General features: G+C 61.0%; 40 protein-coding genes. 7 read left to right on the plus strand and 33 right to left on the minus strand.

The genetic code is table 11. The features are described from left to right. The 6 genes from VJR29_04420 to VJR29_04445 form a co-directional block, all read right to left on the minus strand. A partial coding sequence (locus VJR29_04420; GenBank protein ID HKY62644.1) for a dihydropteroate synthase occupies window positions 1-256 on the minus strand: 256 nt, incomplete at its 3' end. 148 nt (window positions 257-404) lie between these two features. Next, window positions 405-2,324 carry an ATP-dependent zinc metalloprotease FtsH gene (gene ftsH / locus VJR29_04425; GenBank protein ID HKY62645.1) on the minus strand — a complete coding sequence of 640 codons (1,920 nt, stop codon included), beginning with the start codon at window positions 2,322-2,324 and terminating at the stop codon, window positions 405-407. 134 nt (window positions 2,325-2,458) lie between these two features. Next, entirely contained in the window at window positions 2,459-3,430 is a 972-nt protein-coding gene (gene tilS / locus VJR29_04430) for a tRNA lysidine(34) synthetase TilS (protein ID HKY62646.1), read from the minus strand. Then, window positions 3,411-3,896, minus strand: a complete 486-nt coding sequence (locus tag VJR29_04435; GenBank protein HKY62647.1) for a hypothetical protein — start codon at window positions 3,894-3,896, stop codon at window positions 3,411-3,413. Before VJR29_04435 ends, tilS begins: the two co-directional genes overlap by 20 nt. A gap of 87 nt (window positions 3,897-3,983) precedes the next feature. Continuing rightward, window positions 3,984-4,532, minus strand: coding sequence for an FMN-binding protein (locus VJR29_04440; protein ID HKY62648.1), 549 nt, complete (start codon window positions 4,530-4,532; stop codon window positions 3,984-3,986). A 193-nt stretch (window positions 4,533-4,725) separates the two neighbouring features. Continuing rightward, a complete protein-coding gene (locus tag VJR29_04445; protein HKY62649.1) occupies window positions 4,726-6,228 on the minus strand; it encodes a hypothetical protein in 1,503 nt (500 codons plus the stop codon). A 171-nt stretch (window positions 6,229-6,399) separates the two neighbouring features. Here VJR29_04445 and VJR29_04450 point away from each other — a divergent pair, with 171 nt between their 5' ends. Then, window positions 6,400-7,305: an FAD:protein FMN transferase gene (locus tag VJR29_04450; GenBank protein HKY62650.1), complete on the plus strand. Its 906-nt coding sequence runs from the start codon at window positions 6,400-6,402 to the stop codon at window positions 7,303-7,305. Window positions 7,306-7,371: 66 nt separating this feature from the next. On the opposite strand, the gene feoB is transcribed toward VJR29_04450, so the two are convergent. The 4 genes from feoB to VJR29_04470 form a co-directional block, all read right to left on the minus strand. Beyond that, window positions 7,372-9,273: a ferrous iron transport protein B gene (gene feoB, locus VJR29_04455; protein HKY62651.1), complete on the minus strand. Its 1,902-nt coding sequence runs from the start codon at window positions 9,271-9,273 to the stop codon at window positions 7,372-7,374. Next, window positions 9,270-9,539, minus strand: a complete 270-nt coding sequence (locus tag VJR29_04460) for a FeoA family protein (GenBank protein ID HKY62652.1) — start codon at window positions 9,537-9,539, stop codon at window positions 9,270-9,272. Before VJR29_04460 ends, feoB begins: the two co-directional genes overlap by 4 nt. A 1-nt stretch (window position 9,540) precedes the next feature. Continuing rightward, window positions 9,541-9,972, minus strand: a complete 432-nt coding sequence (locus tag VJR29_04465) for a transcriptional repressor (GenBank protein ID HKY62653.1) — start codon at window positions 9,970-9,972, stop codon at window positions 9,541-9,543. A gap of 72 nt (window positions 9,973-10,044) precedes the next feature. Beyond that, window positions 10,045-10,911, minus strand: a complete 867-nt coding sequence (locus VJR29_04470) for a M48 family metallopeptidase (protein HKY62654.1) — start codon at window positions 10,909-10,911, stop codon at window positions 10,045-10,047. Window positions 10,912-11,029: 118 nt separating this feature from the next. On the opposite strand from VJR29_04470, the gene VJR29_04475 reads away from it, so the two are divergent. Beyond that, on the plus strand, window positions 11,030-11,632 hold the full coding sequence (locus VJR29_04475; GenBank protein HKY62655.1) for a response regulator: 603 nt from the start codon (window positions 11,030-11,032) through the stop codon (window positions 11,630-11,632). On the opposite strand, the gene VJR29_04480 is transcribed toward VJR29_04475, so the two are convergent. Both VJR29_04480 and VJR29_04485 read right to left on the minus strand, forming a co-directional pair. Beyond that, window positions 11,622-12,530 (minus strand): GGDEF domain-containing protein, encoded by a 909-nt coding sequence (locus VJR29_04480; protein HKY62656.1) that lies wholly within the window; start codon window positions 12,528-12,530, stop codon window positions 11,622-11,624. The two genes, VJR29_04475 and VJR29_04480, sit on opposite strands and share 11 nt — an antisense overlap. Before the next feature lie 62 nt (window positions 12,531-12,592). After that, window positions 12,593-14,494, minus strand: coding sequence for a serine/threonine-protein kinase (locus tag VJR29_04485; GenBank protein ID HKY62657.1), 1,902 nt, complete (start codon window positions 14,492-14,494; stop codon window positions 12,593-12,595). Between the two features lie 468 nt (window positions 14,495-14,962). Between VJR29_04485 and VJR29_04490 the strand changes: the two genes are divergently transcribed. After that, window positions 14,963-17,845 (plus strand): hypothetical protein, encoded by a 2,883-nt coding sequence (locus VJR29_04490; GenBank protein ID HKY62658.1) that lies wholly within the window; start codon window positions 14,963-14,965, stop codon window positions 17,843-17,845. Continuing rightward, the gene (locus VJR29_04495; protein ID HKY62659.1) at window positions 17,842-20,823 is read left to right on the plus strand and encodes a hypothetical protein; all 2,982 of its coding nucleotides are present in this window, start codon (window positions 17,842-17,844) and stop codon (window positions 20,821-20,823) included. Before VJR29_04490 ends, VJR29_04495 begins: the two co-directional genes overlap by 4 nt. A 1-nt stretch (window position 20,824) precedes the next feature. On the opposite strand, the gene VJR29_04500 is transcribed toward VJR29_04495, so the two are convergent. The 6 genes from VJR29_04500 to mtnP all read right to left on the minus strand — a co-directional run bounded on the left by VJR29_04500 (window position 20,825) and on the right by mtnP (window position 25,165). Then, window positions 20,825-21,856: a hypothetical protein gene (locus VJR29_04500; protein HKY62660.1), complete on the minus strand. Its 1,032-nt coding sequence runs from the start codon at window positions 21,854-21,856 to the stop codon at window positions 20,825-20,827. Further along, window positions 21,853-22,461: a hypothetical protein gene (locus VJR29_04505; GenBank protein ID HKY62661.1), complete on the minus strand. Its 609-nt coding sequence runs from the start codon at window positions 22,459-22,461 to the stop codon at window positions 21,853-21,855. Before VJR29_04505 ends, VJR29_04500 begins: the two co-directional genes overlap by 4 nt. Before the next feature lie 47 nt (window positions 22,462-22,508). After that, entirely contained in the window at window positions 22,509-23,168 is a 660-nt protein-coding gene (locus VJR29_04510) for a hypothetical protein (GenBank protein ID HKY62662.1), read from the minus strand. A gap of 65 nt (window positions 23,169-23,233) precedes the next feature. Continuing rightward, window positions 23,234-23,965, minus strand: a complete 732-nt coding sequence (gene recO, locus VJR29_04515; protein ID HKY62663.1) for a DNA repair protein RecO — start codon at window positions 23,963-23,965, stop codon at window positions 23,234-23,236. Continuing rightward, a complete protein-coding gene (locus VJR29_04520) occupies window positions 23,950-24,303 on the minus strand; it encodes a helix-turn-helix transcriptional regulator (protein ID HKY62664.1) in 354 nt (117 codons plus the stop codon). The genes recO and VJR29_04520 overlap by 16 nt, the downstream gene beginning before the upstream one ends. Before the next feature lies 1 nt (window position 24,304). Next, complete coding sequence (gene mtnP / locus VJR29_04525) at window positions 24,305-25,165, minus strand: S-methyl-5'-thioadenosine phosphorylase (GenBank protein ID HKY62665.1); 861 nt, start codon at window positions 25,163-25,165, stop codon at window positions 24,305-24,307. A gap of 163 nt (window positions 25,166-25,328) precedes the next feature. Between mtnP and VJR29_04530 the strand changes: the two genes are divergently transcribed. Continuing rightward, window positions 25,329-26,729 carry a TldD/PmbA family protein gene (locus VJR29_04530; protein ID HKY62666.1) on the plus strand — a complete coding sequence of 467 codons (1,401 nt, stop codon included), beginning with the start codon at window positions 25,329-25,331 and terminating at the stop codon, window positions 26,727-26,729. On the opposite strand, the gene pgeF is transcribed toward VJR29_04530, so the two are convergent. The 10 genes from pgeF to eno all read right to left on the minus strand — a co-directional run bounded on the left by pgeF (window position 26,702) and on the right by eno (window position 36,894). Next, on the minus strand, window positions 26,702-27,364 hold the full coding sequence (gene pgeF / locus VJR29_04535; GenBank protein ID HKY62667.1) for a peptidoglycan editing factor PgeF: 663 nt from the start codon (window positions 27,362-27,364) through the stop codon (window positions 26,702-26,704). The genes VJR29_04530 and pgeF overlap by 28 nt on opposite strands. Window positions 27,365-27,524: 160 nt before the next feature. After that, window positions 27,525-28,484: an RluA family pseudouridine synthase gene (locus VJR29_04540; GenBank protein HKY62668.1), complete on the minus strand. Its 960-nt coding sequence runs from the start codon at window positions 28,482-28,484 to the stop codon at window positions 27,525-27,527. A 25-nt stretch (window positions 28,485-28,509) separates the two neighbouring features. Then, window positions 28,510-29,106, minus strand: a complete 597-nt coding sequence (locus tag VJR29_04545) for an HNH endonuclease (protein HKY62669.1) — start codon at window positions 29,104-29,106, stop codon at window positions 28,510-28,512. Between the two features lie 74 nt (window positions 29,107-29,180). After that, window positions 29,181-30,089, minus strand: coding sequence for a dihydroorotate dehydrogenase (locus VJR29_04550; protein ID HKY62670.1), 909 nt, complete (start codon window positions 30,087-30,089; stop codon window positions 29,181-29,183). An 83-nt stretch (window positions 30,090-30,172) separates the two neighbouring features. Then, window positions 30,173-30,934, minus strand: a complete 762-nt coding sequence (locus VJR29_04555; GenBank protein HKY62671.1) for a dihydroorotate dehydrogenase electron transfer subunit — start codon at window positions 30,932-30,934, stop codon at window positions 30,173-30,175. Beyond that, window positions 30,931-31,392, minus strand: coding sequence for a ribosomal protein S18-alanine N-acetyltransferase (rimI, locus tag VJR29_04560; GenBank protein ID HKY62672.1), 462 nt, complete (start codon window positions 31,390-31,392; stop codon window positions 30,931-30,933). Before rimI ends, VJR29_04555 begins: the two co-directional genes overlap by 4 nt. Then, a complete protein-coding gene (gene yihA, locus VJR29_04565; GenBank protein HKY62673.1) occupies window positions 31,373-31,957 on the minus strand; it encodes a ribosome biogenesis GTP-binding protein YihA/YsxC in 585 nt (194 codons plus the stop codon). Before yihA ends, rimI begins: the two co-directional genes overlap by 20 nt. A 12-nt stretch (window positions 31,958-31,969) precedes the next feature. Beyond that, a complete protein-coding gene (gene ccsA / locus VJR29_04570) occupies window positions 31,970-33,676 on the minus strand; it encodes a cytochrome c biogenesis protein CcsA (GenBank protein HKY62674.1) in 1,707 nt (568 codons plus the stop codon). Further along, window positions 33,676-35,472, minus strand: a complete 1,797-nt coding sequence (locus VJR29_04575; protein ID HKY62675.1) for a cytochrome c biogenesis protein ResB — start codon at window positions 35,470-35,472, stop codon at window positions 33,676-33,678. The genes ccsA and VJR29_04575 overlap by 1 nt, the downstream gene beginning before the upstream one ends. 117 nt (window positions 35,473-35,589) lie before the next feature. Beyond that, a complete protein-coding gene (eno, locus tag VJR29_04580; protein HKY62676.1) occupies window positions 35,590-36,894 on the minus strand; it encodes a phosphopyruvate hydratase in 1,305 nt (434 codons plus the stop codon). A 138-nt stretch (window positions 36,895-37,032) separates the two neighbouring features. Here eno and VJR29_04585 point away from each other — a divergent pair, with 138 nt between their 5' ends. After that, a complete protein-coding gene (locus tag VJR29_04585) occupies window positions 37,033-37,509 on the plus strand; it encodes a restriction endonuclease (protein ID HKY62677.1) in 477 nt (158 codons plus the stop codon). On the opposite strand, the gene VJR29_04590 is transcribed toward VJR29_04585, so the two are convergent. From VJR29_04590 to VJR29_04610, 5 genes are all read right to left on the minus strand, one after another. After that, on the minus strand, window positions 37,510-38,361 hold the full coding sequence (locus VJR29_04590) for a CDP-alcohol phosphatidyltransferase family protein (GenBank protein HKY62678.1): 852 nt from the start codon (window positions 38,359-38,361) through the stop codon (window positions 37,510-37,512). Window positions 38,362-38,508: 147 nt separating this feature from the next. Beyond that, window positions 38,509-40,419, minus strand: coding sequence for a radical SAM protein (locus VJR29_04595; protein ID HKY62679.1), 1,911 nt, complete (start codon window positions 40,417-40,419; stop codon window positions 38,509-38,511). A 296-nt stretch (window positions 40,420-40,715) separates the two neighbouring features. Continuing rightward, on the minus strand, window positions 40,716-41,288 hold the full coding sequence (locus tag VJR29_04600; protein HKY62680.1) for a MarR family transcriptional regulator: 573 nt from the start codon (window positions 41,286-41,288) through the stop codon (window positions 40,716-40,718). Window positions 41,289-41,417: 129 nt separating this feature from the next. Continuing rightward, window positions 41,418-45,965 (minus strand): hypothetical protein, encoded by a 4,548-nt coding sequence (locus VJR29_04605; protein ID HKY62681.1) that lies wholly within the window; start codon window positions 45,963-45,965, stop codon window positions 41,418-41,420. A gap of 214 nt (window positions 45,966-46,179) precedes the next feature. Beyond that, window positions 46,180-46,347: a hypothetical protein gene (locus VJR29_04610; protein HKY62682.1), complete on the minus strand. Its 168-nt coding sequence runs from the start codon at window positions 46,345-46,347 to the stop codon at window positions 46,180-46,182. Between the two features lie 77 nt (window positions 46,348-46,424). Here VJR29_04610 and VJR29_04615 point away from each other — a divergent pair. Then, window positions 46,425-46,987, plus strand: a 563-nt coding sequence (locus tag VJR29_04615) for an MFS transporter (protein HKY62683.1), incomplete at its 3' end; no start/stop codon positions are given.

A 46,987-nucleotide genomic window follows, 5' to 3' on the forward strand; every position in this document is an offset into this window, starting at 1 on the left:
CCAAGGCGCGCAGGACCGGCTCCAGCCGCCGCCATTCCTCGGCCGGCTCGACCGGGTCGGCGCCGGGCCGGGTGGACTCGGCGCCGATGTCGAGCAAGTCGGCCCCCTCGGACGCGATTTGCTCGGCTCGCCGCAAGGCCGCGTCTCGATCGGCGTGCCGGCCGCCGTCGGAAAAAGAATCGGGAGTGAGGTTGAGGACGCCCATCAGAAGCGGGCGATCCAGGTTGAGACTCGTGCTTCGTAGTCGCCAAATCATAGGAGGTTGGTAAACCCTGTCATCCCGAGCGCAGCGAGGGATCCTTGCCAAACTCTTGGCTCTAAGTGCCTCCGCAAGGATTCCTCGGCCCTTTCGGGCCTCGGAATGACAAGAGCGGGGCTAAAGCCCCTTGCTACGGGAATATAGCCTACGCCTTGCTCGGATGGGCCGGGACGTGGGGAGCGATGGTGATGCCCTCCTTGCCCGGCTGGCCTTGGTGTCTGCCACGAGCCGGCAGCGGCGGCGAGGCCTTCACCGGCGGCAGCTTGCCGCCGCTGATGACGATATTGATATCCTCGCCGGTCAAGGTCTCGCGCTCGAGCAGGGCCTCGGCCAGGGCGTGAAGCTCGGTCAAGTGGCCTTGGAGCAGCCCCTTGGCCCGCTCATACTGGTGCATCACCACTTGACGGACCTCGTGGTCGATCTCGGCCGCGGTCTTCTCGCTGTAGTCCTGGTGCTGGGCGAATTCGCGGCCGAGGAAGATCGCTTCCTCTTTTTTGCCGAAAGCCAGCGGCCCCAGCTTCTCGCTCATGCCCCACTCGCAGATCATCTTGCGGGCCAAGTCGGTGGCCTTCTCGATGTCGTTGCCGGCGCCGGTGGTCTTTTGGCTGAAGATCAGCTCTTCGGCCAAGCGGCCGCCCATCAGGATGGCGATCATGTTCTCGGCGTATTCCTTGCTGTGGGAATGCTTTTCCTCTTCCGGCAATTGCTGGGTGAGGCCCAGGGCCATGCCGCGCGGAATGATCGTGACCTTGTGCACCGGCTCGGTGCCTGGAATCAGCCGAGCCACCAAGGTGTGGCCGGCCTCGTGATAGGCCGTGGTCTTCTTCTCTTCGTCGGAGATGATCATGCTGCGGCGCTCGCTGCCCATCAGGACTTTGTCCTTGGCCATTTCGAAGTCGGTCATCTCGACCAGCTTCTTATCGCGGCGGGCGGCGTAAAGCGCGGCCTCGTTGACCAAGTTCTCGAGATCGGCGCCACAGAAGCCGGGGGTGCCGCGGGCCAAGACCATCAGGTCGACGTCGCGCGAAACCGGCACCCGGCGAGTGTGAATCCGTAAAATTTCCTCACGGCCCTTGAGGTCGGGGCGCGGAACGACGATCCGGCGGTCGAAACGGCCGGGCCTCAGCAAGGCCGGGTCGAGGACGTCGGGCCGGTTGGTGGCCGCGACCAGGATGACGCCGTCATTGGACTCGAAGCCGTCCATCTCGACCAGCAATTGGTTGAGGGTCTGCTCGCGCTCGTCATGGCCGCCGCCCAAACCGGCGCCGCGATGGCGGCCGACGGCGTCGATCTCGTCGATGAAGATGATGCAGGGCGCATGCTTCTTGCCCTGCTCGAAGAGGTCGCGGACCCGGGAGGCGCCGACGCCGACGAACATCTCGACGAAGTCGCTGCCCGAGATGCTGAAGAACGGCACTCCGGCCTCTCCGGCGATGGCCCGGGCCAGCAGGGTCTTGCCGGTCCCCGGCGGGCCCATCAAAAGGACGCCCTTGGGAATCCGACCGCCGAGCTTGGTGAATTTTTTCGGATCTTTCAGGAAGTCGATGATCTCCTCGACCTCTTCCTTGGCCTCTTCCACCCCGGCGACGTCCTCGAAGGTGATCCGCTTTTGGGACTCGCTCATCAGGCGGGCCCGGCTCTTGCCGAAGCTCAAAGCTTTGCCGCCGCCGATCTGGATCTGGCGCATGAAGAAGAAAAAAAAGCCGAAGAGCAGCAGCATCGGCATCCAGGAGATCAGGATCTGCTGCCACATCGGAGTCTCTTTGGGCTTCTCGTAACGGATTTGGGCGTCGGACTTGGCCAGGATCTCGAAGGCCTTGTCGCTGTTCACCGGGCCCAGGGTCTCGAAATAGCTTCCATCCTTATAGCTGTCCTTGAACTTTCCTTGGTACTCGTCCTCGCGGATGACCACCGAGTCGATCTGCTTCTGCTCGACCGCCGTGATGAACTCACTAAAACTCACTTTATTTCGCAGGGTTGGCTTGGCATTGAAAAAGTGAAGGATGGAGATCGACAAAAGGATGATGACGATCCAAAGAGCGATGGTTTTGTGAGACTGCTTCACGGGGAACCTCAAAATCGATACTCCATTCACCCTAACATAGGGATTTTCGGGGTGGCAACCCGGATTTGGAAAAAACCTGCGGGATTTCGATGTGTTTCAATGCTTGACCCGAGATGGTAACGGAGCCGCCGATTTCAAGGGCCTGTCCAATCTAAATGTCGCCGGCCCAGTTTCAAAAGGCCGCCTTTGAGCGGCAGCTCCAGCGATTTCCCGGCGGCCAGGGCGGCCAAGATTCGGGGCAGCAGCTCGCTCCAGCTTTGCGACCGGCCGGTCCTCCGCTTCAGCCAGGCCTCCAGGATGCAGGCCTGCAAACCGGGGGGCTGGCGGCGGAGGTTTTCCAGAGCCAAACGCTTCCCCCGCCCCCGGACTTTCAGCCAGTGGCCGGCCAAGACCTCGAGGGCCTCGCTGGCCTGCCCGGCCCGCGCGGCCGTCAGGGACAAGGTTTCCTCGATACTCGGGTTTTCCTGGCGGAGCAGAGGCAAGATCCGGCGGCGGACCCGATTGCGCAAATAAAGGTCGGTGAAATTCGACCGGTCGCGGCGGAAGAGGATCCGGTGATTTTGGGCATAGAGCTGAAGCGCCTCATGGGGAACTTCGAGCAAGGGGCGAAAGAGAGCCAGCCCTTCCCACTCCTCCTGGGTCTTCATGCCGGCGAGGCCCCGCAGCCCGGACCCGCGCAAGAGGCGGAGCAAGACGGTCTCGGCCTGGTCTCGCCGATGGTGAGCCAGCCAAACCGTGCCCCGGCCCTTGGAGCGCTTCTTGATGGTTTTCCGGAAAAAATCGAAGCGCTGCGCGCGGGCCCAAGCCTGAAGGTTTTCGGGCTTCCCTCGGGGCTTGAGCCGGAGCACCTCGATCGGCAGCCCTTCCCGGCCGGCCCATTTCCGCAAAAGAGCTTCTTCCCGGTCGCAGTCGGGCCGGCGCAGGCCGTAATTGACATGAAGGAAGCAGAGCGGCGGCAAGCGGTCGCGAAGCTCCAGCACCACCGCCGCCAGCACCGAGGAGTCCATGCCGGCGGAAACGGCGAGGTAGACCGGCGCTTCCCGCCACGCCTTGGGCAGGGCCCCGAAGCTCTCCCGAACCCGTTTTTTAAGGTCGACTCGTTGCACGATCCTTCAGTCCCCACCAAATTTCATAGAGGACCAAGGCCGCCGGAAGGAAGAAAAAAAGGAAGAGACCGACGCCGCCGACCGTAAAAAGGAAGACCCAATCCGGCGAAAAAAAGCGAACCAGGAATGGCGCGGCGTTATAGAAAAGGACCGAAAGCGCTCCGCCGGCGATGAGCAGCTTCTTGACCGCCGGCGAAAGCGGCGTGAAAGCCAAGGCGGCCCAGAGCGAGAGAAAGACCAGCGGCATGGTGAAGCTGTGGACATGGGCGGTTTGGAGGAGCTGGGCGTAGAGCTTGGCCATCTCCATCCCGCCTTGGGCCTCATTCCCCAGGTAGTGAGCGATCGTCTTCTGATGGTCGAGGCCGTAATGAAGCTGGCTCATCAGGGCGGCGACGCCGAAACCCAGCGAAGCCAAGAAAAGATAGGCCGTCAGCGCCCACTTCATCCCGCCGTTGAGATTTTTCATTCTGACATCGGATTCCATAAATGATCCCGTAGCCAGGGCCTTAGGCCCGCTTTTTTAGGCCCGTTAAGACGGGGCTAAAGCCCCTCGCTACGATTTTCCATAGAAGATCTGCCAAAGCGCCAAGGCTCGCTTCACTCCGACGACCAAGGCATGCGAGGAGAGCGTCGCCCCGCTGATGTTGACGATGTCGCCGTGGAGCCGAAGCTCGCTGTTGAGACTTTTTTGCTTGAACTGGTTGAGGAAGCGCTTGGAGGCAACGTCACCGCCGTGGCTTTCGCGGTAAACCATGATCTCGACCGCCGAGACATTTCCCTGGGGCTCGATGCGGGTGACGAAGGTGATGGGCTGGACCTTGCCGACCTGCTCGTCGATGATCGCGTAGCCGTCGACCTGACCACCGCTGCGTCCCAGATAAAAGGTGTATTGGCCCTTCGGCAGGTCATAGCCGAGGAGGGCTTGAGCCTTTTGGCGCTGCTCGGCGCTGACCGGGTGATCCTCTTTGATCACCTCTTGCGAATCCTTGAAAATCAGTTTCAAGGCATCGGCCGGGGTCAGGTAGACGGTCGTTTGGGCTGAGGCAATGGAAACCAGCGTCAGGCAAAAGAGCAAACTCAAAATTGAAAAAAACTTTCGCATGATCGGAGGTTCTTAGCTTGAGATCGGAGTGGAGTCAAACCTACCCTCTCCCCTTGCGGGAGAGGGTGCCCGAAGGGCGGGAGAGGGGGCGCGACGCTAAGAGAATACTTGCTTTGCCACGCCCCCTCTCCCGATCGCCTTCGGCGATCACCCTCCCCCACGAGGGGGGAGGGATATTTGGTAAAAGGGAAGATTAAAACCCGAAGGCCGCACCGAACATGAAGGAGTGGTTCTTGTCATTCAGGGTCGGCAAGTAGTTGGTCACGTCGGCCAGCGGCTTGCCGCTGTTGGTCCAAGTGAACTCGTAAGCGGTGTGGAAGACCGCCAGCGGATTCAAGCGGAAGGCCAGGCCGGCGGTGAGACGGTTGACGAAGCGGTCTTCCTTATCCAAAACCGTGGTCGCGCCGTTCTCGGCTTGAAAATCCTGGACCAAGCCGCTGAGGAAAGCCTGCTCCCACCGGACCACCGGGATCAGCTGGGGATCGGAGAAATGGCGGCCGAACCAGCTCTTGGTCAAAAAGTCGGGCCGGAAATGATAGCGCAGCTCGACCCAATAACCTTGCTTGGTGCTGGCCAAGCCGCTGGTCTTCATCTTGACCACGCTCTCGAGGTCGGGGCTGAACTCGTCCTCGACCTCGGCTTCGGTCCGACCGGCGACCTCGGCGAAATTGTTGAGGACGTCATCGAGGCCCGAGAAGTGAGTGAGCACGTACTCGGCTTCGATGTCGAAATTACCGAAGGTCGAGAGCCAGTCGAAGCCGAAAATCGTCAGCGACTTGGAGGGCAAATAGCTCGGCGTGTAGCGGCCCCAGTAACCGGAGAGGCCGATCTCATGGCCGAGAACCGGGCTGAAGGCGACGCGGCCGGTGACCGCCTTGGCGGTCTTGATGTCCTGGGAGAAGGTGCCGGTGGAGATGCCGAACTCCCCTTCCAGCTCGAGCTCGCTCCGCTCGTCCGGGCTGTTGGACACCTTCAGGACCTCTTCGACCTCGGCGTCGAGGACCGCGCCGTTCACCACGTAGATCTGGTAGTCGAGCTTGGACTTCTCGCCGAGCTCGAAGTCGCCGTTCAAGCCGAAGCCCAGCTCATCCCAGGCCGAAGTCGTGGGGAGCACCGGCACGCCGCGGTCGACCAAGGGCCGCCGGGGCAAATTCCAAACGTTGTCATCGTGGTTGATGTTGAAGCGGCCGATCGGAACCAAGACGCCGCCGCCGCGCAGCCGGATGTAGTTGGCGAACTCCAGCTCGAACCAGACCTGCTCCATCGCGATTTCGGATTGGTTGGTTCCCTCGATTTCTTGGGCGATCTCGATGCCGTCCTCGGCGATGACTTCGCGCTCGAGCTCGATCTTGCGGAAACGCTCGAACTCCAGCTCGGAATAGATCCGGAAGCGCGAGGCGATCTTGGCGTCGGTGGTCAGGACGAAGCGCCGGAAGGTGAAGGTGTCGTGAATGCCCTGGGCGGTATCGGTCGAGAAGCGCATCGAGCCGTAGCCGCCGAGCTTGAAATAAGTGCTGTCGTTGCCGAATTTGGCCAAAGGCTTCTCGCCGTACTTGAAATCCTCTTTCTTCTCGGCCGGCGCCGGGCTGGCGCTGACGTTGGGGTCGAACTTCAACTCGGGCTCGGCGGCCCCCGCTCCGTTAAATGGAGCTAGGCTGAGGGAAGTCAGGGCCAAGGCCAGGATCGCGTTCTTCATCTTCGGAAACTCCTTACGAATCCAATCGGGCTAATTGAAAATAACTTTCTTTATAATAGGCGCCCCTGCCTAACCGCCGGGACTGGAAACCGTCAAGAAATATTTCAATTTTGGCGGAATTTTTTGCGGCTAATTGAAATTATATTTCAAGTGAGCTAGCCCTGGCCGGCGATGCGAAGATTCCTGTTTCCCCTCTTGGCTCTTGCCCTGCTCGCCTGCGCCCCGCGCCAAGTCGTGGTCACGCGGTCGCGGCTCCTGATGGGGAACGTCCCGGTGAACCTCAGCCTGAAGATCCGGCCCGAGCGGAAGGCCGCAGCCCTCGAGGCCGGCGACGCCGCCTACCGGCTGGCCCAAAGCCTGGAAGAAAAAGTCAGCGAGTTTCGCCCCGATTCCGAAGTGAGCTGCCTGAACCGGAACGCCGGCAAGGCCCCCTGCCCGCTCAGCCCCGAAACCCTCGACCTGCTAAAAAAGGCCCTGGCCTTTTCCGAAAAGACCGGCGGGGCCCTCGACATCCGCTTCGCCTCGCTCTCGGCGGCCGGCGGCCGCGGGCCCATTCTCCTCCAAGAAAACCCGCCTTCGGGTTTCCTGGTCCATCCCGAGACTCGAATCGGGATCGGCGCCCTCGGCAAGGGCTGGATCGTCGACCGGATGATTGAAGATTTAAGATCGCGGGGCTTCGACCAAGCCCTGATCGACGCCGGCGGCGACCTTCGCGCCAGCGGCGGACCTTGGCGGGTCTCGATTCAAATTCCGGGAGCCGAACCGGGTGCCACCGCCGAGGAGCGGGAGGTCGAAGATCTCTCCCTCGCCACCTCCGGCCTCTACGAACGCGGCTCTCACATCCTCGACCCCAAGACCCGGCGGGCGGTCGAGCGTCCCGGCAGCGTCAGCGTCGAATCGGAAGACCTGACCACCGCCGACGCCTTGGACACGGCCCTCTTCGTGATCGGAGAGGAGAAGTCCAAAGCTCTGATCGAAAAATTTACGGGCTTGCGCGTAATCTGGCTCGATCCCGATGGAAAAAGTCGACATTACCAATCTCCCCCCTTTGAAAAAGGGGGGGCGGGGGGGATTTAAAGCCGTGGCATAAACCCGCGCTTGCTTAAGGCAACGGCCTTAAATCCCCCCTTAATCCCCCCTTTTTCAAAGGGGGGAAAAAAGACGATAAGTGATGAAAGAAGCCGCGTAGGCCAGAGCGGTGAGATAGACGAAGAGGAAGGCCGGCCAGCGCCAACCGTTGGTTTCACGCCGGACCACCGCCAGCGTCGAGAAGCATTGCATGGCGAAGACGAAATAGACCAGCAAGCTCAAACCCGTCGCCAGGCTCCATCGACTCTGCAACACCGAGCTTAAGCTCCCGCCCTCCAGCGCGGCCCCGCTGTCCTCCACCGAATAAACCGTGGCCAAGGTCCCGACGATCACCTCCCGCGCCGCCATCCCGGTGAGCAAGCCGATGCCGATCGACCAATCGAAGCCGATCGGCCGGATCACCGGCTCGATCGCCTTGCCGATCTTGCCGGCGAAGCTGTAGGTGATCGCCGGCTGATCCGGCGCGGCTTCGGCCGGCGGTTTGGGATAAGAGGAAAGGAACCAGATCACGATCGACACGGCCAAGATGACGGTTCCGGCCCGCTTCAGGAAGATCCAGGCCCTTTCGGACATGCCGATCAAGACGTTGCGCGGATTGGGCCATTTATAGGTGGGCAGCTCGAGCAAAAAGGTCGGCCGCGGCCCGCGGAAAACCAAATGCTTCAGCACCCAAGCCACCGCCAAGCCGGTCAAGGCGCCCAGGGCGTAGAGGCCCAGCATCACCAAGCCCTGCAGCCGAATCGGACCCCAGACCTCCCGGTTGGGGATGAAGGCCGAGATGAGCAAGGTGTAGACCGGCAGGCGGGCCGAGCAGGCCATCAGCGGCGAAATGAGGATGGTGGTCAAGCGGTCGCGCGGATTTTCGATGGTGCGGGTCGCCATGATCCCGGGGATCGCGCAGGCGAAAGAGCTGAGCAGCGGAATGAAAGCCCGGCCATGGAGGCCAACCTGGCCCATGTGGCGGTCCATCAGGAAGGCCGCCCGGGCCATGTAGCCCGAGTCCTCGAGCATCAGGATAAAGAAGAAGATCAGCAGAATTTGGGGAAGAAAGATCACCACCGATCCGACGCCGGCCAAAATGCCATCGACCAAAAGGCTGCGAATCCAATTGTCCGGCAGCCAAGCGCTCACTTGCCGCCCGATCCAGCCCAATGCCGCTTCGATCCCGTCCATCGGGTAGCTTGCCCAGTTAAAGATGGCTTGGAAAACGAAACCCAGGACGAGGACCAAGAGCAGCGAGCCCCAAAGCGGGTGGAGGAAGATCCGGTCCAAGCGGTCGGTCCAGCGGGCCGGCTTCAGGTCTCGGTGCCGGGCGGCCTTGAGCAGCCGGTCGATCTCGCGAAAGCGGGCCCGCACTTCCTCCGGCCGGTGCTCCGGCAAGCGATAGGATTCCTCGGGAAACATCCGCTCAGGCGCCGGCCGCTCTTGGCCGAGGCGGCGGGCGATTTCCTCGAGCAAAGGATCGAGTCCCTCCTTCTTGGTCGCGACCACCGGAAAGATCGGAATGGCCAGCTCCCGGCTCAAAACCTCGAGGTCGATCGCGAAGCCGCGGTTCCGCGCCAAGTCCATCATGTTGAGGACCAAGACCATCGGGAAACCCAAGGCCTTCAGCTCGAGGATGAGGCCGAGGCTGCGCTCGAGGTTGGTGGCGTCGGCCACCGCGATCAGTAGATCGGGCGGCATGCCTTCGATCTTGCGGGTCAAGAGGACGTCACGGGTGACGGCCTCGTCCAGCGTGTTGGCGTCCAAGGTGTAGGTTCCGGGCAGGTCGAGAATTTTGAGCCGATGGCCATTGGGCGCCTCGATCCGGCCCTCCTTGCGCTCGACGGTGACGCCGGGGTAGTTGGCCACCCGCTGGCGGCCGCCGGTCAAGGCGTTGAACAGGCTGGTCTTCCCGCAATTGGGGGATCCGACCAAGGCGACGTAGGGTTGCAGAAGGGATTCGGAAGAGCTCACGGACGCGAGGCCTTCCGCAGCAGGATGCAAGCGGCCTCTTGGCGGCGCAGACCGAGCAGGCCGCCGCGAACCCGCACCGCGATCGGATCGCGGCCGAAGGGCGCTTCGTGGACGACCTCGACGTAGGACTCCTCGATGAGGCCCATCTCCAAAAGCCGCCGTACCGTCTTCTCGGGCCCCTCGACCTTGCAGACATGGCCGCCCTCGCCCTTGCGAAGCTCGCCCAGGTGAACCGGCGTATCGAGGATGTTCTCGCGTCCCGTCATATTACTCGTTCTGGCAGCGGCTGCAGCAGCCGTAGACCTCGTGGCGGTGGCTGACGATCTTGAAGTTGATCCGCTTGGCGATCTGCTCCTGGAGCTTCTCGATGCGGTCGTCCTCGAATTCGTTGATGCTTCCGCACTTGATGCAGATCATGTGGTCGTGATGCTCGCCGGCCTTTTCGAAGAGCGACTTGCCCTCGCCGAAATGGCGTTGGTGGGCCAAGCCGCACTCCTTCAAGAGCATCAGGGTGCGGTAAACGGTCACGTAGCCGATCGACGGCTCGATCTTCCGCACCTGGTCCAGCAGGTCCTCAATCCGCATGTGCTTGTTCGACTTGAAGAATTCGGAAACGATGATTTCCCGTTGCCGGGTATGCTTCATCCCCTTTTCGTTCAGGTATTGGTTGAGCACCTCGATTGGGTTTTCCTGCTCCATCGGCCGCTCCACTGAAAGTTACTTTCAAAAGGATTAACACCGCCCCCGGAGAGCGTCAATAGCTCTTTGACCTCATCTAGGCTTCGACTCGGCCTGGGGCTTGGCCACCGACTTAGGGTCGAGGAAAGAGGGGTAAGGCAAGGCAGGGTTTTGGTAAATCGCCAAGGCCTCCGGCAAGTGCCGCTCCAGGTTCTTGGCCCGCTCGCCGCTGGCGGGATGAGAGGCGAAAATGCTGCCGGCGTCCTTCTTTCGGGCGGCCGCCCGCTTCCAGACCTCGACCGCCGCCCGTGGATCGTAGCCGGCCTTGGCCATGTAAAAGAGGCCGATCCGGTCGGCTTCGCTCTCGTTTTTTCGGGAATAGCTGGGGGCGTAGATGCTGTATCCGGTGTTGAAAAACTGGCCGAAGAGGTTGCTGCCGGCGGTCGAGCCGCCGAGGGCGATGGCGCTGGTGGCCACCGAGCCGGCCAAGGCCACCGTCATGTTCTGAGTGAGAGACTCGGTGACGTGGCGGGCGGTGACGTGGGAGATCTCGTGGGCCAAGACGGCGGCGATCTCATCGTCGCTCTCCTCGTTGACCAGGCCTTTCTTCGGGTCCCAAAGTCCCGAATAAACCATCATCTTTCCACCGGGCGCCGCCCAGGCGTTGACGACCGGCGCGTCGGCCAAATGCACTTCGTAGGGAAGATTGGGGAGATGGCTGACCTTGGAGATGCGGTCGACCATCTGCTGAAGCCTCTCGCTTTGGGCCTTGTCCTCGGGTGGATCGACCGGAACTTTTTGCTTTTCAAAGGATTGAAGCTGAGCGTTAAGCACCTGATTGCCCAGCTTGACGTCGTCCTGGAGCTTATACCAATTATAGCTGGATTTTCCGGTGACATAGTCGTGAGCGCAGCCTGACGCGGCGAGACAAAGGGCGAATAATAGACTCCAACGCTTCATCGATCACCTCCACATCCCCGCTTCATAACCCATATTCCGCCGGGGAAAAATGCTTTTGACTCGCCCGAGCCTTCTCCCCTAAACTCGGGCTTCGTCATTTCTCAATTTAAAAGGGTCCATGACCAGAATCCTGCTCATTGAAGACAACGCCGACCACGCGGAGCTCATTGAGCGCTCGCTGAAGAAGGGATTCGGTCCGATTCGCCTCAAGGTGGCAGCCTCGGCCGAGGAAGCCTACGAGACCCTCGACGACAAAAAATTCGATTTGATACTCAGCGACTATTACCTGCCCGACGTCGACGGCGACGAGCATATCCGCCAGCTGAGCCTGCGCGCTCCCCGGGTTCCGGTGGTCATCATCACCGGCCAAGGCGACGAAAAGGTCGCGGCCAAGTCCATCCAGTCGGGTGCCGAGGACTATATCGTCAAGACCCGGGAGGCTCTCGAAGTCTTGCCGACCATCCTCAAGCGGGCGATGGTCAAGCACCGCAGCCATCAGAGCAAAAAGCAGAAAGAAATCCGGAAGCACCTCAACGACCATGAAGAGAAGGTGAAAAAGGTGCTGGGCGAAGTCGAGAAGATCGGGCGGCGGATGCGCAATCTCACCAAGCGGGCCTCGGGCAACGGATCGGCCAAGCCCGAGGACAGCGGGACCCTCGACAACTTGGCCCGGCAGATCGAATCGCTGAAGAAGTTCGTGAAGGGATTCTTCAAGAAGTGAGCAAGCGCTTGGCCGAGACCCGATTCCGGCCGTTGCTCTTGGAGAAGTAAAGATACTCGTCGGCGGCCTGAATCAATCCCCTAAAATCCTTGAAGTTGGAGTCCTTAAGGCAGGAGACGCCCAAGCTGATCGTGACCGGGATCCGCTTGCCCTCGAAGGCGAAGTCGGTCTGGCTGACCTTCTTGCGCAAGCGCTCGGCCAGCTGGACCGCCGCCGGCTCGTCGGTGTCGCGCATCACGATGACGAACTCCTCGCCACCATAGCGGGCGAAGATGTCCTCGCGGCGGATCATGGTCTTGGTGATTTCGGCGATCTTCTGCAGGACGAAATCGCCGGCCAAATGACCGTGGGTGTCGTTCACCTTCTTGAAGAAGTCGAGATCGTAGATCACCAGCGAAAGCGGCAAGCCGCGGCGCAGCGAATGGGAGAACTCGTGCTGCAGCCGATCGATGAAGTAGCGCTTGGTGTGGGCCGAGGTCACCGGATCGTAGAGTGCCATCTCGTAAAAGCGGTCATGGCTATGCTTGTCGATGGTGTCGACGTAGGAGAAGCGGAGGACGGTGGCCGAGCTGATCTGGATCTTGTCGTTGGCCTTCAGCACCTGCTGCTTCACCCGGTGGCCGTTGACGTAGGTGCCGTTGGTGCTGTTCATGTCCTCGATGGTGGCGATCTTGTCGCGGACCTTGATCTTGAAGTGGCAGCGGCTGATCGCTTCGTCCTCGACGACGATGGTGGCGTCCTTGCTCCGGCCGAAAACCGAGTCGCCTTCCTCAAGGATGACCTGCATCCCCATCGAGGGGCCGCCCAAGAAGTCCACCGCCGGTTCCTTCTCGGTGATCCCCTCCAGTTGGCCGATGCTTGTGACGACGGTTTCGTCCTTGAAGCCCTCGATTCCCATTGACCCTGTACCTTCCATTCGTGGGTTGACGATCCGATTATAAGCTTAGTGATTTCGCGGGGTCAACGAGAGCTATTCTTTTCCATCGCGTGGTAAATCCGGAGGTTTTGGCCGGGAGCCAAGGAAATCTCATTCTGGTAGGTTTTAAAGCCCTGAAGCTCGAGGCTCAGGTCGATTTCTTGGTTCGCTGGGACTTGGTGGGCCAAGAGCGGCGTTTTGCCGGCGTTCTTGCCGTCGAGCGAGATCGCCGCTCCCGAGGGCGAGCTTTGGACCTCCAGAAAGCCGACGGGCACCTGGAGATCGGCGACGATCAAGCCGGGCGCAGCTTCTTCCAAGCGACGCTGCCAGTTCGGCGGACCTCCCAAGGAAAGGCCTAAGACCAGGGGAAACTTGAGATTTTGCAAATTTAGGATGGCCGGGGTTTTTTGCCCGATGGGCTGGCCATCGATGTAAATGGCCGCCCCCGACGGCTGGCTCCGCACCTCGAGGCTGCTGCGAGCTGAGGCTTGGATGGTCGCCGGCACCGGAGCCTTCTTCTCGGACCGGGTCATGAAATAACGCAAAAGGCCAAGGCCGGCGAGGAAGAGAAGGAGCATCAGGGGCAAGACCCAGCGCTCCCGGGCCGGCCCGGTCGCCTCGGCCGAGGCGGAAGACTCCGGCTTTCGCTTGGACGGGATCGGCGTGAACTTCGGCTCGGGCTCCTCGGCCTCGCCGTCGATTTCCAGGTCGCCGGTGATCTCTTCCGGCTCGGGCGGAGGCTTGGGCTTGGCGTCGGGCAGGAGCGACGGGTCGACCTCGGCGGTTCCCGAGGTCGAAACCTCGCTGAAGCCGATGGCCCGGGTGATGTCGCTCACCTCCTCGTCGACGTCGATTTCCTCGAAGATCGAGCGGAAGTCCAGCTCCTGGGGATCGACGATCATCGTGTCTTCGGGCAGCTCGATGGCTTCTTCCTCGTTCCCTTCGCGCGGCATCTCACCGATCTCCCGGACCGTCAGCTCCTCGCGCATGGTTTTTTCCTGGTAAAGGTCGCCGGTGTTTTCCTCGTTGTCGAAGACCTCTTTGAGGAAATCGCCGACCTGGACCGGCTTGAACTCGGGATGATGGCGGAGCAGGAACTTGGTCAGGGCCAGCGACATGTCCTCGGCCGAAGCGTAGCGGGCTTCGGGATCGCGCTCCAAGGCCTTCATGACGATATCGTCCAAATCGGAGGGAATCTCGTTGCGGTAGGCGCTGGGCGGAAAGATCGTCATGCTCTGAACCGCCTCGATGGTCTCGGGATTCGACTTTTTCTTGAAGAGCCGCCGGCCGGTGAGGATTTCCCAGAGCACCACGCCGGTGGAGAAGATGTCGGAGCGGGAGTCGATGTTCCGGCCCTCGGTCTGTTCCGGCGACATGTAGGCGAACTTCCCTTTGAGAACACCCCGCTCCATCTCCGAGAGCTTGAAGGCGGCCTTGGCCACCCCGAAGTCGACGATCTTCACATTGCCCGATTCGGAGAGGATGACGTTCTGGGGGCTGATGTCGCGATGAACGATCTCGAGGGCGGTGCCCAGCTCGTCGCGGCGGCGGTGCATGTAGTTGAGGCCGTTGCAGATCTCGCTGGTCACGTAGGCCGCCAGCGGGATCGGGATGAAAATCTTGAGCTCGACCGCCTTCTTGTAGATCTGGCTGACGGTGCGGCCGTCGACGTACTCCATCACGATGAAATAGTCGTCGGCGACCTTCCCGAGGTCGAAAGTCTGGGCGATGTTGCCGTGGCTCAGCTTGACCGCGATCTTGGCCTCGTCGATCAGCATTCGGATGAAGTCCTTGTTGGCCGCGATATGGGGCAGGATGCGCTTGATGACGATGAACTTCTTGAGCCCGCTGAAGTCGTAGGTCAGCCCCTTGAAGATCTCCGCCATGCCGCCTTGCGCGATCTTCTCGAGGATGAAGTAATGTCCGAAGGGCCTGGGCTTGGTCATAGGATTTGGGGGCCTAAGCCCCGCGCTCAAGACCAAGGCTGGGGACTTCCCCCCTCAACCTTGGCTGAGGTCTGCTTTCTTTTGCAGCCTCTTCTAAATATAAAATCACACAAATACAAGTACTTAGAAAAAAGTTTTGCCTTTTGGTCAATTGGCAATCGCTTTGCAAAACCTATTCATGTCTTTGAAATTTATCGAATAGGAATTTGAAAAGTTTTCTTCACACCTTTTTAAAAACTACTTCTTTCTAATCTTTCTAACCCCACCCACTATCCTACCAACTACCGGCAATCATAAAGTAGTGATTGCCGGTAGTTAAACCTCCTCTCTCCTTCCCAAAGTAACCGATAAGTTAATTAAAAATATCCTTTGCAGACATCCATGAACGCGCTAGCAACTTCCGCAGGGGCTCACCGAAGATAAGTCTAGGGATTTGTTGGAATTTTAACGCAGTTTGTCGAAGGCGTCATGAGTCCACCGACGGGCACATCGGTTAAGGGACTTGGGCGGCACACGCCCCTTCCTGCAGACCACTATTCTCCGAAGTCTTGCGCGAATTGCCACGGCGGCGCGCCCGACGCGACGCCGAGCTCCGACCTCGACTTCTTCGCGCACAATCCCGACAATCTTGCCTACTTGCCTTCGCCGAGCGACTGTAGCGCCGAAATCTACTGGCCGGAATCCCTCAAGACTTCTCGCACCTTCATCCAGCAAAACACTTTCCTTCGCTCCCAAAACTACATCGAGACCTTGCTGGCCTCGCGCCAAGGCAATTTTCCGCTGGAAGTCACCGACACCTCCCTGGGTGTCTATCTCGGCATGAAGGGCGGGAGCTCCCTGCCAAAGCTCCCCAAGGGGCCCGACCTAAAGCTTGGCCTCGATTCCATGGTCTGCACCGGTTCCTTGAACCCCAGCGCCAGCGGTCTTGAAGCTTGCCAGGCCTTGGAGATCGAGTGGCAAAACGGCGATGCCCTCCTGCCGCTCGAGGGAATGGAGCTGTTCTCGGCCAAGGATCTGGAAATCTCCGCCAAAGGCATTCTCGGTCAGCTTCCCGGCGTCCAAGCCCAGGGCGTGAAGATTCGCCAGGGCAAGCTTCTGCTCAGCGCCAAGGTGACCAATCGTTTCTGGAACGCGGCCCTTCCGCTCGGTCTCCCCCTCAAGGGAGTGAGCATTTCGCCCAGCCCGACCGATCCCGCTCTCTACGAGGCCGATCTCACGCCGATGCTGCTGAAGTATCTGCCGGTGGCTTACCACCCGGAAAAGCGGGAAGCCGTCTCCTTCGAGGCCTATCAAGCCAATCCGGCGAAAGGCCAATTGAAGGTTCTCCCCTACTTTCTCAACATCGCCCGGAGCGGGCGCTTGCCCGACAAGCTGGCGATGAACGAAGTTTACGCCGCGGTCAGCGAGCTCAGGGCCAATACCGATCCCGTGAAGAAAGAGGAGAATCCGGAACAGCGCGCCATCCTGGAGCAGTTGCTCGACAAACTTTCGGTCAGCGCCCAGCTTCATCCCCGGCGCTTGCTGTCCAAGAACCTTTACGTCGAGTTCAGCGAGGACCCCAAGGGCGAGAGCAATCTCTTCCGCACCCAATTCACCTTGAGCCAGCTCAAGGATTGGGAAGTGGAAGCCCTTGCGCCGGTCCGAATCAACCGCCTCTTCAGCCCCGGCTTGATCGACTTGACGAGCTTGAAAGCCGACCTTGGCGTTTATGTCCACCGCGAGAAAACCTCGACCCTGGGCTTGGACAATCTCGACGTCCAATTGGGTCACCTCGAATACCTGCGGACCGATGCCGACAAGCCCGGACTTTTCGCCATCCTGGATGGAAGGATCCGCTCGGTCGACGACCTCGCCGCCAACTACCTGCTGCACCGGCCGGCGATCTTGGTGCGGGGCGACGCCAATGGCGCCGACGTCGAGCTCAACCTCTCGCTCGATGCCGTCTCCTTGCGCCTCCCCCAGCTCGGCAAGGTGACGATCTCCGGCGACCTGCACGGCCAGGTCCGCTTGGTCCCCAAGGTCGAGGTTGAAACCCTGGCCAACGGCGAAAGCCGCGAGGTCAAGCGCTGGGTCATCGAGCCCCACTCGCTCAACCTGAAGCTGAGCGGCCTCGACCTGAAAACCGAAGGTGGCATTCACTGGCAAGATGCCGAGCTGGAGATCACCGACTATAATCTCCATGGTCCGATACCGTCTTCCGACCCCGGTTACCTGTCGCTGAACTTCCGCTTCCCCAAGATCGAAGGCGGCCATTTCCGCTCCTTCACGATCGAGGGCGGCCTGACTCTGGTCAAGGGACTGGACGGCCTCTACGACATGGCCGCCACCCTGCGGAACGTCGACACCCAATTCACCCTCAATGCTTTGAAGCACGATGGTCTTAAAGAAAATTGGGTGCTGGACCTCGACGGCAGCCATTTCCCCGAGAGCAGCGTGTTCGCCGCCACCTTGAAAAGCGTCCAGACCGACGCCGCCGGCAAGGTCCGGCGCAGCCCGGTCGAAAACTTGTTCGCTAAGTTCAATCGCGAGACCTGGGAAGGAACCACCCATTACGGCTTCCATCTCGGCGCCGACCGGCTCGATTTCGACCGGCTGGATTTGAGCAAGCTGAAGGTCGGTTTCGGCTTGGTCAAGGAAGAGCCCATGGCCGGCGTCGTCCGCTGGACGGTTCCGGAGCTCGACCTCAGCGCCAACGGCTCGGGCTGGTCCAAGAAAGGCTGGATCCGGGGACCGATCTGGTTGACTTCCAAGGCGCCCGCCAAAACGCCGCTGGCGATCGAGATCAACAAGAACACCAAGACGCTGGACCTGAAAAACCTCAACTTGAGCTTCGGCGTCACCGGCTTCACCGATCCCAAGCTCGCCCGCAGCACCGGCGGACGCATTCTCGGCCTCGACCTCGACGGCCGGTTGAACGGCCGTTGGAACATGAATTACGAGACCTTCAAGGGCAAAGGCTATATCGCCCTAAGCGGCGACGGCCAAGGCGACATCCACTTGCGCGGCGCCGACGGAATGCCGCTCTCCAAGCCTCATCCCGACGATCCCGAATTGCTGGTCGGAACCCCGGTCCTCTCCAACACCAAATGGGAGGTGCGGCGGACCGACGGCATCGACTTCGACAACCAGTGGATCAAGGGACAATTTCACCTGGGCACCTTGATCGATCCGGCGGTGGCCCGGGTCTTCGGCATCAACTTCGACAACAACCTGGTGCTCTCCTGGCAGTTCAATCACGACCACCTTCCCTATACCGCGGCCGGCTTCGCCAAGAAGGTGGATCAGTATTTGGCCAAGAAGAACTGGGATGAAAAGAGCGAAAGCAAGCCCAAGGAGGCGCCCAAGCCGTGACTCCTCCGAAGCTCCCGAAAATCAGCTTCAACTCCCCCTTCGCCGATCCCTATCCGGTCGAGCCCCAACCGCTGAGCTTCGGAACCGGCGGATTCTCGCTGGACCGAATTAAACTCGACCGCTTCGAGTCAGGCTTTCACTTCGATTTGCTTCAATCCTCGCCCGGCGGCTTTCGCATCCCCGGAATTTTCACCCCCTCGATCCCGATGCAGGCGGCGGCGCCAGTCGAACCGCCGAAGTGGAATGCCGACGACACCGGCCAGCTCATGATCGACCTCTTCATGGCCGTCGATTCGCTGGACCTCGACCTGAAAAAGATGGTCGTCAACGGCGGCGAGGCCGGCTGCCGCTTTTCGGAAATCGTCAGAGCCAAGGACTATCCGAACAAAGAAACCTGCAAGAACTTCTTCGAGAAGGACACCAAAGGCGACCTCCACCTGAGCGTCCGACCGCTGGAGGGGAAGGGCTTCTCCGAGCTCTACGATTTCTGGGTCCTTTACGACAAGTTTCCCGGCCGAACCGGCAACCGGATCAACGGCTTCTACATGACCCACCCGCTCAACAAAAACGATCAAGGGCCCTTGAAAGTGGAACAAGAGGATCCCTTCGAGAGCGGCAAGGATTTTCGCGCGGCCCTGAACCCCTCCTACAAGGTGCCGATGGGAACCGCCGTGCCCCACTCCGATAAATCGAGCCGGATCATCATGCGGCCCATCGGATTTCTCTTCGACGAGGCGCCCGGGGTTTCCTTCGACATCAGCGAGAACATGCTGAAGGGCTGGGGTATCGTCGACAAGAAGACTTACACCGACCTCGGCATCACTCCCTTTCAGATGCCTCGACGGATGGATCAACTGCTGCGCTTCCTTCCCATGGCCGAGGCCCACGATCCGGACTACGTGATCGCCGACGGCTGTTACGACAAGAAGCCGGGAGCCTTGGTCGTCCGCCCCAATTTCTTGGAGAAAAAGCCCTCGCTTTTCGACGCCCTTCATCCCGAGGCCGCGGTCATCGACATTCTCTTTCGGAAAACCTCGATCCCGCTCGGCGGGCGGGGCCACATCGATCTCGGGGCCGGCGGCGTCAACCGGATCAAGCTCCAAGGCGATGCCAAAAAGACGACGCTCGAGGTCGAGCTCGGCGACATCCCCAACCTCCGGCTGGGCACGCCCAATTTCGCGTTTGCCGCCAAGGGCCTGAAAGCCGGGAAAATCCGCTTCAACCTCCCGCCCTACTCCGAGCTGATGAAGCTGGTCTTCCCGATCACGCCGCCCGAGGACCCTCAAGTCGTGAAGGACCGGTGCATCGATCCCAGCTCCCATCCCAAGCCCAAGCGGGACTGGCAGCCGGTGATCGACAAGCTTCTCGCCGACGTCGAAATCATCGGGATCAAGGCCGAGGAGCTGAGCTTCGAGGACAAAAACCGCGGGCTCAAGGCCAGCATCCAAGGGGCCGAGATCAAGTCGGCCCGGGTGAAGGGCCTCGACTCGATTTTGTTCAAGGGCTTGGGCGCCAAATCCCTTTCCTTCGAGGACAGCCCCAGCGGAACCAAGGTCAACCTCGGCGAAAGCAAGATTTCCTCGATCTTCCTGGAAGGCACCCGGGGCGGACCCAAGGTCACGGTCAAGGGCCTCGAAGGCAAGGCGATCTCGCTCCAGCAAAACCAAGGTGGAATGACCATCGACAAGGGTGACATCGAAAAGATCGGCCTGGACTTGAGCAAGCCGGGAGCGGTCAAGCTCGAGATCAACAAGGCCGATAGCTCGGGCGAGGTCCGCTACAAAAACACCCAGGAGAACTACGAATTCCGCAGCGCCGGTGAAAGCTCGATCCAATCGGCCGTCTTCGAGACCAGCAAGGACGCCGTCGCCACCCACGTCAAGACCGAGCTCAAGTTCTCCGGCAAGGTGAAGGACTTCTTCATCTCCAACCCGGCGACCGGCGACCTGACGATGAGCGATACGGTGATTCGGCCCAGCGAAATCAAGATCAGCGTCGATTTGCCCTTTGACGGCGCCGTCCCGAACTTCAGCTTCGGAGTCGACATCGACGTCGAAAAGGCGAATCTGAAATCGGGCCACCTGCCCATCGGCGAAGTCGGGGCCTCCTCCCTCAAGGAGGGCAAGATTCACCTCCTCAAGGACGCGAGCGGGCTGAGCGGCAAGATTTCGGGCGAGCTCAAGCTCCAAATCCCCCAGATCAACATTCCGCTGATCGAGGTCGCCACCAAGGGCTTTTCGATTGAGGGGCACCTCAAGGACATCGTCATCGAGGGTTCGGGCAGCCTCGAGATCACGCCCGAAAAAATCCTGCTGACCAAAGCCATGAAGGACGGGAATCCCGGAGCCATGAAGATCAGCGGCTCGGTCGAGGATCTTATTTTCCGCGACGACCCCTCGGCCCGCCGCAAAGAGCTCAAGGCGCTGAGCAATGGCTCGGTGATCAAGACCAAGATGGATATCGCCACCGCCAAGATCGAGGTCAAGGACCTCGAGGCCTTCGAATTCACCCGGCCCGACGCCGACTCCGGCCGCAAAGCCGACTTGAAGAAGCTGAAGATCAAGGATTTCTCGATCACCGAGATCGAAGCCAGCGCCAAAATTTGGGCCAAATTCCCGATCTTCGGCTGGCTGCTCGGCAAGTTCCCCCTGATCGGCAAGGTCGCCGGCAAGCTGCCCGGCGAAGTGGTCGAAAGCGAGCTCAAGCTCGAGAGCTTCGACACCGACAATAACGGCAAGGGCCGGGTCACCGAAATCGTCAACCTCCTCATCCAGCTCTTCGAAGTCGACGGCCGCAAGCAGATGGCCAAGTTCAAGCTGCCCTCGCTCAAGCTCTCGCCCGATTCCATCACCACCGGCACCGACCCGATCGAGCTTCAGCTGTACTTCCAGGACAAGGACCGCGGCGGCGACTTCGAATTTAAGCTGGTTCCGGAGGATTTGAGCAAGCGCGACACTTGGAAGAAGCCCAAGAAGTAGCTCAAGCCCTCCGCACCGACCAGATAAAGCCGTCGTACCAAAAGTGCATCAAGGAAACGACGATGGTGATCGCCCAGAACAGGTCCATTTTCTCGCTCACCACTTCCGCAAAAAATCCATAGGAAAGGGTCAAGGCCAAGAAGCCGGCCAAGGCGAGATAGGTGGTCTTGGGACCCTCGGGAAGGCGCAGTCGCTTCGGTATCCGGCGGCCTTCGGTGACCCACATCAAGGCCAGATACTGAACGGCGTGGAATAAGTTCATGATGAAAAAAGCCTCGCCCCAGCTGTTGAAGGCCCAGGTATAAATGGAGCAAAGCCCGGTCGAGGCGAGCAAATAGGTTTTGTGGAAAGAGAAGCGCTGGCCCTGACGGTGAAGGCGCCAATGGGCGTAGGCGTAATAAAGCAGGAACAGGGTTCCAATGGCGAGCACGGCCCAGGTCAGGTAACGCTGCCGGCTTTCGACGTAGGCCGGAACGGTCGCAAAGAAGGTCGAGCCCAACTCGCCAAAACCTTCGAAATCTTCCAAGTGATCTTTTAAGGTGACTCCGGCCAGGATGGGCCCGGCGTAGAGAAGCTGGTTCAGCCAGAAATCCAAACGGCGGGTCTTCTCACCGGTCAAGCCGGCGTTCCGCTCATAAATTCGACCGAAGCCGAAGGTTTGAGCGCCGGAATGCCAGACGTCCCAAAAGGTCGCGACCACCGTCGCAGCCACCGCGATCCAAGCCGAGGAAAGGATGGCGATCCCGATCAGCAGCGGAACGAGGAGAAAGCGATAAGGGTGAAGCCGGAAAATCTCGGGATTGCCATGGCTGCGAAAAAGAACCGCCGCCAAATGAGCATGCACGATGATTCCAAGGGCGAGTCCGACCACGGTGGTGGAAACGCCGGCCACCAAGATCGGCGTCTCGCTGAGGTCGCTACGCGAAATCAGCATTCCCAGGATCAGGCAGAGCAAGGGCGGCAGGAGGAAAAAGCCCCAGTCGTAGGCTGGACCAACGATGTAAGGCGAGTGGAGCTTTTCCTGGGGAATCATGCGAGCCCCCCTTCCCTCCCTGACCTTAGCTCGCCGATCAAAGTCGTCAGGAACAGGGTCGCGCCCACCAGCTCGAGAGCTTCTTCGACCAGGTCGAGGCCGGCGTAGCCGAAGCCGTCATCGCCGAAACGAGTGACCCAATAACCTAAAGGCAACTCCATCCCAACCGCGCCACCGACATAGAGCGTCGCCGCCAATAGGAAGCGTCGGCGGAGATCCGGCCGGAGGCTCCCGAGAAACGGCCAGTAAAACAAAGCCAAGATTAGGAGGAGGACAGCGGCCGGGACGATCCAGTCATAATATAGAATGCCGCCGGAGCCGGTGATACCACCCAAGCTCTCGTGGATCCCAATCGCTTCGTCCAAGGACATATAAAAGAAGCCGATCCCCAGGAAGGTCCAGTGCCGGCCGTAGGCTGCCCGCCTCTTCCGGATTCCGCCGGCAATCTCGATCAAGATCAGGCCGCACCAAAAGAGCAAGCAGGAGGAGTACCAGGTCGGGACATTGCCTTCGAAACTGAGGGAAAAAAGCGGCGCCCAAGCCTCGGCTAAGGGGGAAGGAAGAAAGTGCCGCCAGAGCTCCGCGAGCAGGCCCAGAAAAACCAAAAGTCCAACGATGGTAAAAAGGGTAACCGATTTCGGGGCCGAGCCTCTCAATGCCAACCTTTATGCTTTCCCTTGTGCTTCCAACCCTTGTGCTTCTTATGCTTCCACTTCTTATGCTTGCCGTGATGATAGTGGTGGTGGTCCCGACCCTCGCCCGGCACCAGGACCCATCCGGCTCGGTTGATCTTTCCGGGCGGAACGCGATAACCGTACTTTTGGGCGATTCCCGGCGGCAGCCAAAAGCCGTACGCCGGGTCATAGGGGTGAAGGACGGCCCGAGAAAAATTCACTCCCGACATAGGGATTATCGGCAGGGCTTGAGGAGTAACTTGCAAAATTTCCCTCAAAAAATAAGTCTGGTTGCTCTGAATAAAGACCGGATCGGGAGCCGCTGGGATTGTCGGTCCCAAGGCGAAATTCGAGACAATCTGGCCGTAGTCCATGCCCATCTTACGCATCATCCACACTTGGAGAGGAAGGGTGCTCGTAGCCTGGGCGATTCGTAGGATCGAGGGCACTTCCTCGGCCGGCGCCATCATTACCGGGGCGACCAGCTCCGGCGTAAAGCCATAAGCCTTGCCGTAGACGCCGCTCAATTGACGGGCCTCGGGCGAACCCAAATTCACATTGACCAGGTTCGTATCGGCGTGAGCAGGCCGGAATCCCAATGCCAAGAGCAACAAGAAGCTGTACAAAATATTTTTCATACACCCTTCCTTATATTGAAGTGCGAGATCTATGACGCGAGATCCGTTATGATGTCACATTATTTTTAAGAAGTGGCTGGCCTAACCAAGTCGTATTCGATCCGCGGAATATCCACCCCCAGGAAACTGCGAAAACTTTCCTCCAGGATGCGGCGGGAATTGGCGAGATGAGCCGAAGAGCCCGAGCCCTCCTCCCAAAAGCTCTCGGGAATGACTTCGGAGATCCCTTGGCGCTCCGGCCCCCGATGACAGGCGGCGCAGACCAGGCCGCCCTCGCCGGCCGAGAAATAATAGCGACCGCTGCCGTGATTCTGACAGCGGGAGCAGCGCGACAGATCGAGGTGAAAGCCGAGCCTGGAAAGGAGCTGACGCCGGAAAGCGACGTCGAGCCAGGCGAAGTTTTCGCAGCCAAGGCGGCGAAAAGCCCCCTGAAGAAGCTGGAAAACTCCGGCCACTTGCTGAGCCTCGGGCAGGGCCTTGGCCAGCAAACCGAGCCATTGCAGGGCCAGAACCGTGGCTTCGTAGCTCTCGCCGATCGGAGCGAAACTTTCCTCCAAACGGCATTGCAGCAGGGTCGCCAAGCCGCGCTCGCTCGGCTTGAACTCGATGTCGAGGCAATGAACGAAGTCGAGGACGCCGGAAAAGCGCTTGAGGCTCTTGCGGGCGCCGAGGGCGATCATGTCGACCCGGCCATGAGCGGCGGTGAGGAAGCTCAAGATGCGGTGGTCGTCGCCATAGGCCACCGAGCGCAGGAGGAACGCCGAGTCCCGGACCGGTTCGGCTATTTTTGCAGCCATAGCACCAGGATGGTACCTGCCCCGAAGAGCAGCAGCAAGAGGAGGAGCCAGCCGAGCTTGGCCGCCCGCGGCCGGGTGTCGGGCTTGTCCCAGGCGGTCATTCCCTTGAGCAGGTCCTCGAAGCGAAGCAAGACGTCTTCGGGGTTCAACCCGACGTAGGAGGCGTAAGCCTTGAGATAACCTCGGGCGAAGGTCATGCCGGGCAGCTTTTCGAAATGCTCCGACTCGATGGCCTGGAGATACTCGATTTTGACCCGCGTCTGATCGGCCACCTCGGCGAGGGGGATCTTGCGGAGCTCGCGCTCGCGGCGCAGATAGGAGCCTAGGGATTCGGTCATACTATAAATTCTTGCCGTAGATCAGCTTGAGCTTCTTCTTGGTGCCCTCGGGAACCAAGAGCTTGTTGGTGACGAAGGCGTGGCGCAAAGCGCGGGAACAGACGCATTCCCGCTCCTGAACCACTTGCGGGATCACCCGGCGGATCACCTGTTGAGCGGTTTTGACGTTCTTGAGCAAGGTCGCGATGACCATCTCGGCCGTGACGCTGTCGTGCTCTTCATGCCAACAGTCGTAATCGGTTGAAAGCGCCATCGTCGCGTAGCAAAGCTCGGCTTCGCGAGCCAGCTTGGCTTCTTGAAGATTGGTCATCCCGATGACATCGGCGCCCCAGCTCCGGTAGAGCTTGGATTCGGCCTTGGTCGAGAACATCGGCCCCTCGATACAGACGTAAGTTCCGGCCGGATGGGAAACCGCGCCTTCGGCCTGGGCCGCCTGGTGCAGCTTGGCCCGCAAGACCGGGCAGACCGGATCGGCGAAGGAGACGTGGGCGACGATGCCTTCGCCGAAGAAAGTGGCCGGCCGTTGGAAGGTGCGGTCGATGAACTGATCGACCATGACGAGATGTCCGGGCTCGATCTCTTCCTTGAGCGAGCCGACCGCCGAAACCGAAAGAACGAATTCACAGCCCAGCTTCTTGATCGCGTAAATGTTGGCGCGAAAATTCAGCTCGCTGGGCAAGAGCCGATGGCCTTTGGAATGGCGGGCCAAAAAAGCCACCGGCAGGCCTTCGAGCTCCCCGATCACGAAATCGTCGGAGGGCTCGCCAAAGGGCGTCTCGACCGAGCGCTCCTCCAACACCTTGAGGCCTTCCATTTCGTACAGCCCGCTGCCGCCGATGATCGCGATTTTTGGGTCCTTCATGGGTGCTCCTTGCTGGCCCAAGCTTTTACTTAGGACGGCGGCGAAGCTCAACTGAATTCCCTGCCTATAAAATGGCCGTCGCCAGGGGCTTTAGCCCCATCTTCGCCGAAGGCGCCAATGACGCACCGTTGACGGGGCTAAAGCCCCTTGCTACTGAAGAGACATGATCGAAAACATGGATCTGGGCAAAATATTAAAGCGGGCCCTCAAGAACGGCGGCGATTTCGCCGAAATTTTCGAAGAGTTGAGCCATAGCACTCACCTGCAGCGCGAAGGCCGGCGCTTCGAGAAAATTTTCAGCGGCGCCGACGCCGGGGTCGGCCTCCGGGTGGTCCACGACGGCAAAACCGCCTACGCCTATACCAATGAGATCAGCGAGGCGAGTCTGCTCGGCCTGGCTTCCGATCTGGCCGACGCGCTGCGGGCCGGGAATTTCGACCGCGACCTCGGCCTGCAGAGGAAGGAAGCCGACTGGCGGCAGGTCGTCAAGATCGACCCGACCACCGTCGGCCTGCCCGACAAGATCAAGGTTCTCCAGGAAGCCGACGATCTGGCCTGGAGCATCGACTCGCGGCTGGCCCAGGTCACCACCAGCTACCGCGACCAGCTCCGCCATATCCGCATCGCCAACTCCTACGGCGAGCTTTGCGAGGATCGGCAAATCTACGTCGTCTTCGTCGTCCAGGCGGTGGCTTCCGACGGCGAAAATCTCCAGACCGGCTATGAGCCGCTCGGCGGCACCCAAGGATTCGAGATCTTGGGCGGAGACGCGGCGCTTCGCACCGCCGAAACCGCGGCCCGGCGGGCGATCCGAATGCTCGAGGCCCCGCTGGCGCCCTCCGGCCCGATGACGGTGGTCGTCGCCGCCGAAGCCGGCGGCACCTTGGTCCACGAGGCCGTCGGCCATGGGCTGGAAGCCGACCTCGCCCGTGAAGGCCTCTCGGTCTATCAAGACAAAATCGGCCAAACGGTGGCCGGCCCGGCGATCACGGTGCTCGACGACCCCACCCTACCGGGAAAGCGCGGCTCCTTCCTCTTCGACGACGAGGGAACTCCCTCCCAACGCAACGTCCTGATCGACCGCGGCGTCCTCAAGAGCTACATGAACAACCGGATCTATGCCGCCCGCGACGGCGTCGCCCCCACCGGCAACGGCCGCCGCGAGTCCTACCGCCACCGGCCGATCGTCCGGATGACCAACACCATGATCGCGCCGGGCCAGGACGATCCGGCGGCGATCTTGAAAAGCGTCGACCGCGGCCTCTACGTCACCCGGATGGGCTCGGGCCAAGTCAACACCGTCAACGGCGATTTCGTCTTCGAGGTGAGCGAGGGCTTCTTGATCCGGCACGGCCGGCTCGGCGAGGCGGTCCGCGGCGCCACCCTGACCGGCAACGGTCCGACCGTCCTAAAGACCATCGACCGGATCGGCAACGATATGGGCTATGGCATCGGCACTTGCGGCAAAGACGGCCAAGGCGTTCCGGTGGCCGACGCCCAGCCGACCCTGCGCATTCCCGAGATCACGGTCGGCGGTCAGGGCGCAATCATGACCCAGGAATAGTTCCGGCCGGCCTGCGCCTCGCCGCGGGCCAAGGCCCCGCGATGGGAGTGGAGCAGGTCCTCGCGGCAGCGGGTGCACTCGGGATGGATCTCGAGGTTTTCCGGCCTTAAGCCCGCCGCCAAGGCTTGGGCGGCATTGGCCGCCTTCAAGTCGAGCTCGAACCTCTCGCCGCCGGGCCGGGGCCGGCAAATCTTCGAATCCGGGGCCGGAATGAAATGCTCGGCCACCTCCTTCCCCACTTCGTAGCAAGGCCCGCAAATCGAGGGGCCGATGGCGGCGAAAATCTCGGCCGGATCGGCCTTGAATTCCCGTTCCATCGTTTGGATCGTCTTGGCCAAGATTCCGGCCTGGGTGCCGCGCCAACCGGCATGGACCGCAGCCACCACCCGATCGGGATGGGCCAGGAGGATCGGCACGCAATCGGCGGTGCGAATCGCGATCGGCACCGCCCAGGCCGTGGTGATGATGGCGTCGGCCTTTCGCCCCTTGAGGGCCTTGGCTTCGCCAAAGTCCCGGATCGTGGCGATGGCGTCGCCATGGACCTGGTCGACCTGGAAGAACTCCTCGCCAAGATCCTCGGGCAAGCGACCGAGGAAGGCGCCGGCAATTTTGTCGTAGGGTGTGAAGAAGATCATAGTATCGCCACTGCCATCCTGAGCGAAGCGAAGGATCTGCGACCTACGAAGGCTCTTTGAAAGATCCGTTCTCTTCGTGTCATCTTAAGGGAATTCCGAGGAGACGAAGAATCTCTGACGTTCATTGACCCATTGGCAAGTCGCAGATCCTTCGCTTCGCTCAGGATGACTTCCTTTCTAGCAGATCTCTAAACTCCCGCATCTCCTCGCGCAGCGGCGCCTCGAAGCTCAAGGCCTTGCCGCTGCGCGGGTGACGGAAGCTCAGCTTGCCGGCATGCAACAGCTGAAACTTCATCGCCGCCAAAGCCTGACGCCACTCGGCCGGGGCCGCCTTGGCCCGGGCGCTTCCATAAAGCGGATCGCCCACGATCGGATGGCCGAGCTCGGACAAGTGCACCCGGAGCTGGTGGGTGCGGCCGGTCTCGGGCTTCAGCTCGAGCAGCGACACCGGGCCCCAACTTTCCATCAGCCGGTAGTTCGTCACCGCCGGCCGCAGCTTCGGTCCGCGGGTCGCGATCTTCTTGCGGTTGCGCTGGCTGCGGCCCAAGGCCAGGTCGATCTTCCCCGCCGCTTTCTTGGGCCGGCCCCAAACGAAGGCGTAATAAACTTTCTCGACTTGGCGCTCCTTGAATTGGGCCGAGAGATGGCGGTGGGCCGCGTCGTTCTTGGCCACGACCAGCAAACCCGAGGTGCCCTTGTCGAGGCGATGGACGATGCCGGGCCGTTCCTTGCCGCCGATGCCCGAGAGATCGGAGCAATGATGGAGCAAGGCGTTCACCAAGGTCCCCTGTCGGGCGCCGGCGCCGAGGTGAACCACCATTTCGGCGCTTTTGTCGAGGACCAGCAGATCTTGATCCTGATAGACGATTTGCAGGGGCAGATCTTCCGCGACGGCTTCCAAGGCTTGGGGCGGCGGAATGCGCAAACCGATTTCCTCGCCGGCTTTCAAAAGATGGGCGGCCTTGGCCGAGCGTCGGCCGACCCAAGCTTCGCCGTTTTCAATCAGCAGCTTGACTTGGGAACGGCTCAGCTCCGGGCAACGCTTGGCCAAATAGCGGTCGAGGCGCTCGCCGGCGGCGCTGGGATCGACGATGAAGCGATGGAGGGTTTCGGCGGCCATGGTTCAATGGGATAAGCCGCCCGGCTCAGTCGCGCAATTCCAAATTCCAGTAGCTGAAATCGACGACGTCGAGGAAGGGCCGCCATTCCCGGTATTGGATGCCCTTGGCCACGAAATCGGCCCAGGGTCCCCAAGTCGGCTTCACCGGCCGTTTGAGCAGGTGCATGCCGACCTCCTCGGCCAAGTGGCCGCCCTTGCGGCGGTTGCAGTCGATGCAGCTGCAGACGACGTTCTCCCAAGTGGTGTTGCCGCCGCGGGAACGGGGAATCACGTGATCGAGGTTGAGCTCGTTCTTGGGAAAGGGCTCACCGCAATACTGGCAAGTGTTCCGGTCGCGCAGATAAATATTGTAACGCGAGAAGCGGACGCTCTTCCGAGGCAGCCGGTCGTAAGCGCTGAGCAAGAGAACCCGCGGCACCCGGATCATTCGATCGACCAAGCCGATGCCGTCGTGGTGGAGCTCGACGCTCAAGTCGGCCCAGCTGTCGAAATCGAAAATTTGGTATTGGTCGTCGACGACCTTGGCGATGCCCTGGTAAAGCATGACCAAGGCCCGCTTCACCGAGGTGATGTGGATCGGAAAGTAGGAATGATTGAGTACCAAGACGTTACTCGAAAGCATCGGCCTCTCCAATGATACCATCCATTCCGGAGATTGGAAGATTTGTCAACCGACAGCTTTGTGACGCGCTGAGCCTAACGCTGGAGGCTGCCGACCAACTCCGCGAAGCCCTGGAGCCGGTTTTCGCCGAGATAAGCCTCGAGATCGTCGAGGATTCGGCTGCAGGCGTCGGGCGCCATGAAGCTGGCGGTGCCGATCTGGACCGCCGCGGCGCCGGCGATGAAGAACTCCAAAGCGTCGCCGGCCGAGACGATGCCGCCGATGCCGACGATCGGGATCTTCACTTGGGGGAAAGTCTGGGCCACCATCCGGACCGCGATCGGCCGGATGGCCGGGCCGGAGAGCCCGCCCACGCCATTGGCGATCCGCGGCCGCCGGGTCTTGATGTCGATGGCCATCGCGGTGATGGTGTTGATCATCGAGAGCGAATCGGCGCCGGCGCCTTCGACCTGCCGGGCCACGTCGACGATCGAGGTCACGTTGGGCGAGAGCTTGACCATCAGGTGGCGATCGAAAACCGCCCGCGTCGCCGCCGTGACCTTGGCGGCCATGACCGGATCGTTGCCGAACTCCATCCCGCCGGCCTTGACATTGGGACAGGAGATGTTGAGCTCAACCGCCTGGACCGAGGTGGCGTTCAGCATCCGCGCGATCTCGACGTACTCATCGAGAGTGTTGCCGAAGATATTGGCGATCACCACGGTCCCGTGCTTTTCCAGAAAAGGCAGCTTGTCGCGGATGAAGGCCTCGATGCCGACATTGTTGAGCCCGATCGCGTTGATCATCCCCGAGGGCGTCTCGACGATCCGAGGCATGGGATTGCCCTCGCGGGGCTTGAGGCTCAGGCCCTTGGTGGAAAGCGCGCCCAGCCTCTCGATCGGGAAATAAGGCTGAAGCTCCTCGCCGTAGCCGGCCGTGCCCGAGGCGGCGATGATCGGATTCTTCAGCTTGAGGCTGCCTAGTTGGACGGAGAGATCTGGCATATCAGAATCCTGTAGGGGCGGGGCTTGCCCCCGCCCGCGTGCGCAGTGGCGGTCCGTAGACGGGGCACCCGCAAGGGGTGCCCCTACAAAACAATGCTCGTCCCTTCAAACACCGGCCCTTCGATGCAGGCCCGGCGATAGTGGCCCTCATGATCTTGGACGACGCAGCCGAGGCAGACACCGGTGCCGCAGCCCATCGTCTCCTCGACCGACAGCTCGCAGGCGATCCCGCGAGGCCGAGCCCACTTCTGCACCGCCGCCAGCAATCCGGTCGGCCCGCAGCAGGCGACTAAGCCCGGCTTCCGCTCGGCGTAGACCCGGCCCAGCGCTTCGGTGACCAAACCCTTATCGCCGGCCGAGCCGTCGACCGTAGTCAAGTGTAACTTGACCTTTAGCGCTGCAAGCTCTTGAAGATAAAGCAAATCCTTCTCCGAACGAGCCCCATAAAAAAGCGTGAGATTTCGACCGCTTCGGTTCAGGCGATCGGCCAGCTCGAGGAAGGGAGCGATGCCGTAGCCACCGGCCACTCCGACGTAATCGCCGGCAACACCGGCCTCGCTGAAGCCGTGGCCGAGGGGACCCAGCAAGCGCAGCTCCTGACCCGGCGCCACCTTGGCCAAGGCGGCGGTGCCCTTCCCCACCTTCTTGTAGAGGATCTCGGTGACCTCGCCGATCTGACGGGCGAAGCTGAAGGGCCGGCGCAGCAGGACGCCGTCTTCCCGCGGAACCTCGAGCATGCCGAACTGACCGGGGACGAAGCCCGGCCAACGGGTCACCAGGCCGATCCGGAAATAGCCCTCCTGGAGCGGGACTTGGTAGGCGACTTGGCAAAGCGTGTCTTTCACTCGAAGCTCTTCTTCATGATGATGGCGTCCTCCTGGTTGTCGCTGTAATAGCGGCGCCGGACGCCGACTTTGACGAAACCGAATTTTTCATAGAGCGCCTGGGCCGCTTCATTGGAGCGGCGCACATCCAAGTAAATCGATAGGGCGCCGTTGACGTGGGCGAAGCGAAACATCTCCTGCATGAGCGCGTCGCCGACGCCGCGGCGCTTGAAATCCGGATCGACCGCGATGCTGATCAGCTCCATCTCGTCGTGGACCAGCCAGAAGTCGATGTAACCGATGATCTTCTTCCGATGGGTCGCCACCCGGAGATAGGCCGCCTTGATCCTCAGCTCTTGCGCCAGAATTTCGCGGCTGTAAGGCTGCTCGAAGCTTCGGCGCTCGATTTCCAGGACGCTGCCCAAATCGCCCCGGGTCATGGGCCGGACGTTGAATCTGCTAAGTCGTCGCTTTGGCATAGTTGAGCAGTCGGCGCCGCAGCGCCTCGAGGCCCTCTCCCGTTTTGGCCGAGACGAAACTCCAGGTCAAAGGAATTTCGGCGAAGGCCCGGCGGCGGCCCTCCCGTTCGGCCTGTCCCAGCCGATCGACCTTGGTCAGCAAAATCTCGACCGGGATGCCGCGCTCGGACAGGGAGTCCAATAGCCCCAGCTCCTCCTCCTCCAAATCGCGCTTCGAATCCATCAATAAAAGGCCCAGCGAGTCGGGCGGGATCCGCTCGAAGAAGGCGGCCATCAAGGCCCGCCAGGAGTCGCGCTCCTCGCGGCTGCGGATCGCGAAGCCGTAGCCCGGAACGTCGACCAGGGTTAGCTTGGGCCCCCATCGGTAAAGGTTCACCGAGCGGGTCTTGCCCGGCGACTTGCTGACCCGGGCCAGGCTCCGCTTGAGCAAGGCGTTGAGCAGCGAGGATTTACCGACGTTGGAGCGGCCGAGAAAGAAGGCAACGGGCCCGCGCAGGTTCGGCACCTGCTCCGGCAGGTACGAGGTCGCCTTGAGCTCGCTGGGAAGGGCTTTGACTTTTCGCAAAGCTCCCCTCCTTTAGAACGTCTCGGCCGGCTTGGCGGCAGCGGCCGGCGATTTGAACAGCATCTTGTAGCGGAAGGCGGCGAAGGCCACCCAGAGCAGCTCGATTCCGACGAAGAGCGCCATGCCTTTGGCCCCGCCGGAGCTGAAACCGTAGCTGTGCAGCCCGACGCCGAGGATGAAGTTCACCCCGTACCAGGCCATCAGCACCAGCAGAAAGGCCAGGATCGACCCCACCGCCAAGCCGAAACCGCGAAGCCAGCCGGCGTAGCGGCCATGGAGGATGACCAGGTAGCCGAGCAAGGCGATGAGCGCCCAGACTTCCTTGGGATCCCAGCCCCAGAATCGGCCCCAAGAGGCGTTGGCCCAAACGCCGCCGAGGATCGTGCCGGCGGCCAGGAGCACCACTCCGACTTGGATCGAGCGATAGATGAAGTAATTCAGCTGGGAGGCCTTCTCCATCGCCCCGGGCTTGAAGATGTAATAGCCGAGGCTGAAGTTGCCGACGCCCAAGGCCAGGGCGAAGGCGGCATAGCTCAAGGTGATGGTGAGAACGTGGATCGTCAGCCAGTAGTTGCTCCGCAGCACCGGCACCAGCGGATCGATGGCCGGATCGAGGATCGAGGGCACCGAATCGGCGACCACCAGGAGCAAGGTGGCCAAGGCCGCCGCCGCCACCGCGTAGTAGCGGGCCTTGTAAATCAGCTCGAAGATGATGGCGAAGAGTGCGACGCCGAAGGAAACCCAGATCACCGACTCATACATGTTGGTGACCGGCGGCCGGCCGGCGATCAGGCAGCGGAGAGTAAACCCGTAAACATGAATGCCGAAGGCGGCGATCAAAACCGCCATCCCGGTCCAGTAGAGGCCGCGGCCCTTAGTCCAAAGGCCGCAGACCAGCAGGAAGAAAGCCAGGGCGTAAACCAGCCAAGCGATGCGGAAGGGCTTGAGGGTATTGAGGCGAAGCTCCCTTTGCATGTCCGCTGCCGAAGGGTAATCGCCAATGACTTGTCCCTGCTGTTTCAGCAGGTCACGGAGCATGATCGACATTTGACCGAAGAGAGCCGGGTCGTTGCCGTAATAGGAAGACAGGACGCCTTGGACCGCGCCGGCCACCTTGGCCTCGGTGCTGGGCGCCGCTTGCATCGCCGAAAGGTTCGGATAGCGCCGGGCCAAGGTCTCCAAACTCTCCCAATCACCGCTGCTTTGGGGAAGCAGATGGAGAGCGGCGCCGCTGGTGACCGAATAAAAGAGGTTCAAGCGGGTCAAAAGCTGGGCGGCGTGGCGCTCGAGCTCGCTCAAGCCGGCGCCTTCCTGCTGCTTGGCCGTGACCGTTTGCATGAAAAGGGCGAATTCCTTGTTGGCCGCCAAGTCGGCCGGCGCGACCCGGTTGTTCACCGGCTTGAGGCCGACCTGCTGCTGGAGCGGCTTGTAGCCGGCATCGAGGATCGGAGCCTTTTCCCAATCCTTGGTTTGGGTGAGCCAGGAGAGGATCAATTCGGTCGGATCGAAACCCTGGAACTTCTCGCGGCCGGTGACGGTCCGCACCGTTTCCCGGGCGAAGGTGTCGAAGGGTTTCTTCCGGCCGCCTTCCTGGATCACGACCTCGCGCAGGACTTCCACGTCCATTCCGGGCTTGGGCGCGGGGTTGGAGTTTTCCGCCCGAAGCAAGATCGGGGCGGAGCTCAAGAGCAGGCAAAATATGACGATCCAACGACGCATCAGGGTGCCCTTTCTATGTTCAAGCCCTTGGACAAGCGAGCGACCTCCGCTTTGGCCTTTCGCGCCGCCATGCGCTTCTGGACAAAGAGCGGTTTGAAGTAAAACATCAAGGCGATTCCGCCGATCATCACCAACGATCCCAGATATTTCAGAAAGATGCCGGGATCGTAAGCCACCGCCAGCACCGAGAAATCGGGACCGTCGGGATTGAGCTGATAGCTGGCCTGGAAAAACTTGTATTTTTTATGCTCCAAGGGCTCGTTCATGGCGATCAATATCCCTTGGGGCGGCTCGCCGTCGGAGATCAGGGTGACTTGGCTCTCGTAGGTCGAGGGATCTTTGGTGCCCTCGTAGGTTCCCAGGTTGAATTTATCGAGCTTGATCTCAAAGCCCAGGGGCTTGCTCTTCAAGCCATAGGCGATCTTGAGCCGGCGGTCGCCGAGGAGCAGGTCGCGGGAACTGCCGCGGCCCAGCCAGAAGTCGCGGTTTTCGAAGCCGTCGGCCACCGTGAGGTGAATGGCCGAGGGCGGTCCTTCCTTGCCCTTGGGCACCGCGACCTTGCGGTAGACTTTCTCGAGCCGGGCCTTTTCGATCTGTCGGGCGACGCTGAATTGGAAATCCATCCAACCGGTGGCGACCGCGCCCCCCTCTTCGACCTTCCTGGGCGGATCCCATAGTCCGCCGGCTTTGAGCGCGTAGAGCAAGGAACCGTCATCGAGGCGAGCCAAAAGCAATTCGTTATTGGCCGAGTTCCAATCGGCCGGCAGCTCGTAGAGCCGCAAGCTCGCCGACTTTTCCAAGCGGCCGTGAGCGGTGGGCAGCTCCGGAAACTTGGCGAAAACGCTGTGGCGCTCCTCGCCCCGGGGCCCTTGCAGCAGGACGCTCAAGGCCGGGTTTTCCCGCTCCGGGCTTAGATTCTTGAGGCGGCCGGCTTCGACCGCGGCATGGGGCAGGTATTCCAAGATTTGCACCGCATAGGGACCGGCGCGAAGCTCGGCCGGCAGCTCCGCCGGAACCGGCACGATCTCACCGTCCACTCGCAGCAAGGGCCCGGCATAATTCTCGGGCTTGGCCAGGATCTTACGGAAGGACTCGGCGTCGGGCAACTCAACGTAGACGAGGCGCGCCGGACCCAGGTTGAGGCTCTGGCGGTCGAACTCCCGGGCCAGGACCCACTCTTCCATCTCGGCCCGCGAGCCTTTCAGGCGGATCGCCAGAGCCGGATTCACCGCCTCCCCATCGGCCTCGACCCGCAGGTCTTCGGCGGCGTTGGGGATGAAATCATCCACCGTCACCCTCAAGCCCGAAAGCGCCTGGGTCTGCCAAGGCTTCGACTTGGAGGGCGGATCGAAGCGAAAATCGGCCTTCACCTGCTCCAATTTTTCGTTCTTGAGGTCGTATAAATAGAGCTGGGGCTCCTGCAGGGTCATGCGCCGGCCGGTTTCGCCCTCGGCCAGGATCATCTGGCCCTCATAGCCCTGAATCAAGGTGATCAGCGAGCCGATCAAAAGGAGAATGATGCCGAGGTGGGTGACGAGGAAGCCGATGTGATGCCGCTTCCAAGGCCAACGCGAAAGCGCCGCGAAGAAGACGTTCAGGCCAAGCAGGGCCAAGACGGCGGCGAACCAAGGAGTGCCGTAGACGTAGTGCTTGGCAGTGGCGGTGTCGTAGATGGATTCGTAGAAGGTCCCAACGGCGAGAATGACCGCGAGACTGGAGAGAATGAGGACGGCGAGCTTGAGCGAAGAAAGTAGATCGAAGAGCCATCGCCCGATTTTGCCGATTGTGGAGCTCATAGTAATAATCGTTTTCCCACGGCTGTCATCCCGAGCGAAGCGAGGGACCCTTGCCCAATTCTCTTCCCGCTACAGACTCCGCAAGGATTCCTCGTCGCTTTGCTCCTCGGAATGACATTAACCCCGCCCTCCAGCCAAGCTGCCGGCGCCGGCATACTCGGCCGCCTTGCCCAATCGCTCCTCGATGCGGAGGAGCTGGTTGTATTTCGCAACCCGGTCGGTCCGGGAAAGGGATCCGGTCTTGATTTGTCCGGCGTTGGTGCCGACCGCCAAATCGGCGATCGTCGTGTCCTCGGTTTCGCCGGATCGGTGGGAGATGACCGCGGCATAACCGGCCTTTTTGGCCATGCGAATGGCTTCCAGGGTCTCGGTCAGGCTGCCGATCTGGTTAACTTTGACCAGTATCGCATTGCCGACCCCTTCCTCGATACCCCTGGCCAGGCGTTTGGGATTGGTGACGAAGAGGTCGTCTCCGACCAGCTGAACCTTTCCGCCGAGCCGCCGAGTCAGCTCCTTCCAGCCGGTCCAATCGTTTTGGTCGAGGCCGTCCTCGATCGTCGCGATCGGATAGCGCTCGAGCCAGCGCTGATAGAGCTGGATCAAGCCGTTGGAATCGAAGGTTTGGCCGCCCTCGCCTTCCAGTCGGTAATTCCCGCCGGAATAAAATTCGGAGCTGGCGACGTCCAGGCCCAGCAGGACATCCTTGCCGGCTTGATAGCCGGCCTGCTCGATCGCGCTGGCGATCAGGTCGACCGCCTCTTGATTGCTGGAAAGGTTGGGGGCAAAACCGCCCTCGTCGCCGACCGAGGTGGCATAGCCCTTGTCGTGGAGGACCTTTTTCAGCTTGTGGAAAACCTCGGTGCCGACCCGGAGCGCCTCGGCGAAGCTCGGCGCCGAGACCGGCAGGATCATGAATTCTTGGAAGTCGACGTTGTTGTCGGCATGCTGGCCGCCGTTGACGATGTTCATCATCGGAGTCGGCAGCAGCTTGGGCTGGACCCCGAAAAGCTCGCCGATATGCTCGTAGAGCCAAAGGCCCTTGGCGGCGGCCGCGGCCCGGCAAATGGCCATGGAGGCCGCCAAAATCGCGTTGGCGCCGAGGCGGCCTTTGTTCTCGGTCCCATCGAGCTCGATCATCGCCCGGTCGACGCCGCTTTGGTCGGTGGCATCCCGCCCCCGCAGGGCCTCGGCGATGGGCCCTTTGAGATGGGCCACGGCCTTTTGGACCCCCTTGCTGAGATAGCGCTTGGAGTCGCCGTCCCGCAGCTCCAAGGCCTCATATTCGCCGGTCGAGGCCCCTGAGGGCACCGCGGCTCTTCCCCAGGCCCCTCCGGCCAGGGTCACCTCACACTCAACCGTGGGGTTTCCCCGCGAATCGAGGATCTCGCGGGCGAGGATTTCTTGGATGCAAGACGCGGCCATGGAAGCTCCTTGGTAAAGACGGTTCGCAGGTAGCACGATTCCGAATAAGCCCGCAAGATCCTTAGTAAAAGCCCGCTTGACTTTCCCCAAACCCCCGCTCACTCTCCCTTCATGGGAAACCTGCTTTTTGTCATCTTCATGACGATTATCTTTAGCTTTTTCCTGATCTATCTCATCCAGAAGACTTCCAAGCGGCCGGAAACGGCCGAAGAGAAGATCCCCATCGACCCTGGCCTGCGGCACCTGAACATCGACCAATTCTTCGAAATTTCCTGCGAGCTCTTGGAGAAAATGGGCCTAAGGATCAAGGACAGCTTTAGGACCGAGGACAATCAGATCGACATTTACGCGGAAAATCCGGAGCCCATCGTGGGCGGTCCTTTCGCCGCCCACCTCATCCTCTATCCCGAGGGTGCCCAGGTCACGAGCGCCGACGTCCAAAACTTCGCCTCCAACCTGGTCGGCGAGCGCCTCGGCAAAGGCATCCTGATCACCACCGGCTTCTTCGCCCAAGACGTCGCTTTCCTCCCCGAGCTTCCGCCGATGGAAATGATCGACGGCAAGCGCCTCGCGGAGCTGATGAAGCATTACGGCATCCAGATGCCGGCGGCGTAATTAAGAATCCAAATAACGGTGGGTGAATTTGCGGAAGAGCGGCATGCTGGGCTCTTTGGGCTTGTGGCCGTCGCGGATCTTCAGCTTCCGAAAGATGTAGTACATCCGATAAACCGCGGTGAGCAAAGTCATGGAGCCGATCACGGCCAAGGCCGCGATGGTGAGATATTCGACCGGCTCGGCGGCCTGGGGATTCACGATCTGGCGAAACGGCGGGCTGAAGATGGAGCCGACGCCCAGATAGACGATCCGTTCCGGCCGCTGCATGATGCCGCCCTTGCAATCCACGCCCTCGCTGTCCCCGCGGGCTTTGGTGTAGCTGACCATGAGCGAGCCGACCAAAGCCGCCAGCACCAGGAAGAGAACCCAGGAATCGCGGTAATAATAAGCCAAGCCGAGGAAAACCACCGCCTCGCCAAAGCGGTCCATCACCGCGTCGTAGAAAGCGCCGGCGGTGCTGGTCTTGCCGGTGCGGCGGGCGATCCGGCCGTCGAACATGTCGAAAGTGCCGCCGATGATCATAAACCAACCGGCGATGCCCATGTGGCCGGTGGCAAAGGCCCAGGCCGAAACCAAGCTCAGCAAAAATCCGAAAGTGGTGAGCGTGTTGGGGCTGATACCTAGGGCGACGAAGAGCTTCTCGAAGGGCGAAATGAACCAGGCCCAATATTCGCGAAGAAAAGGCCCCACCATCTTGGAAGTGTGGCGACCGACTAGATCGGGATCGCCCGGCTTCTTCTTGTAAAAGAAGAGCGCGAAGATGACCACCGTCAACAGCATCAGGACGTTGATCGCCACCAGGGGGATCAGCGAATTCCATTTAGGATCGATGCCGAAAAACGTCGGGTTCATAAGAAAACCGGGGTAACAAATTCCATCAGGTGCGTCAATGCGGCCCGGCCCCCATGGCTTAGCCGCGCCTCACCTACCCGAAATCAGGGAGAAAAAGGCCCCTCGCCCATCAACGCGGCGAGGGGCTTTAGACCTGGAGGAGAAAAATCAGCGGGCTCCGTCCGTGCCGGTGGCCGGAACTTCGACCTGCTCTTCGGCCAGCTTCTTGGCCTCGGCCTTGCTAACGATGAGCTTGGGATCAACCTTCAGGCTATGATCGAAGCTCGGCAGCGGCATGGCCTTGCCGTCGGCGTAAACCTTGTGGCGACCGTGCTGCCGGTACCATTCGCCGACGCTGGCATTCTTATACATATTTTCGATGATGTTCCGCCAACCCACGCCGGTGTTGTAGGCGCAGAAGGAAATCTCCCCCTGCTGGGTTCCGTAAGGGATGATGCACATCTCGGTCCGGCGGAAATCGTAGTTGAACAAGTCTTGGAACCACATGCCGGCGACGAAGAGGAAGAGCCATTCGTCCTTCTTCCGCTCGGCGCCGGTGCCGTAGTCCTTTTCGCTCATTGATCCGCCGCTCTGCTTGTCGAACTTCTCGATGAGCTGCTCGAGGGTGAGGCCCTCGGGAAACTTGCTCGGGTCGATGTTGCGGAGCAAGGCCATGCCGATTTGGGCCTTGGTCAAGCTGGCGCCGCGGGCGGCATCGGTGATCCGCTCGCAGTCCTTGAGGAACTGCTCCATGTTGAGGAACTCCGAAACCGGCTTGTAGACCTTGGTCCGCTTGTTGACCATCAAGGCGGTGCCGACGCCGCAGTTGGGATGGCAGCCGCAGCTCATGTTGCCCCAATCCTGATCGGCGCCCTTCACCATGTCCGAGAGGTTGGAGAAGATGCTGCCGACCGAAAGCGGAAACCAGTCACGAAGCGGCTCGGTGAGCCCGGTCTGCTTCTTCACGTCGTGGGCCAGGTGGGCCAGCGTGTAGCGCATCTTGCGGCGATCCTCGTCGCTGATGTCCTCGTCGCGGCCGGTGAAGGAGACCGGTTGGAAGGCGATGAAGCTGATCTTGTCGCTGTTCTCGATCGCGAACTTGATGATCGGGCCGATCTGGTGGTTGTTGACGGTATTGACGATGGTCACGACCAGGACGACGTCGATGCCGGCGCCGTAGAGGTTTTCGATGGCGCGGAGCTTGACGTCGAAGAGGTTGCCGATCTTGCGGTGCTCGTTGTTCTCATTGCCGATGCCGTCGAACTGGAGATAAGCCAAGCGCATGCCGGCGTCATAAGCCTGGGCGGCGAATTCGGGGTCCTCGGCAAAGCGGATGCCGTTGGTCGCGGCCTGAACGCTGAAATAACCGACCTTCTTGGCGTACTTGACGGCCTCGATGAAGTGCGGCGACATCGTCGGCTCGCCGCCCGAGAACTGCACCGACATCTGGCGGCGCGGCTTGATCTTCAGCGAGTTGTCGAGGACTTCCTTCACCTCGTCGAAGCTGAGCTCGTGGACGTAGCCGACTTGGTTGGCGTCCATGAAGCAAGGATCGCACATCATGTTGCAGCGGTTGGTCAGGTCGACGGTGAGGACCGAGCCCCGGCCGTACTTGATGGTCGAGGTGCCGTGGTTGCGGACTTCGGTCTTGGGCGACTTGAAGTCGCGGCCCGGGAAAAGCCGCTCGATGCGCGAGAGAAACTTGGAATCGAGGGCCATCAGGTCCTCGAAATGACCGTGCTTGGGACAATCCTTGATCATCCACACCTGGCCGTCGCGCTCGATGATCTGGGCCTTGATCTCGCCGGGGTTGCCGTGGATCAGCTCGGTGTAATCCCGCTCGCCGCGGATGATGGCCTCGCGGACTTCCTTCACGCAGCCCGGGCACAGCGAATCGGTGGTGCGGGGATAGCCCAGCTTGGGGAACGTCTTTTCGTAGCTCTTGAGCAGCGGCCCCGGAGCCCACTTCGGTTGGATGGACTTGCCGTCCTTGACTTGCTTGTTGAGGAATTGAAAAACCGGCCAGGCGATCTTGGCGCCCCGGACCAGCGCTTTGCCGAGAATTTTACTCTGTCCCATATTTCTCCTTTTTCTCCACCAGGTCCTCGAAAATGAGGGATCGACACGTCAGGATTCTCAAATTTTAAAACATTCTAAATACTTGATTTTACAACACTTTTTGCTCGCAAGCTTGTAAATTGATTCACCGCGTCGGTCAAGTCAAAAACCATGGCTCCGGCGAGGGTGGAGGGAAGGAACGGAAATGATTTGGGAAAGATTTGAGGTGTACAGAGACTAAATTCGTAAGGGCGACCTTTGGGGTCGCCCGGTCTGCCTAAGTGAGTCCATGCCTTGGGCGGGGGCAAGCCCCGCCCCTACTCTTCTAATATGACTCGGCGAAGCAGCTCGGTGTTGATGTCCCGGCCCTGATAAAAATCTTCGAAGAGCTGGGAAGCCGCCGAATAGAACATCTTCAGCAAGTCGAGTTGGTGCAGCATGAAGCGGGCGTCCTCGATCTGGTTGCCCTCTTCCACTTCGTCCAAGGCTTCGCTGAATTGGGTGTGACAGCGGTTGATGATCCGAATGCTCTCGTCGACGCCTTCGCGCAAGCGATCGAAGAAGCCGCGGAGGAACTTGCGAGGGTAATCGCGGTTGGCTTCGTAATAGTCGCGCCGGCTCCCCTTCACCCAGATCTTTTTGACCAGCTTGAACTCCTCCAAAAGCCGGATGTTGACACTGACGTTGCCCTTGCTGACCTGGAGGATCTCGGAAATGTCGTCGAGCGAAAGCGGCTCGCGCGAAAGAAAGAGCAAGGCGTAGATCTGGCCACCGACCTTGTTCACCATGCCCAGCATGTTGGCCGAGATCTTGCCGGCGCTTTCGATGAAACGGTCGAGGGCCTTTTCCAGAGCCACCGAGTATTTCTTATTGGGGCTTTCCGCTGCCATTGAGGGCCCGCACTAGCAGAGGCCATCGCGGGGGTCAACCCCCGGGCTGGTAGGGGCGGCCCTTGCGGTCGCCCTTGAGCAAGGAGATTGCTGGGGCTGCAGACAGGGCACCCGCAAGGGGTGCCCCTACTAATTTTCCTCTTCCGGCGGCACCTCGTTCGGGAACCGCCGGCGTAAATATTCGCGAAATGTCCGCATGCTGTAGGAGTTGGGCGCGAGGTCGAAGACCCCGTGGTAAGACCGCGATTCGCTCAAGAGAAATTGCCGGCCGACCTCATAGTAGCGGGGAATCTCGGCCGGCCCATTGCCGCCCATCCCGCCCGGAGCCCAAGGTTGAAGGACCAGCCGGCCGACGCTGGGATCGAAATGGGCGGTGGCGACTTGTCGCGGCGACTGGATTTGACTCAAGAAGGAGGTGTCGAAGCCGCGAAGCTCCGGGATTTTCATGATGTGGTTGGTGAGCCAGCCGTCGAAGGGAATGACGATCCGTCGGCGCTCATCGGGATTCCTGAATCGCATTCCATAGACCGCCATGGTGTAACGATGGTCGCCGGAGGTGTCGGGGCTCTCGATGGTATCCAGGTTGAGACGATTGGCCAGCCGAATCAATTCCGCGAAATAATGGGTGCCAACTCCGTTGCCCCGCAAATGCGGCGGCAGGGTCAAAGTCGAAAACTCCAGCCGGCGGGTGCCCTGGCGCGGGTCCCGGGAGAAGCCGATGCCGAAGGTCCCGGTGTCGGGCTCGCCCGGGACCGAGGCCGCCGAGGCGGCGCCGCCCGGCGGAATCAAGTCGCCGTTGAGACTGAGTTTTCGGTCTAGAAATCTCCAATGCAAGGAGCCGACCCGGTATCCGACCGGGCTCAAGTCCAGCAGCTCCGGCAAACGAGCCGCCGGGAATTCGATGCCGACCATCATCCGAACCGCTTCCTGGAACCAAGCCCGGCGCTGCTCGAAGGAAGGATATGGGACTTCGGTGCTTTGGTGGGGCGTGCCTTCTTGGCTCAAGGAGTTCCAGCCCCAGGCTTCCAGCGACACCGCCCTTCGGCTCCACATTTCCTCCGCCAGGCGGCGATAGCCGCGATCGTCGATGAAACGGGGGGCGACGTTGGCCAAAAGATCCCAATTGTCCTGATTGAGCCGTTGAATGCGCCGGGCTTCTGCCAGCAGCTGCTGAGTGCGGACGACTCGCCTCTCCAGGTTCTGGGTATTCAACAAAGATTGGGGCGAAGCCTCGGCCGCGCTCGCCGCGACCAGCATTTGCTGAAGGCCGTGAATCCGCTGCTCCCAGTAAGCCACCGGATCGGGATAGCGGAAGCTTCGGGCCAATTCGGAATCGGCCGCGCTCCGATGCTCGGCCAATTCGCGGCGCATCTGAATGAGGCTGGCGTAAGCGCTCCAGGGGCCTTCCGAGCTTTCCAGGTCGCGAAGCTGGTTCTCGATGAGAGCCTCGGTGGTCGGCAAGGCCCGCGTCACCCGGGCGACCTGGAAGAAAGTCGAATCGAGCGGGTTGACCACGTTGTTGCCCTTATCGGGGATCACCAATTGGATCTCGGCCAGGCCCGGATGGGCCTCCAGATAATCCCGGGCCCAGATCTGGATGTTCTCCCGCTTCACGCCGGAACGGATATGGGGAATCTGGAGAATCAAGACCAAGCGCTCCTTGCCGTTCCGAATCTTTTGATAGTCGCCGTTGTGCAGAAGCTCGCGTTCGGCCCGGTCCAGCCAGTGCTCCAGGTGATCGCGCGAGGTCAAGGGCTCACGGATCGAGGAGACGGTGGCGGTCACCACATCTTTCGAGGAGCGCGCCAAAAAAACCCCTTCGCCGCTGCCGCCGCGGCCGAGCAGCTCGACCTGGTAGCCGTCACCGACCAGCCTTTGGGCGGCGTGGAGGATCGGGGCCGCCAGCTGGGCATTGTTGTCGTCGTGACCGCGCTCGAGCTTGAGAAAAACCTCGAAGAAGGGTCCGCGGACATCGCGGTTCTCGGCGTAATAGCGGGCCGTGCTCCGCATCGCTTCCAGGAATTGGTCGTAAGCCTCTTTGGCGAGCTGATCGCTCAGGGCATCGGCCGAGGGCCGATTCCGGATTTGGAGGCGGTCGCGCATCATGCCGAGCTGGTAGCTTTGGAAGTAAATCGACAAAACACCGAGCATCCGGTGGTCGCGGCGGCCGACCACCTCGCCGAGAAAATTCGAAATTTCGCGGCGGTCGATCTCGGAATGGCTGCCTTTGCGGAGGAAATCGATCAAGCCCGAAACCGCGTCGCCCCGCATGTTGAGGATGAGATTGGAGCTGCGTTCGGTTTCGGGCGGCTCGAACCAGCGCAGCAGGCCGTTGACCGTCTCGACCCCGAGAACTCCGCGGTCGCGGAGCCGCAAGAGCTGGCCGCGAAGCTCGGGCCATTCCGGGGCGGTCGGTGCCCGGGGCTGGGGCCGATGGTTCACCAAGAGGTTCTGCAGGCGGCGGGCAGTCTCGAAATATCCCGTCACCACGGCCTCGGCATCCTCCACCCTGCTCTCGAGTGGAATCGTCAACTTCTGGCGGAGGGCCTCGGTGGCAAACCGGTCGCCGACGATCTCGTCATGGGCCAAATCCCATTGAGTCCGGCCCGGGGCGTCCAGCAAGTTCCAGATTTCCTCGGTGACGTTCAAATACTTCTCGAGCGCCCGCCGGCCCTGGGCCACCATCCGAAGGTCCGGCTCGGCCGCCCAGACCCTCAGCATCCGGTGGAGCGAGACCCGATCTTGGCCGCGCAAAAAGAAATCGTCGCGCTCCAAAGCCGCTTCCAGCCGGCGCGAGGCCGCGCCCGACAGGCCGGCGGCCTCGATCGCCGCGCTCATCTCGGCCGGCGCGATTTCCGGCAAACGTCGCTCGATCGGATTGGAGCGGTAGGCCTTGAAGATTCCCTCGAGGTCGCTCTTGCCTTGGATGTAGCGCTCCAGCCTTGAGTTGATGTCGAGGAAGCGTTGGATCAGCCGCGGATAATTCTCGGCCGCGAACACCGATTTCGAGCGCGGACCGTCGCCGAACCCCTTGTCGTCGCCGAGATAGGACTCGGCGTCGTTGAGATAACGCCGGGTTTCGAGGTATTTCAGGTCGACGCTGTCCAACAGGCGACGCATGTTGCGCCGTTGCCGCTGGCCGCCGGTGTTGGCCCGCTGCCGGAGCTCGCTCTGCAGGAAACGGAAGCGGTTGTTCCATTCGAACAGAGTGTCGCTCAAGGTTTCGAAATGCTGCCGGTTGATCGAGTGGAGCAGGACGTCGAGGTTTTTCCAGGAGCCGCCGATCGGCCGGCCTTCACCTGACTTCATGTCGCTTTGATAGAGGCGGTCATAAATGGACCGGGCCGCCTCCATGTGGCCGAGGAGGAATTGGGACATTTGAAAACGCTCGGCGATCGGCAACTCCCCTTCGATCAGGGCGCGGAGGATCGATTTGCAGGTTCCGGCGACATGCCAGGCGGCCGGATCGCCGCTGACCCGCTGGGCCGGATCCCACCTGCCGTCACTGCCCTCGTTGCTCATCATCAGGATGTTGGCCCGGGCCGGCGGCTCTTCCGGCAGCGGCAGGCGGAGTCCTTCCGGGGTGACCGCGAAAGTCTGCCGGCCGAAGGGCCCGACTCCTTCGCCCGAAGGCCGGGGGCGACCCAGCATTTCGGTCCGGGCTTCGATCGCCCGAAGCCGGGCGGCATGAGCCGGTCCGAGCACGGTGTTGGCGATTCGGGCGCCGGCGTTGAAATGGACGAGAGTCAGGAAGGAATCGCTCCAAAGATTGCCGGTGTCGGGCCGCAAGCCCAAGCGGGTTTCGGCATAGTGGCCGGCGGCGATGCCGCCGAACATCCCGAGCTGATGAAAAGCCTGGCGCGAAAATCGGGTGAAGGCCGGCGCGCCCGCCGCCGACCCGGCCGAGAGGCCGTGAAAGCGGTCGAAGAGATGGGAGCTGGCGGCGCCGCTCAGCTTGAGGAAGCCGAGGGTCAAGACTTGGGAGGCCAATTCATGGCTCAGGGTTTCGCGGTCCCAGCGAAGATTTTCCGGATGCAGCGTCGCGGTGACCGCCCGGCCGGTGCCCCAGAAGGCCAGCACTTCGGCCGGAAAGGCGGCGCTCGACGCCAAGAAACGGGCGCCCAAGCCCCGAGTCCATGCCGAAGCCGGCCGCGCAGCCAAGTTGGCCAAGGCGCCCATGCGGACGGTGCTGAAGGCCAGGCCGGCGACACCCATGCCGAGGATCATGCTGGGATCGGAAGCCTCGCGGACAAAATGGCCGGCGAAATGTTCGGCCCGGCGACCGAAGCTGCCGCCGCCTTGCAGAACCTCGGCTTCCTCGCGGGCTCGGGCCCGAAGGCTGGGAGGGATCGCCGCGAAGGCGCCAAGCCCCTCGGCCATCCCTTGGTAAAGTGTCGCCGCCCAGGCCGCGTTGCGGTTGCGCGCGGCGCTTCCGGTCAAACGAAGCAAGCCGCTGAAAAAAAGCTCGGCATCGCCCTCCTCGCCCAAGGAGATCAGCTCATTCAGCGAAGCGGCGCCGAGCTGCGATCGAAGATTTTCGCGGTCGGAAACCGGCAGGCCCTCCAGGACCCGACTCAACCTCCATCCGGGATACTGGCGCCGCAGCTCCAGAAATCGGTCGGCCGCGGCCTGGGCCGGGGGGTGGCCTTGGCTCGCCAAGACCAAAGCTTGGGCCACGGCCGACCGAGCGGCGTCGACCGAAAAACCATTGATTTCACTGGATAAACTTGCAGAGCGCGCAAGTAGAGCTTGAGCCTCGCCAAGGCCGATATGGACAGTGGGACGGCCCCCTAAGGCGTTCGTGACCATTGCAGAAACCCGGAATCAAAATTAAGAAATTCGCAGGTTTATCGCTAATGGGGTCGGCGAGTTGCGGGGAAATTCGAGGGAGCTACTCCACCATGCGGCGGTAGATCTGGTCGGCTTTGCCCTCGTCGGTGAGCTTGTCGTTTTTCCGGGCTTCGCTGAAAGAAAGCCAGGTGAGATAGATCACCGAAACCATCATGATGACGATCGGAATATTGTCGGGCAGCGAGAGGATGTGAAGGAAATGATCCATGAGGCCTCATACCTGCTGGCTCGATCCGCGTCAAGAATCCCTTGAGATTGCTGGGCTTCCATGCGAATTCGATCCCAATGAATTCCAAGAGCTCGCTTCTGATTTTGTTCAGCGTCGTCGTGCTCGACTTGATCGGCTTCGGCATCGTCATCCCCATCCTGCCCTTCTACGCCGAATCCTACGGCGCCAATGCCACGGTCCTGGGCTGCTTGCTGACCTCCTACGCGGCCATGCAATTCCTCTTTTCCCCTCTGTGGGGGAGGCTTTCCGACCGGATCGGCCGGCGCAAGGTCCTGCTCGGCACCATCGCCGGCGGGGTGGTCGGCTTGGTCATCCTCGGCTTGGCCAAATCCTTGCCCATGCTCTTCGTCGGACGAATTCTCTCCGGCATCTTCGGCGCCAATATCGGCATCGCCTCGGCCTATGTCACCGACGTGACGACGCCGGAAAATCGGGCCCGAGGCATGGGCTTGATCGGAGTGGCCTTCGGAATCGGCTTCATCTTCGGACCGGCTTTGGGCGGAGCGCTCTCGGTCTACGGCTATTCGGTGCCGATCCTCGCTGCCGCCGGCCTCGGCGCCTTCACATGGCTCTATGCTTGGCTGCGGCTCGGCGAATCCCATCCGGCCAAAGGCGCCGA

It is taken from the genome of bacterium (assembly GCA_035281585.1).
GTDB lineage: Bacteria > UBA10199 > UBA10199 > DSSB01 > DSSB01 > DATEDP01.

What these genes read in the sequence shown, in the direction of transcription:
- VJR29_04545 (HKY62669.1), bottom strand. Translation starts at nt 29,106, where the DNA reads ATGCTTTCGAGTAACGTCTTGGTACTCAATCATTCCTACTTTCCGATC.
- VJR29_04480 (HKY62656.1), bottom strand. Translation starts at nt 12,530, where the DNA reads ATGGGAATCGAGGGCTTCAAGGACGAAACCGTCGTCACAAGCATCGGC.
- VJR29_04490 (HKY62658.1), top strand. Translation starts at nt 14,963, where the DNA reads ATGAGTCCACCGACGGGCACATCGGTTAAGGGACTTGGGCGGCACACG.
- VJR29_04590 (HKY62678.1), bottom strand. Translation starts at nt 38,361, where the DNA reads ATGAACCCGACGTTTTTCGGCATCGATCCTAAATGGAATTCGCTGATC.
- VJR29_04610 (HKY62682.1), bottom strand. Translation starts at nt 46,347, where the DNA reads ATGGATCATTTCCTTCACATCCTCTCGCTGCCCGACAATATTCCGATC.
- VJR29_04460 (HKY62652.1), bottom strand. Translation starts at nt 9,539, where the DNA reads ATGACGGGACGCGAGAACATCCTCGATACGCCGGTTCACCTGGGCGAG.
- pgeF (HKY62667.1), bottom strand. Translation starts at nt 27,364, where the DNA reads ATGATCTTCTTCACACCCTACGACAAAATTGCCGGCGCCTTCCTCGGT.
- VJR29_04595 (HKY62679.1), bottom strand. Translation starts at nt 40,419, where the DNA reads ATGGGACAGAGTAAAATTCTCGGCAAAGCGCTGGTCCGGGGCGCCAAG.
- VJR29_04470 (HKY62654.1), bottom strand. Translation starts at nt 10,911, where the DNA reads ATGAAGCGTTGGAGTCTATTATTCGCCCTTTGTCTCGCCGCGTCAGGC.
- VJR29_04585 (HKY62677.1), top strand. Translation starts at nt 37,033, where the DNA reads ATGACGATTATCTTTAGCTTTTTCCTGATCTATCTCATCCAGAAGACT.
- VJR29_04600 (HKY62680.1), bottom strand. Translation starts at nt 41,288, where the DNA reads ATGGCAGCGGAAAGCCCCAATAAGAAATACTCGGTGGCTCTGGAAAAG.
- eno (HKY62676.1), bottom strand. Translation starts at nt 36,894, where the DNA reads ATGGCCGCGTCTTGCATCCAAGAAATCCTCGCCCGCGAGATCCTCGAT.
- VJR29_04575 (HKY62675.1), bottom strand. Translation starts at nt 35,472, where the DNA reads ATGAGCTCCACAATCGGCAAAATCGGGCGATGGCTCTTCGATCTACTT.
- ccsA (HKY62674.1), bottom strand. Translation starts at nt 33,676, where the DNA reads ATGCGTCGTTGGATCGTCATATTTTGCCTGCTCTTGAGCTCCGCCCCG.
- VJR29_04475 (HKY62655.1), top strand. Translation starts at nt 11,030, where the DNA reads ATGACCAGAATCCTGCTCATTGAAGACAACGCCGACCACGCGGAGCTC.
- VJR29_04550 (HKY62670.1), bottom strand. Translation starts at nt 30,089, where the DNA reads ATGCCAGATCTCTCCGTCCAACTAGGCAGCCTCAAGCTGAAGAATCCG.
- VJR29_04520 (HKY62664.1), bottom strand. Translation starts at nt 24,303, where the DNA reads ATGACCGAATCCCTAGGCTCCTATCTGCGCCGCGAGCGCGAGCTCCGC.
- mtnP (HKY62665.1), bottom strand. Translation starts at nt 25,165, where the DNA reads ATGAAGGACCCAAAAATCGCGATCATCGGCGGCAGCGGGCTGTACGAA.
- VJR29_04500 (HKY62660.1), bottom strand. Translation starts at nt 21,856, where the DNA reads ATGATTCCCCAGGAAAAGCTCCACTCGCCTTACATCGTTGGTCCAGCC.
- VJR29_04445 (HKY62649.1), bottom strand. Translation starts at nt 6,228, where the DNA reads ATGAAGAACGCGATCCTGGCCTTGGCCCTGACTTCCCTCAGCCTAGCT.
- rimI (HKY62672.1), bottom strand. Translation starts at nt 31,392, where the DNA reads ATGCCAAAGCGACGACTTAGCAGATTCAACGTCCGGCCCATGACCCGG.
- VJR29_04530 (HKY62666.1), top strand. Translation starts at nt 25,329, where the DNA reads ATGATCGAAAACATGGATCTGGGCAAAATATTAAAGCGGGCCCTCAAG.
- VJR29_04510 (HKY62662.1), bottom strand. Translation starts at nt 23,168, where the DNA reads ATGAAAAATATTTTGTACAGCTTCTTGTTGCTCTTGGCATTGGGATTC.
- VJR29_04435 (HKY62647.1), bottom strand. Translation starts at nt 3,896, where the DNA reads ATGAAAAATCTCAACGGCGGGATGAAGTGGGCGCTGACGGCCTATCTT.
- VJR29_04440 (HKY62648.1), bottom strand. Translation starts at nt 4,532, where the DNA reads ATGCGAAAGTTTTTTTCAATTTTGAGTTTGCTCTTTTGCCTGACGCTG.
- VJR29_04540 (HKY62668.1), bottom strand. Translation starts at nt 28,484, where the DNA reads ATGGCCGCCGAAACCCTCCATCGCTTCATCGTCGATCCCAGCGCCGCC.
- recO (HKY62663.1), bottom strand. Translation starts at nt 23,965, where the DNA reads ATGGCTGCAAAAATAGCCGAACCGGTCCGGGACTCGGCGTTCCTCCTG.
- VJR29_04485 (HKY62657.1), bottom strand. Translation starts at nt 14,494, where the DNA reads ATGACCAAGCCCAGGCCCTTCGGACATTACTTCATCCTCGAGAAGATC.
- VJR29_04450 (HKY62650.1), top strand. Translation starts at nt 6,400, where the DNA reads ATGCGAAGATTCCTGTTTCCCCTCTTGGCTCTTGCCCTGCTCGCCTGC.
- VJR29_04465 (HKY62653.1), bottom strand. Translation starts at nt 9,972, where the DNA reads ATGGAGCAGGAAAACCCAATCGAGGTGCTCAACCAATACCTGAACGAA.